Below are 57,671 nucleotides of genomic sequence, written 5' to 3' on the forward strand. Positions count from 1 at the left end.
GCGACCTATGTGTTCCCGCCGCGGGAGAACAACTGCCCCAACCCGGCCTGTGACAGCGACACCCTGGCGTTGGTCCCGCTGTCGCGGCGCGGCACGGTGTGGAGCTACACCGAAAACCGCTACGCACCACCCCCGCCGTATCCCTCCCCGGACCCCTTCGAACCGTTCGCCGTCGCCGCGGTCGAACTCGAAGAAGAAGGCCTCATCGTGCTCGGCAAGGTCGTCGAAGGCACCCTGGCCGCCGACCTCAAGGTCGGCATGCCCATGGAACTGACCACCATGGTCCTCTACACCGACGACGCGGGCGTCATCCGCACCACCCACGCCTGGAGGATCGCCCAATGAGTGAGCCCGTCTACATCCTCGGCGCCGGCATGCATCCCTGGGGCAAATGGGGACGCGACTTCACCGAATACGGCGTCGTGGCCGCMCGCGCCGCCCTGGCCGAAGCCGGACTGCACTGGCGCCARGTRCAACTCGTGGCCGGCGCGGACACCATCCGCAACGGCTACCCCGGCTTCGTCGCCGGCGCCACCTTCGCCCAAAAACTCGGCTGGAACGGCGTCCCGGTCACCTCCAGCTACGCCGCCTGCGCCTCCGGCTCCCAAGCCCTGCAAWSMGCACGCGCCCAGATCCTGGCCGGCTTCTGCGACGTCGCCCTGGTCATCGGCGCCGACACCACCCCCAAAGGCTTCTTCGCCCCCGTCGGCGGAGAACGCAAAAACGACCCCGACTGGCAACGCTTCCACCTCATCGGCGCCACCAACACCGTCTACTTCGCCCTRCTGGCACGCCGGCGCATGGACCTCTACGGCGCCACCGTGGACGACTTCGCCCAGGTCAAAGTCAAAAACGCCCGCCACGGCCTSAACAACCCCAACGCCCGCTACCGCAAAGAAGCCACCGTCGAAGACGTGCGGGCCTCCCCCGTAGTCTCCGACCCSCTGCGCCTGCTCGACATCTGCGCCACCAGCGAYGGCGCCGCCGCACTCATCGTGGCCTCCAAATCCTTCACCGAAAAACACCTCGGCAGCCTCGCCGGTGTCCCCTCGGTACGCGCAGTCAGCCTGCAAWSCCCCCARTACCCCCAGCACCTCCCCGARYTRCCCGAYATCGCCACCGACTCCACCGCCGTGGTCCCCGGCCCCGAACGCGTCTTCAAAGACCAGATCCTCGATGCCGCCTACGCCGAAGCCGGCATCGGACCCGAAGACCTCTCCCTGGCCGAGGTCTAYGACCTGTCCACCGCCCTGGAACTCGACTGGTATGAACACCTCGGSCTGTGCGCCAAAGGCGAAGCCGAACAACTGCTGCGCTCCGGAGCCACCACCCTCGGGGGCCGCATCCCGGTCAACGCCTCSGGCGGGCTGGCCTCCTTCGGCGAAGCCATCCCCGCCCAAGCCATCGCCCAAGTCTGCGAACTCAGTTGGCAGCTCAAAGGCCAAGCCACCGGCCGCCAAGTCGAAAACGCCACCGTCGGCGTCACCGCCAACCAAGGACTCTTCGGCCACGGATCCTCGGTCATCGTCGCCAGATAGCCGCGTCAGGCGTCGATGCGCTTTCGGAACTCGAACAGCCGGGTGTCCGGCTCGAAAGGTGCTGTCTCGCCGTCGAACCGCTGGGACCCGACGCTGAAGTCCGTGCCGTCTTCGTAGTCGAAACCGATTTCGCTGAACCCGGCCTCGGTGAACAAGGTGCGGATGGTCGGTGTCAGGTCGGGTTCCCGGCGCGAGCGGGTCCACAGCACGGTCGCGCCCGGCTTGGCGAGCTGCCGCAGCCCGATGATCGTGCGCTGGATGTACTCGTCGACGACGTTGCCGAATATGCCGCAGGCCAGCACGATGTCGGCCGGCGCCAGCCCGGCGTAGACGGAGACCGCTGCGGCGTCGCCGGTGACCACCTCTACCCCGGTCAGCCCGGCGTGCTCGGCGGCGGCCCGCGCCGTGGCCGCGATACCCGGGTCGAGTTCGACCAGTCGCGCGGTCACGTCGTCGCGGCGGGGATGCGTCGGGAGCACCCCGATCACGTCGCGTCCCTCGCCCGCGCAGAGGCTGATCAGCCGAATCGGACCGGCCGGCGCATTGTCCAGACCGTCGGCGAGGCGGCGCTGAACATGACGCAACCTGCGGGAGATATCGGATTCGGGGTCGTCGTACTCCTGGTGCCAGGTAGCCCATTTCGTCATCTGCCCGAGGTTACGGCGCTCCACGCAGGGATCGGAAGCGCCGGTGGGCGGGCCCGGACGAATCCCCCGTCAGATCGCCGCGGCGGATAAATTCACGTCGAGATAAACGCCAAACCCGCTGCAGCTTCCCACTTTCTGCCTGCGTAACCGCCGCAGGTGGTGCGCACCCTGCCCACACCCGGTGGTCAACTGGACGGACCCGGGAATGAACGGAGGCACGGTGTCGTTGCGCACGACACCGACCGGAACCGAGGGAGTTCGACCATGCCCGCTATTGACACCGTGACGTTCGAGGCCGCTTGGCAGCAGTGGCACCAGGAGCGGGAAAGCTACTTCGCCGACCCGCTCGGCTGGGTCAGCCTGACCGGTTTGCACTGGCTGACAGATGAATTCGAGGCCGTTGCCGATCTGCCCGGCCGCTGGCGCGCGGACCCCGAGGCCGTCTACATCGAAGGGGTGCCGGGCACGGAACGGCTGGAACCGGTGGAGGGTGCGCCGGGACTGCTCGTCGAGGACGGGCCGCGGCGCATCGAGGTGATCCGGCGGACCGGGTCGGTGGCGTTGCGGGTGCACGATCCGAAGTCGCCGCACCTGGCGAGCTACCGGGGCATCCCGGCGTATCCACCGAGTGAGCAGTGGGTGGTGCCCGGAACGTTCACGGCCTACCCGCAGCACAAGGCCGTCACCACCGGCGCCGTCGTGGACGGTCTGCAGCACCACCACACCGCCGTCGGTGTCGTCGCCTTCGAGATCGACGGTGTGACACAACAGCTGGTCGTCTTCGGCAAGCCCGGCGGCGCGCTGACAGCGCTGTTCACCGACGCCACCAGCGGCGTGACGACCTACCCGGGCGTCCGTTCCGTGGCGGTACCCGCCCCGGGACCCGACGGCGCGGTGCACCTCGACTTCAACCGGTCCGCGAACCTGCCGTGCGCGTTCACCGACTACGCCACCTGCCCAGTGGCCCCGGCCGAGAACCGGCTGCCGATCGCGGTGACCGCCGGTGAGAAGAACCCTCGCTGACCGGCGGTTCACCAGAATCAGCCTGACCGCAACCGCTTTCACCGATACCGGTTGCGTTTAGGGTCGTGCGGGTGACCACTCCCGCAGCCCGATTCGGCGTCTGGGCCCTGGTGTACGGCACCTGGGGCGCCAAACAGCATCCACAGGAGCCGGTCGATGCGTCGTGGGCGCGCAACCGCGCGCAGATCGTCGAAGCCGACCGGCTGGGTTTCGACGCCACGCTGATCGCCCAGCACGAGGTCAACCCGTCCGGTGATCACTACGACCAACTCGAAGCCTGGACCGCCAGTGCGGCACTGGCCGCGGTGACCGAGAACATCGAGATCATCACGGCCATCAAGCCGGCGCTGTACCACCCGGTGGTCCTGGCCAAGCAGGCCCTGCAGATCGAGGAGATCAGCGGCGGGCGCTTCGGTGTGAACGTCGTCAACGCCTGGTTCCAGCCGGAGATCGCCCGTGCCGGACTGCCGTTCCTGGAGCACGACGAGCGCTACGCCTACGGCCGTGAATGGCTGGCCGTGGTGGACTCGCTGATCCGCGGTGAGCGAACCACGTTTCACGGCAGGTATTTCGACGTGGACGACTATCAGCTGCGGCCCGCCGGCAGGCACCGCACCCGCCCCGCGATCTACGTCGGCGGTGAGTCCGCACCGGCACGGGCGCTGGCCGCCGACTTCGCCGACGTGTGGTTCATCAACGGGCAACCCCGCGACGATGTCCGAGGGCTGATCGCCGATGTGGCGCGTCGGCCCAGGACCGGGTCGCCGGCCCGGTACGGCTTGGCGGCCTTCGTCATCGCCCGCGACAGCGACGGTGCGGCGCGCGATGAGCTGGCCTACGCGTTCGATCTCGCCGGCCGCGACACCGCCGAAACCCACTCGGTGCTGTCCCCTGCCGACCCGCACGCGCAGATGTTCAAGACGTTCGCCAGGAATCCGCACGTCGGGACCAACGGCGGCACCGCGGCAGGACTGGTCGGCAGCTACGACACGGTCGCGGAACGTATCGTGGCGTTCAGCCGCCTCGGTATCGATCTGTTCATGCTGCAGTTCCAGCCGTTCGAGCCGGAGATGCGCCGGTTCGCCGAACACGTCATCCCCCGGGTCCGGCGGCTGGAAAGGAAGGCCGCATGAGCGCGCAGCCGCTCAAAGTACTCGTTCCCGACGACCTCGGGGTCAAGGCGCTGAGCGCGTCACCCGGCGTCGAGGCCATTCGCTACGTGCCCGGCGATCCGTGGCCGTCCGGCCATACCGATGCCATCGTGGTGGTCGTCGGCCATGAGGGCGCCGCCGCGGTGGGCGCCCGGTTCACCGAACTGCCCCGGCTGCGGTTGGTGCAGACGCTCAACGCCGGGTACGAGCAGTGGCTGCCGCTGCTGCCCGACGGCGTGGTGCTGTCCAACGGGCGTGGGGCGCACGGTGGTTCGACGGCCGAGTGGGTGGTCGGCGCGCTGCTGGCGATCTACCGGGATTTCGCGCGCTACGGCGCGGACCAGCGCGCCGGGGTGTGGCGGCCGGAGTTCACCGACACGTTGATCGGGAAGCGCGTCGTGGTGCTGGGCGCCGGTGACCTGGGCGAGAACCTGGCGGCCCGGCTGACGCCGTTCGAGACCGAGGTGACGCTGATCGGGCGACTGGCACGACCGGGTGTGCAGACGATCGCGGATCTGCCCGGGCTGCTTCCCATCGCCGATGCGGTGGTGTCGGTGCTGCCCGCCACGCAGTCCACGTATCGCATCATCGACGCCGATTTCCTGGCCCAACTACCCGACGGCGCGGTGGTGGTCAACGCCGGCCGCGGCGGCGCGGTGGACACCGATGCCCTGGTGCAGGAACTGGAGAGCGGCCGGCTGCGGGCGGCCCTCGATGTCACCGATCCCGAACCACTGCCCGCCGGTCACCCGCTGTGGTCGGCGCCCGGGCTGTTGCTCACCCCGCATGTCGCGGGCAGCACAACGGGGTCCGAGGAACGCGCCTGGGCGGTCGCGGCCCGTCAGATCGACAGCTACGCCGCCGGTGAGGTGCCGTCGAATGTGGTGGCAGGCGGCTAAGCCACGCCGAGGTAGGCGGCCCGGATGCTGTCGTCCTTCAACAGTTCACCGGCCACCCCGGTGCGGGTCACCTCGCCGGTCTCCAGGATGTATGCCCGGTCCGATCGGCTGAGGGCCTGCTGCGCATTCTGTTCCACCAGCAGCACCGTGGTGCCCTGGCTGTTGATCTCCGAGATGATGCGGAAGATCTGCGAGATCACCATGGGCGCCAAGCCCATCGAAGGTTCGTCGAGCAGCAGCACCTTCGGCCGCGCCATCAGCGCCCGGCCGATCGCCAGCATCTGCTGTTCGCCGCCGGACAAGGTGCCACCGACCTGGTTGCGTCGCTCGGCCAGCCGCGGGAAGGTCGTCAGCACCCAGTCGAGTTTCTCGTCGTGCTCGGCCTTGGTCGGGAACTTCCGCCCGTAGCAACCCATTTCGAGATTCTCGATGATGGTCATACCGGGAAAGACGCCGCGTCCCTCGGGAGCCTGGATCAGCCCGTCGGTTACCCGCCGGTGAGCCTTGACCTTGCCGATGTCCTTGCCGTCGAACCACACCGAGCCCGATGTGAGCGGGAGCAGTCCGGAGATGGCCCGCATCATGGTGGTCTTGCCGGCGCCGTTGGACCCGAGCAGTGTGACCAGTTCACCTTCGTGCACCACCAGCGACACACCGTGCAGGGCACGGATCCTGCCGTAGTGCACCACGATGTCACGCACCTCCAGCAGCACCGGACGGGTATCGGCCTCAGGCGAGTTCGTCATCGGGGACCCCCAGGTAAGCGGCGATGACCTTGGGGTCCTCGCGGATTTCGGCCGGCAGACCGTCGGCGATCTTGCGGCCGAACTCCAGCACCACGATCCGGTCGGTCACCCCCATCACCAGCCGCATGTCGTGTTCGATGAGCAGCACGGTGTAGCCGTCATCACGGATCTTGCGGATCAGATCGATCAGGGCCGACTTCTCGCTCGGGTTGAACCCGGCCGCGGGTTCGTCCAGGCACAGCAGCTTGGGCTCGGTGGCCAGCGCCCGTGCGATCTCCAGGCGGCGCTGGTCACCGTAGGGCAAGTTCTTGGCCTTCTCCTCGCCCCGGTGCGCGATACCCACGAAATGCAGTAGCGCAGCCGACCTCTCGATGGCCGACCTCTCTTCACGGCGGTGCCGCGGCGACCGGAACAATGCGCCCGGCACCGAGGTGTGGTGCCGCGCGTCGGTGCCGACCATGACGTTCTCCAGGGCTGTCATCTCACCGAACAGCCGGATGTTCTGGAAGGTCCGCGCGATGCCCAGCCGGGTGATCTGGTGTCTCTTGATGCGCCCGATCGTTGATCCGTCGAACGTGACGGAGCCCGAACTGGGCCGGTACACGCCGGTGATCGCGTTGAAGCAGGTGGTCTTGCCCGCCCCGTTGGGGCCGATCAGCCCGAGGATCTCCCCGCGCTTGATGTTGAACGTCACCGCATCCAGAGCCGTCAGACCGCCGAACTGCACGGTCAGATCGTTGGTCTGCAGCAGGACTTCGCCCTCATCGACCTTGATCTCGCGGTGCACACTGGCGATCTCCGCGACGTTCTCGAAGCTCTCGGCGTCGGTCATTTCACCGGCTCCGTGTCCACCGGCTTGCTGCGCAACAGATCTCGTGCGGCCTTGGCGTAGGTGAGCAGATGCTGACGGGCCGGGAACAGGCCCTGCGGCCGGAAGATCATCAGCACCACCAAGGCGAGCCCGAAGAACAGGTACTTCAAATTGCCCATGTCGATACCGGCGAAGTGCACGCCGAGCAGCCGGTTGGGCAGGTACACGATGATGAACGCGCCGAGGATCACGCCGAGCTTGTTGCCCTGACCGCCGAGCACCACCGCGCACAGGAACAGCATCGAGTTGATGATGTTGAACGTCGGCGGCGCGACGTACTGCACCTGGCCGGCATACAGTGCGCCGGACAGACCCCCGATGGCAGCGCCGATGGTGAACGCCCACAGCTTGAACTTGAACGCGTTGACGCCCATCACTTCTGCGGCGTCCTCGTCCTCACGGACCGCGATCCAGGCGCGCCCCACCCGGCTACGCTCCAGGTTTCCCACCAGCAGCAGGATGCCGATGATCAGGACGAGACCCAGCCAGAACCACCAGGTGCCGTAGTTGGCGTCACCGCCGGAGTTGGACACCGAGAACACACCCTCGGGGTGCTGCTCGCTCTCCAGGAAGTGCGGGAAGGCAACCTCATTGAGCCCGCGCGGGCCGTTGGTGACGTCGGCCAGGTTGTCGGCCAGCAGCCGGATGATCTCGCCGAAGCCCAGTGTGACGATGGCCAGATAGTCCCCGCGCAGGCGCAGCGTCGGGGTACCCAGGATCAGCCCGCTCAGTGCGGTCACCGCCATCGCGATCGGCACACAGGACAGCCATGCCCACGGGGTGCTGAAGAACCCCGATGCGCCCATCTGATTCCACGGGCTTTCCGGGCTGGTCAGCAACGCCACCGTGTAGGCGCCGACGGCGTAGAAGCCGACATAGCCCAAGTCGAGCAGACCGGCTTGCCCGACAACCACATTGAGTCCGATCGCGATGATGGCCACCATCGCGAACTGGGCCATGGTGCCGCCGAAGCTGATTCCCGGGGTGTCCAGGAACGCCGGCGTGAACAGCGGTGACAGCGCGATCCCGGCGAACAGCACGATGCCGAACACCCATTTCTGGGCTCGGGTGAGGCCGTCCCACCAGTCCATGATCTTCGCCCAGCGGGTGCTCGGGCCGGTTGTGGAAGTACTCATACTCGCGCCTTCCCGAGGCTTTCGCCCAAAATGCCGGTCGGTCTGATCAACAGCACCAGGACCAGCAGGACGAACGCGACGACGTCACGCCATTGGGTACCGAAGACCGCCTGACCGTAGTTCTCCATGACGCCGAGCAACAGGCCACCGAGCAGCGCACCACGCAGGTTGCCGATACCGCCGAGCACCGCAGCCGAGAAGGCCTTGATCCCCAACAGGAATCCGCCGGAGTAGATGATGCCCTGCGGCACCTTCAGCGTGTAGAGCAGAGCCGCGGCGCCGGCGAGCAGGCCGCCGATGAGGAACGTCGTCATGATGACGCGCTCCCGCGAAACCCCCATCAGCGTGGCGGTGTTCGCGTCCTGGGCGACGGCGCGGACGCCACGGCCGAGTTTGGTGCGGTTGAGCGCCACGTCGGTGAGCAGGGCCAGCACCAGCGCTGACCCGATGATCACGATCGTGGTGTTGGAGATGGCGACACCGAACAGTTCGAACTGGGTCTTCGGCTGCACCAGCACGACCGGCTGCTGCGCATTCGGACCGCCGTAGCCGGGTATCAGTTTGGGCAGGATGAACAGCACGAACTGCTGCAGCACGAACGACATGCCGATGGCGGTGATCAGGAAGGTCAGCGCCTTGGCGTTGCGCTTACGCAGCGGCCGGTAGGCGATGAACTCCAGGCCCACCGCGGCGCCCCCGGAGACGAGCATCGCGAACAGCATGGCGACACCGAGATACAGAATGGTCAGCGCCACGCCCTTGTTGTAGGCGTTTCCGCTCGGGGTGAAGCCCAGCAGGATGTCGAGCGCGAAGTAGGCGCCGAACATGCCGAGCATGAAGATCTCGGAGTGCGCGAAGTTGATCAACCGCAGCACGCCGAAGACAAGGGTGTAACCGACGGCGACCAGGGCGTAGATCGCGCCCCACGACAGGCCGTCGATCGTCAACTGCCAGAAGCTGTCGAACAACGCTCCGACATTGAAGTTGATGTTGGCGGCCAAGTTCATCCGGTGGTGAGCTCCTCAGCGTGTGCTGGACGTACGCGGTGCGGGGGGTGTGAAGACGAAAGCGCGTCCGAGGCATGCGCTCCCGGACGCGCTTTCGCTTCAGTGGTTACTTGACCTCGTAGATCCAGATGAGGGTCGAGGTGAGCTCACCCTCGGGAGTCCACTGGTATTCGCGAGCCACACCCTGGCCCTTGTAGTTGCGGACGAAGTCCAGCAGCGCCGGACGGGTGATCGCGCCGGAGTCGATGCCCTTGAGCAGGATGGTGCCCAGGTCATAGCCCTCGGTGCTGTAGGTGCCGGGTTCGGTGTTGAACTTCGCCGTGTACTCCTCGGCGAAGGTGCCCGTCGCCGGGCCGCACGGGCAGGCCAGCAGTGCGCCCGCGGACGATTCCCCGGCCTGTTTGACGAACTCGTTGTCCTTGCTGCCGTCGGCGCTGACGAAGGTGCCTTCGAAGCCACCGTCCTTGAGCTGCTGCACCAGCGGGGCGGCCTCGGCGTAGTAGCCGCCGAAGAAGACCGACTCCGGAGCGGCGCTGTTGATCTGGGTGACCGCGGCGGAGAAGTCCTTGTCGCCCTTCTTCACCGAGATGTTGCACGCCGGATCCGCGACCGGGCCCAGCGTGTCGCGCACCGCGGTCGACAGGCCCAGACCGTAGTCGGTGCTGTCGTCGACGACGCAGATCTTCTTGTGCCCCAACGTGTTCTTCAGGTAGTTGGCGACCGACGGACCCTGCACACCGTCGTTGGCCAGCCCGCGGAAGAAGGTCTTCCAGCCGTTCTCCGACAGCGTCACGTTGGTCGCCGACGCGGTGGTGGACACCAGGCCGGCCTGATCGAAGACGCCACCGGTGGCCTTGGTCTCGCCGGAGAAGGCGGGACCGACCAGACCGATCGTGTACTGGTCCTCGACGATCCGCGGGGCGATGTTGGACGCCTTCTGCGGATCACCCTCGGTGTCGAACGGCTTGAGCTGCACCTGGCAGCCCGGGTTAGCGGCATTGTGCTGGTCGATGGCCAGCTGCACACCGTTCTTGATGTTGATGCCGAGCGCGGCGTCGGGTCCGTTGAGGGCACCGGCCATCGCGATGGACACCGGCGGGCAGGTCGCCTTGCCGTCACCGGCGGGATTGGCGGGTGCAGCGCCTTCGGCGGCCTTGACCTCGGCGCCGTTCTCGTCGATCTGCACCTTCTCCACGATCTTGAGGTTCGTCTGGGACGCCTCTTCTTCGGGCGTGCTCTGATTGCAGCCGGCAATAGCCAGGGCCATCAGGCCCGCGCTTCCGAGAGCAAATGCCTTGCGTGCCACGTGACCGCGCACGTCTCACCTCCGGTTCCATGTTCAGGTCGGCACCTTCGTTCCGGTCGGGACGACCGGGGCGGGGATGCTTCGCCGAAAACCATAACCATTCCGTCGCCCCGTCGCGTGATGTTGGACGACGCGTTGCGCAGATCAGCCCGGTTAGCCGGTCAAACGAAGGAACCGGAAACGCAGTCTTAACCGGCAGGGTCGGTCAGGAGGGTCATTTCTCGGCGCCGGAGGCATCCTCGGTCGGCGCGTCGAGGGTCTCGAGCACCACTTCGGCGACCCGCTTCATCGTGGTGCGACGGTCCATCGCCGCCCGCTGGATCCACTTGAACGCCTCCGGCTCGGTCATCCCCTGGTTCGCCTGCAGCAAACCTTTCGCCCGCTCGACCAGCTTGCGCGTCTCCAGGCGATCCGACAGGTTCGCCACCTCGTCCTCCAGGGCGGCGATCTCACCGAACCGGCTGACCGCGACCTCGATGGCCGGGATCAGGTCGGTGATGGAGAACGGCTTGACCAGGTAGGCCATTGCGCCCGCGTCGCGGGCCCGCTCGACCAGTTCGCGCTGGCTGAAGGCGGTGAGAATGACGATCGGCGCGATGCGCTTGGTCGCGATCTCGGATGCCGCGTCGATGCCGTCACGGCGCGGCATCTTGACGTCCATGATCACCAGATCCGGCTTCAGGCTCTCGGCGAGATCGACCGCCTCCTGGCCGTCTCCGGCCTGCCCGACGACCTCATAGCCTTCCTCACCCAGCATCTCGGCCAGGTCCATACGGATGAGCGCCTCATCTTCGGCGATGAGCACGCGGCGGGGTGCGGGAGCGTCGGTCATGACGCACATTGTCGCGCCTTTGTGGTCCCGGGGCGAGCTTGGGGTTAACAGTGCCTGCCGGGAAGGATGACTGTGCGCATCCATTAAGGTGGTAGCTCGCGCCCTCGTATCCCAACTGGCAGAGGAAACGGATTCAAAACCCGTGCAGTGTGAGTTCGAATCTCACCGAGGGCACCATCAGGACGCGGTGGGTGAAAACCGGCTGCACTCGCACACGTCGTCGGTGATGCCATCGACGAGGCGACAGCCGTCCGTGTCATCCCAGTGACACATCGCGCTGTGTCCGCACCGGCACATCGGCGACAGCTCACCTCCGGACCTGCGCCGTAGCGCGGACCAGACGTTAATGGGACACCTGGGCACACCCTTCCGGCCCGGGCGTGCGGTCAGACCCGGATCGCGTCGTACAGCCTGTGCCGCCAAACGTACGCTCGATCCCCGACCCGTGCGGGCGCTACCGGATTGGCATGCGTGATTGGTGCAGGCTCAGTCATTCGGCGTGATGACCGCGCGGCCTTTGATCTGCCCGTGGTGGAGCAGGTCATAGGCACGCGCCGCCTCATCCAGTGCGAAATGTTCGACCAGCATGCTGATCTTTCCGCTCTGCGCCAGGGCGATGACGTCGATCAGTTCGGGGATCGATCCCCAGAACGGTGCAGCGACCGAGCATTCGTGGGGCGGGCTGTGGAAGTTGACCGGCAGCGCCGCCGAACCGACCCCGACGATGGTCAGGTGGCCCAGCACGCGTGCGACGCGCGCAGCCATGCCGAGCGTCGCGTCGACACCGACGAAGTCCACCACCAGCTCCGCGCCCAGGCCTCGGGTGATGTCCTTGATGGTCGCGATGGCGTCGTCGCCGGAGACCAACGTCTCGTCGGCGCCGAGTGTCCGCGCGATCCTCAGCTTGTCCTCGGAGGTGTCCACCGCGACGACGGTTGCCGCACCGGCCAGCGCGCGGAGCAGCTGGATCGCCATCTGGCCCAGGCCCCCGGCTCCGATCACCACCGCGGTGGATCCCGGACCGAGCAGATGCAAGGAGCGTTTGATGGCGTGATAGCTCGTCAGCCCCGCATCCGACAGCGGCGCCGCGTCTCGCGGGTCGAGATCGCCGAGCGGAATCAGGTAGCGGGTAGCGGGAACCAGCAGGTACTCCGCCATGCCGCCGTCGGCGCCGCCGAGCCCTCCGGGGCTGGGCTTTCCGGGAGCCTGACAGTAGTTCTCCAGCCCCTGGCGACAGTTCACACACAGGCCGCAGCCCCAGGGGCCGTAGACGATCACCGCGTCTCCGGGTGCGAAACCCGTTGCGCCCGGCCCCATCGTCTCGACCCAGCCGGCATTCTCGTGGCCGAGGGTGAACGGCAACGCGAACGCCTGAGCGGGCGCCTCCAGCAGGTGCAGATCGGAATGGCAGGCGCCCGCGCCACCGACCTTCACCAGCACCTCCCCCGGCCCCGGCTCCGGCACCGGAACCTCCCGAAGTTGGCCCGGCCGTTGCCATTCGACGAACTGGAAGGCCTTCACCGCTATGGGTTCGTGATTCGGTCGAACTCGACTTCGAGGTGCAGTGGACCGCGGAATATCTGGTTCTGTCGATACGGCGGTGGGTCCACCACCAAACGCGGATTCTCCACACGCCGCAGGAAGGTCTCCAAGGCGATGTTGACCTCCAGACGTGCGAGCGGACCACCGACGCAACTGTGCACGCCACGCCCCCAGCCCACATGCTGGTTGTCCGGACGCTGGATATCGAACTTCTCCGGATCGGGGAAACGCTCTGGATCGCGGTTGGCCGCGCCGTAGAGCAGGTGGACCGCCGAACCTGCCGGGATCGTGGTGCCTCCCACTTCGATATCTGCGGTCACGCTACGGCTGGGAAAGAACTGCACCGCCGACTGCAGTCGCAGTACCTCTTCGATCGCCTTGGGGATCAATTCCGGCTTCGCGCGCAGCAATTCGATGGATTCCGGGTTGCGCAACAGCAGCAGCACACAGTGCGCGATGGTGTTCACCGTGGAGTCGTGCCCGGCGATCAACAACAGCATCGCGTTGGCGGCAGCTTCCTTCGGTGTCATCGGCCCATCCGGACCGTCCGTGTCGTTCACCAGCTTCGATAGCACGCAGTCCTGCGGCTCGTTCAGAAAACCCTGAATCAGGTCCGCCATGTAGGCCGTGAGCGCTGCGGTGCTCTCCTGCCCTTTCTGCTTGCGGGCCCGCCCTTCTTCGGTCGCAGCATCGGGCCCCATGTCGGCGCCGGCCATGAAGTCGAAAATCCAGCCGTGGAAGGTCGGCTCATCTTTGATGGGCACACCCAGAATCTGACAGATCACCGCGACCGGCACCGGATAGGCGTAGTCGTCGACCACATCGAATGTTCTGCTGCCCTTGGCTTCTACCCGGTTCAGCGAATCATCGCAGAGTGCCTGAATGCCTGCGGCCATGTTCGGGATCACGTGCGGCGAGTGCGGCGGTGCAAAGTGCCGCATCACCTGGCGGCGTTGCCGGTCGTGCTTGGCCGGATCGGACACGATCAGGCTGGGTTCGCGTCCGTACGCCTGCATGTGTTCGGCGCCGACGTCGGGACGTGCCGAGATCGGGCTTTTCGAGATATCGGAACTGACATGCGGGTCGTGCGCGAGTTGCAGCAGCTCGCGGTAGCCGGTGACGACGTAGACGTTGTCCGCCACCTGGACGACCGGGGTCTTGCGCAACTCGTCGAAGAACCGGTAGGGATCGTGCCGGTTCTCGTAGCGCATCGCCTCGGTCCAGGCGCTGGCAGCAGCGGTGGTCATTGGGCTCCCATTTCTAGCGGCGGGCTTTGGGGCGGAATTCGGCACCCCGCGATGTCGGGTCGTGGCCGGTGAGCACGACATCGGGAATCCCGGTCGGCTCACGTGGATCCGGGAATCGGGCCGACATCGGCTCCGCATTCGACGGCACGTCATATCCTGGCGGCGGGGGCGGAAACGGCGCCGATTGTTCGATCAGACGCGCGTAGTACTCCAGCCACTTGCCGTGGTTGAAGGTGATGGCGCCGACGATGCGGCCGTTCTTACCGAATGCCGCGGCGAAACGCAGATCCTCGACCGAACCCTGGGTGAACACGATCTCATCACCGAACGAGCACACGCCGACGCCCTTGATGTTCACCCCGAACTGGCCGGACCAGAACTGCGGCAACGGCAGGTGCGGGCGGCGGGCCCTCTCGAGGTTGACCATGTTGTGCGCCGCGGTCCTCGCGCCGAGCACCGCGGCGTCCACATGTTCGATGGCCATGAACTGGTACTCGTAGAGCACGTGTGGCGCCCGTGCGATATCGCCGGCGACGAAGATGTTGTCGGTCACCACCCCGTTGATGTCGAACGCCCGACACCCCGCATCGCAGGCCACACCCCAGAATCCGCTGGCGAGCTCGGCGCCCTCCAACCATTCGACATTGCGGATCGATCCCAGCGACGCCACCACCACGTCGACGTCGAGCAGGGTGCCATCCGAGAGCTGAGCCTGCCGCACGTGACCATCCGCGTCGCCTTTGAGCGCCTCGACGGCCACCCCGGTCCGTAGGTCCACTCCGGCATCGCGTTGCATTTTGGCGGCGATGTCTCCGATCACCCCACCGAGTGGGCCGACCAGCGGCGCGCTGGACCGTTCCGCGACCGTCACCTCGAGTCCGAGTTCCCGGCACACCGAGGCGATCTCGGAGCCGATGAAGCCGGCGCCGACGATCAGCACCCGTTTGGGCCCCGCCTGTAGCGCCTGCTGCAACTCGGCGGCGTCGCCGCTGGTACGCAGTGTGAACAGACCTTTGAGTTTCGCTTCCTCGGGGTTGAACCAGGCCCGCGACCGGACACCGGTGGCGATGAGCAGCCGGTCATAGGGCACCGTGTCTCCGTTGGCCAGCAGCACCACCCGGTTGTCGCGGTCCAGTCCGGTGGCCGCGACGCCCAGCCGCCAGTCGGCGTCGACGGCACGCAGCCGAGGGAGTTTGGTGTTGCCGGCCGGCACCCAGCCCTTGAGCACTTGTTTGGACAGCGGCGGACGGTCGTAGGGCTCGTGCACCTCGTCACCGATGATCGTCAGTGATCCGGTGAATCCTTCGTCTCGCAGGGCTTCTGCGGCGCGCAAGCCCGTCAGCGATGCCCCGACGATGACGATCCGGCCCTCGGCTTTGAATGTCCGGACCAGGTCGTCGATCAGCGACCTCACAGCGTCACCCGATCCGAGGGGGGATCCATCTCGGCGATGATCGCCTGCACCGGGCAGGAAGCCACCGCCCGCGCGACCTGTTGACGTTGAGACTCATCGGGATTCGGGTCGTAGGTCAACGCTTCCTCGCCGCTGAGCTGAAGTACCTCAGGTGCCAGGGGCACGCATTGCGCGTATCCGAGGCACCGATTCAAATCCACCACAATACGCACGACCGACTCCTATGAAAATGGCGTCGAGGGGCTGCTCGACACCGGCTCCCTCAACAGTTTTCGTTGGCAAGGAACTCACTCCCGACCGCCGGAACACTCCAGGGAGGGCTGACGCTACTCCACGCGCGTCCAGATCGCGCAGCATTGGTCCAGAAGTGCAACCAGTGGCCGAACATGTTGACCCCGAGTCGATCCGAACGGCCGAAACGCGGCGTAGCGCCGGGGTGAAGTCTGTGAATCGTGCGAGGAAACGCGTCATCGAGGCCGGCGCCTGTTCCCCTCCCGCACCACCGCTCGCATCCTGAACTGGACACCACGACCAGGGGGTCCAGATGACGCATTCACCTCACACCGTATGGCGTGTGCAGCCCACCCATGTGGATGCCGACGGCCACCTCGGCGCGGGCACTCTGCTGGAGTGGGTCGAGTCGGCCGCCCGTGGGGCAGCCGCCCGGTGGCATGACGGCGTGAGCGTCCTCGCCTCCGTCGGCACCTTCCATCTGGATCACCCCGTCGTCGTCGGAACGATCGTCGCGCTGCACGCCGATCTGGTCTACACCGGTCGCACCAGCATGCACATCCTGGTCACCATCCGTGCCGGTACCCCGATTCAAAGCGTCCAGTGCCCAATGGTTTTCGTGGCACTCGACGGTCGGGGCCACCCGGCCACCGTCCCGGCGTGGGCACCGGTGACGATGCTGGACCTGCAGCGCCACCGGCAGGCCAGGGTTCGGGCCGGGACGCGCACACGCATCGAGACCCTGATCGCCGCTGCGCGTTTCCCGGACAGCGACACACCACGCACCGCCATGCGCTTTCGTACGGGCCGCGCAGACGTCGACCCGGACGGCACCGTCCGCGGGGGTCGGGTGCTGCGATGGATCGACGAGGTCGCCTATGCGTGCGGTGCTGGGTGGACAGATTCGGACGTCAAAGTCGGCTACCTGGCAGGTATCCGGTGCACCGCACCGATCGGCGTCGATGAGCCCGTCGATGTCACCGCGCGGATCATCCACACCGGGCCGCGCAGCGTGCACTGCGTTGTCCGTTGCACGAGCGCCGATGACAGCGGAACCCGGCTTCTGGCAGAAGGACTGGTGGTTCTCGTCGCTCTCGACGCGCACGGCAGCACCCGGCCCGTCCGGCAGTGGCAGCCACAATCCGAACCGGACCGTCTGCTCGATCGGCAGGCCCGGGATCTGATCGCGATACGCCAGTACCTCGAACCCTTCCCCACGGTCGCCGAACACCGCAGGGGTGCCTGATGAGCGTGATCGAACTGCACGGCGGCCCGGCGACGCTACCGCTCACGCTGCACGGGCGGACCTACCTACTGGCCCACGACCGCCGCGCCCGCCGACTGGACCAGTACAAGCAATTGCTCCTGGGCTTCTCGCTGCGCGCGGCCATGCTGACCGACCTGTACTTGACCGGCCATCTGCGCGATGCCGAAGGGACGGCGCGACTCTGCAGCGGTGCGCGTCACTCCGATCCGGTACTGAGCGAGGTACTCAGGATGGTTGAGGTCAACGAGCCGAAGACCTGGACATGGCTGATCGCCGCCGAACAGGACAACGCACCGGCACTGGTGTGCCATCAGCTCACCGGCCACGGGTGGTTGCGGCTTGAGCGGTACCGGAAGCTGGGGATGTTCCCGGCCACCCGGCTGTGGCTGACCGATGAGCACATGGTCTCCCAGTTGGCCGCCCGCGTCGTGGCCGCGCTGGGCAGTGCCAGCGACGGCCGGCAGGCGGATCCACAACTAGTGGCGCTCGGGTTGATCGGCGAGATGTCGACCGTGCTACCGACCGCGGACCGGGCACGGCACGTCGAGCGACTGCGGGCGCTGACCGACGAGGCGATCCCGCCAATCAAGGGTCTGCGCGCGTCGATCGAATCCGTCTACGAGGAGCTGGACATCAGGTCCCGCGACGGCGTCACGACCGGCGCCGGGTGCGGCGGATGCGGTGGCTGCGGCGGCTGCGGTGGCTGCGGTGGATAGCTGATCACCGGGTAACCACGACGTTGGCGATCCAAAACACGTTTGCTACGCAATGCTCTCGCTTCACACGGGCCCAGCCGCAGAATCCGCAAGGCACCACCGACCGATGGTTCGCTTGCTCGTGAAAATCGCATTCCGCTGGAGATATGCGCGAATGTCGCTCGTTCGGATGACCTTGCCTGCTCCAGTTTTGCAGACCACGAGCATGTGATAGGAATCCTGACGGGGGCGTCAATAGTTCGCCATTCGGGTCACGGCGAACTCTGGCCAGTATCGGAGACCACACTGCCCATGGGCGCCCATCACCGTCGAAGTCAGGCCCGCATCCGTTCCGCGCAGCAGGGCTCCGGGCGCCATCGCGCAGCGCCCGAGCGCCCGAACGCGCCCCAGCACTGGCTGGGTCCGGTGGCGGCCGCGGCGATGTCGCTGTCCCTGGTGGCCCCCGTCTCGGCTCAGGCCAGCACGTTAATCTCCATCGGTGCGACCGGATCCTGGGACAACGCTCCGGTGACCGCGCTGCGGCAATGGCCGGCCACGCACGCCTTCGCCGACGACCCGGTGACCGACACCGTGGTGGTGCAGTACCCGGCGTCGCTGGGTTTCATCGGTATGCCCATGGGGGAATCGGTCGCCGAAGGTGCCGCCGGCCTGCTCCGCGCGATCGAGTCGATCTCCGGAAGAAAGATCATCGCCTGCGAAAGTCAGGGCTGCCTCTCAGTCACCCAACTGCTCGCGCAGTTCATCGCCGACGCCACCACCGCGCCCGCCGCCGAGGACCTGATCATCKTGATGATCGGCAATCCCGCCACCGCGGGCGGTGGCGCCTCGGCGCAGAACCCGGGTGGCTACGAACCGTTCTTCCGCATCACCTTCGCCGGAGCCACACCCGAAAGCCAGTACGAGACAGTCAATGTCACTCGCGAATACGACTTCTTCGCCGATCGTCCGGTGAATGACCCGAATGCCCTGACCGTGTGGAACAACCTGGTGGCCTTCCTCGTCGTTCACCCGATCTACGGAGACGTCGACATGGACGATCCGGACAACCTGGTCAAGGTGGTGGGTAACACCACCTATGTGCTGGTTCCGACAAAACAGCTGCCGATGCTGCAATCCCTCTACGACACGGCCGAAGCATGGCGGCTGCTCACCGGTCAGGCCGACCTGCTGCAGCAGGTCGAGGCGCTCGACGCCCGGCTTCGTGCCATCATCGATCAGGATTACGACCGCAGCGGCTTCCTGCCCAAGGGCTCGCCGGGGCAGACCGACACCGACGATGGCCCGGCCGACACCGATCCGCCGCCCGAACCGGAACCGGTGAACGCCGGCAATGATTCCGAAGGCACTGCCGCAGAGCGGGATAGGGACGATAGTCACGACACCACGGACAGCGATCGGGACAGCGGCAACGAGGCGGCACCCGACTCCCCCGCACCCGAAGAAGAGGACGGACCCGAGCGGCCGGTGGGCATGGCCGATGTCGACACCGACGAGGACGACCCGCACGAACCGGCGGATGATCGGTCCCCGACGGAGGATTCCGACGCGACGGCGGAGCCGGGTGACTCGCCGTCGTCATCGGCGCCGGATGCCGGCTCCGCACCGGATTCCGGGAGCGATTCAATCTGAGGATCGTGCAAGAAACAGACTGAAACGCGGAGCCGCCTCTTCCGCTTGTCGTGGTGTGGGTCACATGATTGACCCAACACAGACGGGCAGGTTGGAGCCATGCGATCACCACATCCGCGACGATGGTTGCCGCGTCGCCGTTCACGGGACGCCGATTTCGCCCGGTCGCGCGCCGCGGTGGCCGGACTCGAACTTCCGCCCGCGGTGTACAAGACCTGCCCGTGGCAGCCGCGGGAGCTCGTCGAGCTCGGCCTGCGTCAGTGGTTGCGTTGCTGCGCAGCAGCTTTGCGCGACAACGAGCATATCGGGATGCCGTCGCATGCGGTCGACGAGGCCTGGCACGGCCTGATTCTGTGCACGGCCCGGTATCAGGCGTTCTGCTACGAGGCCTACGGGCAGTTCATGCATCACCATCCGGCCGGTGGCGCGCCCGCGGGCAGTACGGCGGCGACCGAGCCGATGGATGAACAACTGCGGCGCACCGTGATCGCCTGGGAATTGGTCGCCGACCCCGGTGAGCGATGCGTGCTCTGGGATCTGGACACCCAGGTCGGCGTCGCCGAGCCCTGGGGTATCGCGGCCGACAGGGTCGAATACATCAAGACCGCTGCGGCCGGACTGCACCGCCATCCCCCGCGATAGCGACCGGGAGGGGTCCTACCATCAGCTCCATGAAAGTCCTGCTCGTCGAAGACGACGAGGGCGTTGCGTCGGCACTGACCGAGCTTCTCGGCCAGACCGGCGCCGACGTGACGTGTGCCGGCCGGGGCTCCGACGCACTGCACCGGGTGAAGGACTGCGATCTGGTCCTGCTCGACCTCGGCTTGCCCGATATGGACGGTCTGGACGTGTTGCGCACCCTGCGACGCGCGTCCTCGGTCCCGGTCATCATCATGACGGCCAGGGACAGTGACGGCGCCGTGGTGCTGGGATTGCGTGCGGGCGCCGACGACTATCTGGTCAAGCCGGTGCGCAAGGCGGTGCTGTTGGCGCGGATCGACGCGGTCATGCGCCGGATGCGCCGTGGCGTGGGCGAAACCGCGACACCGGCCGGCCCGGTGCTGGCCGGACCGGTCAGCATCGACAGGGAACGCCGCGAGGTCACGTTGAACAGCATTCCGCAGACCCTCACCCGCACCGAGTTCCAACTGCTGAGCACCCTGGCCAACCGGCAGGGTGAGGCCGTCAGCCGTGAAGAGCTCATGCTCGAGGTGTGGGGCACGGCCGTCGTCGGACGGTCGCGTTCGCTGGATTTCTTCGTCGGGCAGATCAGAGCGAAGCTCACCGGTCTCCCCCTGCAGACGGTGCGCGGATTCGGTTTTCGGCTGGATCCCTGATGGGGCCCCGGGTTCGCGCCGTGCTGGTGGTGCTGTTGCTGATGGTGATCGCGGCGCTCGCGATCCCGTTGGCGCTGACGCTGGCGGATCGCCGCACCGATGGGCTGGCGACCGAACGCCATCGCCAGTTGGCAGCGCTGGCGGAGGCCGCCGCCGCTCCGGAAGCCCCGTTGCAGGCCCTGGTCCAGCGGTATCGACAGGTCTACGGCGAGAGCCTGCTCGTCACCGACTCCGATGGCCGGACGCTGGCCGCCGACGGCCTCGACCCAGCCGATCCGGACGTCGCGACGGCGGCCGGCCGTGCCCTCGTCGATGCCCCGGCATTGCGCTGGAACGCCCTCCGGCCCTGGGACGAACACCGGCTGCTGGCCACCGCGGCAATCCGGCGCGACGGCGAAGTGGTCGGCGCCGTCGTGCTCGGGGTGGACTCGTCCGAGGCGGTCCGCGATATCGCGGCGGGCTGGGTATGGCTGGCCGCGGGCGGGCTGGCCATTCTTGCCGCGGCGGTGGTGGCCGCCCGGATGCTCACCCGCTGGGTGTTACGTCCGATCACCGGTTTGGAGCGGGCGGTGGCCGAGATGACAGCGGATGTTTCCGGTCCTTCCTGGGCGAGCGAAGCGACGGGATCCAAGCCGGCCGATGTGACCGGACCACCGGAATTGCGGCACTTCACCGCGGCTTTCAACGCGATGGCACAGGTCGTGCGGGCCTCGCTGGACCGGCAACGGCGGCTGGTCGCCGATGCCTCGCACCAGTTGCGCAATCCGCTGGCCGCCGTCCGGTTGCGCGCGGACACCCTGGAAACCTATGTGGCCGAGGAGGGGCTGACCACCTACAACTCGCTGACCGCCCAACTCGACCGGTTCGAGAATCTGTTGCAGCAGCTGATGCGGTTGGCCCGCGCCGAGCAGGTCAGCGGGAGCCGACAGGTGGGTCTGGCCAGCACGGCCGAGGAACGCACCGATCTCGACGACGTGATCGCCGAACGCCGCGCGTTCTGGGAGCCGGTCGCGGCACGACACGGGCAGCAGTTGCGTTCAGACCCAGTGAGTTCCGGTGCGCAGGTGCAGGTTTCCCGCCACGAGGTCGAGCAGCTTCTCGATGTCGCTGTGGACAATGCGCTGCGTTATGCCGGCGACGGCGCCATCGTCACCGTGTCCACCGCTTCCGCCGAGGACGCCGTCGACCTGATCATCAGCGATGACGGCTGCGGGCTGCCCGAGGAGGATCGCGCGCGGGCCTCCGCACGTTTCTGGCGCGGCCGTGACGACAGCGCGGGCACCGGGCTGGGACTGGCGATCGCCGCCGAAATCGCTGCGGGCCACGGCGGCACCATCTCGGTGGAGCAGGCCCCGGAGGGCGGACTGCTCATCCGGTTCCGCCTGCCTTCGGCGGGACTCCCGTCGTGCTGAGTCGTCGCACCTTCCTTCTCGCCGCAACGGCAACCGTTGCCGCGTGCAGTTTCCGGGGCGCACCGCACGGGCACCTGCGCCTGGCCGCCGGCGATCCGGGCGGAATGTATCTGGCCTTCGCCGAGTTGCTCGCCGCCCGGGTGCAAGCCCGGTTCCCGGATGTCGAGGTCGAGGTCGTACCCACCGAGGGCACCGTGGAGAACCTGGCGCTGTTGCGCTCGGGAGACGTCGATGCCGGCCTGGCGCTGGCCGATGTCGCCGAACGGGACCGGGTCACCGGCCCGACCGACTCGGAACCCGTCGCCGTCGCCCGGGTGTACGAGAACTACCTGCAGGTCATCGTGCGGGATTCGGTCGGTGTGCACCACGTGTCAGAGCTGCGCGGAAGGCGTGTCTCGTTCGGTGCGGCCCGTTCCGGTGGCGCGGCGACCAGCGCGGTGCTGTTCGACGCGGCCGGTCTGGCCGGCGACGTCCAGATCTCCTGGCTCCGGTTGCGGGAGGCGCTGTCGCAGCTGGCCGGCGACGGCATCGAGGCCCTGGTGTGGTCGGGCGGGGTACCCACGCCGGCGGTCGCGGAGCTCAATACCCAACTGCGGCTGCGGGTTCTGGACATCGGCGCGCTGGCCGCACCGATGAGCCGGATCTCCTCCTACCCGTATGCGGTCCGGCGGGTACCCGCCGGAGGCTATGTGCCACCGGGCATTCGCTCCATCGGCGTGCCCAACCTGCTGCTGTGCCGCAGGCAGATCGCCGAGGACCTGGTGGCCGCGATGGTGAACGTCATCGCGACCGAATCGCCGCACCTGGTGCCGCCGTATGTGCGCGGGTTGCAGTACCTCGACGCGCCCTCGATGATCCAGACCGGCGCGATACCACTGCATCCCGGTGCCGTCGGCGCCTACCGCGACCTGCACGGGTGATCGGCCCCAGACGCGGATCTGCCGCTGTGGGAATGTCCGAGTTCCCACAGCGGCAGTTCCTCGCCCCCTCGCGAGTCCTAGCGGTCGCCACCCGACGGCGACCCGGCCCCGGCGCGCTCACGCGTTGGCGTGGACCCGCTCTGGCCGCTCTCGCTGCCGGCCCGTACCGCGTGACGAGGACCCCGCGGAGTGCGCGAGCTCAACGTCTGGCGCGACTTCAGGTTGGGCACCACGGCCTGACGGACCTCCGGAGCCACGGTGTCCGTGGACTCTGCGGTTGCCAGGTCGTGGCTGCCGGCCAGTGACGTGGCGTCCTTGGGAGACACCGTCTCGGCGGCCTCGGCTTCGTCGGTGACCGTCTCGCCCACCGTCTCGGCGGAATCCGTGGTCTCCTCGGCCGGTTCGCTGACCGTCTCTTCGGTCTCCGTCACGTCCTCCACCGGAACCTCTTCGGTGACAGGTGCCTCCACGGTCTCCTCCTCGGTGACCGGCACCTCGGCGACGGGCAGCTCCTCGGTGACCACTGTTTCGGCCCCGGCTTCCCGGACCTGCTGCACCGACTGCACACCCTTGACGGATTGTTCTGCCTCAGAGGCGGTTTCGATAACCTGACCGGATTCGTCCGCGACTGTCTCGACTCCTTCGGCGCCGGCAGTCGGAAGGCCCTCCTGGACCCCGTCCACACCGGCACTGGCGGTCCTGGCGCTCAATGCCGTGGTCTTGGCCGTCGTCGCCTTCTTACCGAAGATGCCGCCGAGCAGGTTGGAGAAGATCGAACCGAAGGCGGTGAACAGGTTCGGGAACACGTTGAACATTCCCGTGAAGGCCTTCGAGATCGCCTTCATGAATGCGGCCAGGGGGTTGGCCGGGGGTGCGCCCGCCCCCGGGCCCGTGCCGGGGCCCGTGCCCGGGTTGGTGGGCGGCTTGGTCAGGAAGGCGATCAGTTCCTTGATGACCTGCCCGACCGGCTTCATCGTGCCGTCCGGACGGAAGATGCCGAGGTTGGCCTCATCGTTGTTGGTGGGCGGGTTCAGCCAGTCCTTGATCGTGTACAGGAAGATCGGACCGGCACCCTGCATGGTCTGCCAGAACTCGATGAGGTCGCGGACGAAGGCGGCCTGGGTGGCCTCGGAGACCTTGTTGGTCGGCAGGCCGTACTCGGTGATCCAGATCTTGATCTGCTCCTGGCCCTCTTCGAGGAAGGAGTCCATCAGTTCGCGAATCTTGTTCAGCTGGAAGAGCGGCATGCCCTCTTTCCACGGCAGGTTCTCTCCGACGGAGAACTTCCACTCGAAGTTGTACGGGTGGAAGGACAGCGCGTCGAAGAACCCGTTGGCGCCCGCTTCGTACATCTTGCGGACGAAGTCGACGGGGTTCATGGTCAGGCCCTGCCAGGTCTTGCCTGCGCCGACGACACCACCGATGACCGTGATATCGGTGCCGAGTTGCGCCGCGGCCTGCTTCAGCGCGGTGTAGGTCTTCTTCAGCATCTCGGTGTAGGCGACCGGGTCCAGCGTGTTCCAGAACTGGATGGAGTTGGGCTCGTTCCACACCTCATAGGCCGAGATCTTGTCGCCGTAGCGCAGCGCGACAGACTTCGCGAAGGCCGCAAACCGGTCGAAGTTGGCAGGCTGCCCGTTGATGGGTGTGCTGTTCGTCGCCCACATGGGGGTCGAGTTGAGCACCCCGAGGATGCCCATCCCGCGGGCGGCGGCGGCGTTGACCACCATGTCGAGCTGGTCCCACCGGGGGGCGCCGAGGCCGAACGGGGTGTCCGGGTGCAGCGGCTGCACGCCGGCCCACGGCACCATGATCCGGACATTCGTCACGCCGAGTGACTGCATGAGGTCCAACCTGGCGTTTATCTCCGCCAGAGACGTCGACAGGTACAGCTCCGAGTCGGCGATGCCAATGGTGGACGGGGACTCGTCGATCTGCGCGACCTGCATCACGTTGTAGGACCGTTGTTTGGTCAGTGGCAAGACATGCTGGGTTGCTGTGGCCGCGAAAAGTGCCGCAGCTATCAAAGCGATCATTCCTCTGACGGCAACGTGCCGGATGGGTTTCCGCATCTGGTCCCACATGGTGACTCCCCTTCTGACATGCGACGTTCGGACATTGACCTCGCACTCCGCATGAAATTAACCCATGTGACAGCAAATTGCGAACCTTACTCGAAAGTACAGTTCGGACCCATTTTGTTACGCACCATTAGCCATTTCTAGCAAACTCGTGTCAGAGACTGTTGCATTCGGATTGAGACGGTTCAATGCGGAACTGGCAAAGAAAACCCGGAACAAGATCGAGATCGGGCCGAGACCGGCTTGTGACATGAGTCACAGCAGTTTGCTGGCGAGAGCACGGATTTCGCTGTGGCGGTTCAAGATCACGACACGCCGAGACTTCGGTTAGCGAATATTGACGTAGACGTTAGCTAATATGCGGGCCTGTCCACCGAACGGTGGACATGACGCATCCGTCAATTTTTGGACAAGCACTGCCCGTCGCGCGCGCAGATCCGCCAAATCGGGCCCTTCGTCGCGGGGGTCCGGGAGTACGCTCCGTTGGTGGCTGTCACGGGGCCCCGCGGGTGCCTTCCCGACCTTCCGGAAGGCCGTCGGGACTACTCGGATGCGGCCAGCAGGCGACGGGCGACGCTGACCATCAGCACCCGGATTGCGGCGGGAATCGTGGCTATCTACGGCATCGCCGAGCTGATCCTGATACCGGAAGTACCGCATATCGGGGTGATAAATCTCGTCAGCGCAGCGGTTTTCATGGCCACTCCGCTGCTCTACAGATTCGGCCCACTGGTCGCCGCGACGGCATTCGTCATCGCCGCGTACACCTTCACCGTCTATGTCTGCAGCCAGCTCGGCACCGACAGCGGTCTGCAGTTCTACTTCTTCGTGGGCGCGGCGCTGATCATCCTGGTGATAGGCAGCGACCACATGGTCATCGCCTCGGTATTGGCCGCCTCCGGAGCGATCCTGGCGGTGGCGCTGGAATGGCTCGTCCCGCGCAACACCGGGGTGTATTCGGAGTCGGCGATGCGGATCAGCTTCGGCATCACGGTGGTCGCAGCAAGCCTGATGATGATCATCGTGGTGGGGTCGGCGATGCGCCGGATCGACCACGCGGAAAGTGCGCTGAAGCTGGAATTCGCCAAGTCCGAGGCGCTGCTGGCCAACATCCTCCCCGACAGCATTGCCACCCGGCTGAAGGATCGGGATGACTCGATCATCGCCGACGGGTACGCGGACGCCTCGATCCTGTTCGCCGACATCGCCGGCTACACCAAGCGCGCCAGCGATACCGACCCCGCTGACCTGGTGTTCTTCCTCAATCAGCTCTACACCGACTTCGACAGGCTCGTCGACCGGCACGGCCTGGAGAAGATCAAGACCAGCGGCGACTCCTACATGGTGGTCAGCGGGGTACCTCATCCCCGCGTGGACCACCTGGAGTCCTTGGCCTGCCTGGCACTCGACATGGCCCACGCCGTCGCCGGACTGCGCGATCAACAGGGCCGCGAGGTGCCGCTGCGGATCGGCATCGCCGCCGGACCCGTCGTGGCCGGCGTGGTCGGCTCACGCAAGTTCTTCTACGACGTCTGGGGTGATGCGGTCAATGTGGCCTCCCGGATGGAGAGCACGGACGTGGAGGGGCGCATTCAGGTGCCCCAGAACGTCTATGACCGCATCAACAGCAGTTATCTGTTCGAGGAGCGCGGCGAGGTCGAGGTGAAGGGCAAGGGACCCATGCACACCTGGTACCTCGTCGGCCGCAAGCCTGCCGAGCTCGCCGCGGGCATCACACCTTGTAGTTCTCCGAACTGATCAGCCAGGCCAGCTTCTCCAGCCCGTCGATCAGCTGGTGCAGGATGTCGGCGGTGGTGGGATCTTCGGCGTCCACCGCGTCGTGCACCCCGCGCAGCGTGTCGACGGCCGCGTAGACACGGGTGGAGATCAGCTCCACCACATCGGCGGTGCTGTGCTCGTACGGCGGGAACTGGGGCAGCGTGGTGGCGGCCGCCACGATGTCGGTGCGGCCGTCGGCCGTGGCGTGCAGGGCACGCATCCGTTCGGCGATGGTGTCGCTGGCCTCGCGGGCGAAGTCGACCAGTTCGTCGAGCTGCAGGTGCAGATCACGGAAGTTGGTGCCGACGACGTTCCAATGCGCCTGCTTGCCCTGCAGGTGTAGTTCGATCATGTCGACGAGGACCTGCTGCAGACTCGCCCGCAGTTCCGCCGAGGCATGAAAGCCCTGGATATCGGTATCGGGACGACGCTTTCCGGTGGTGATTGAGGTAGTCATGACTATTCCAACCAGAGCTTTTCTGGAATCATTCCAGAATTATGGCTCTTTTCGCTGCTGATCCTGCTGGGTCAGCAGGCGGGCGTATCCCGCACCCATGCCCAGCAGCACCAGCCCGACGACGATGAACACCGCGACCCGGAAGATGCCGTCCAGGGTGCCGAGGTCGAAGAGGAAGAGCTTGGCCACCGCCGCGGTCACCAACGCCATACCGCCGCCGATGGGCAGGGATCGGTCTGCCCGGTCGATCCTGGCGGCGTATCCGAACAGCCCGGCCGCCAACACGATCCAGCAGATCGTCGCGGTCATGTGCCCGGCCAGGAACCCACCGCCGGTGCCACCGATCAGCACTCCCGCGGTCACCGTGAAGACGGTCACCGCGTAGGCGATCACCACGGCGGCAACAGCCATCAGCACGCGCCCGGTATCGGCATCGCGACCGCGGCTCAGCGACCAGGTCTGCGCCAGTGCGTACACGGTCAGCAGCAGACTGGACACCAGCACCGAGACCGCTTCGGTGGTGGCCATCACCGAAGCGTCGGTCAGGGTCTCGGGCCCGGCCAGCGCCAGGAAGTAGATGCTGCCGATGGCGCCGAAGCCCAGCGCTGCGCACTGCGCCGCCACACTGTGCCGACCGGCGACGGCCACCACCACCGCCAGTGCCAGCAGCACCGGTCCGGCCGCTTCACCGTCGAAGGCGACGGCGACGGCCACCAGGACGGCGACTGCGGCCAGCGCCGCCCACACCTGGCGCACAGCCGATGTCATGCCGGGCCAGTTCTCGCCGAGCAGCAACACCGCCAGCAGTGCCGCCGCGACGGCCACGATGATGAGCGCGGCCGGCACCCGGTCGACCGCCGCCGAGACCCCGAGCACGGGTAACGCGCCTGCCGCGGCGAGCAATGCCAGACCGGTCCGATGTGTGCTGTGCGGCAGCAGGATCAGCGCCGAACCGACGGCCAGCAGCGCCGCGATGGCGGCGGCGCCGGCCAACCACGGCTGCTGGCTGGTGCCGAAGCTGGCGCCGACGAGCGCGAGCAGCACCCATCCACTGCCCGCGGCGGTGCGCGCGGCGTACATCCAGGTCCAGTCCTTGCCCAACTGAACCGGCAGCGTCGCCGCCGAGAGTGCCAGCATGAAACCGATGAGCAGCAGCGTGATGTCGCCGACGACCACCGGTGCCAGCACCGCCAGCGGTATCAGCACCAACAGGCCGAGATGCTCGGAATCCCATCGGCGGGCCAGAGTCAGACCGCCGCCGGCGATGATCGCCGAGATCACCAGTCCGGCCACCGCGGGCAGCCATTGATAGATGGTGGTGACGGCGATGACGTCGATATAGGCGCCTCCGATGCCGGTGGCCGCCAACGCGATTGCGCCGACCCGCCCGCCGGGACGGGCATACAGCCAGAGTGCGCCCGCGACAAGGCCACCGGCGAGCACGGCCCCGGCGGCCACCCGGACGGGCGGGGCCAACAGACCGGCCTGAGCGGCGAGCACCACCAGCAGCACGACACCGATCAGTGTCACCGCCACACCGGCCGCGGCCAGCGCCTTACCGATCCAGTTCTGCGAGGGCTGCTTCGCGGCCTCGGCATCCGGGGTAGCCCCGGGCACCGGCGTACCGGCCGCCGACGGCTGGGGCGCCGGGGCATGCTGCGGGTACTGGGACTGCGGGTATTGAGCGTGCGCATACGGGCTCTGCGGGTACTGGGACTGCGGATATTGGGCCTGCGGATATTGGGCGTAGTACTGCTGGTACTGCGCATAGGTCCACGGCACCGGCTGCGCCGGGGGCTGTGCGGCTGCGGGTGCGGACGCGCCGAGCGTCCCGGCCAGCTGAGTCAGTTCGGCCGAGGCGCGGGTCAGCTGCTGCGACATCGTCACGAAGTCGGCGGACAGCCGCGCGAGCACCTGCTGGGGTTCGGTCATGCCTGACATCGTCGCCCATGAGAGGCGCGGAACAGATGAGTAGGACTACTCGGCTGTGCTGTGTCCTCAATGTGTGGTCCGCTACTGGTCGAGGCCGTGCTCGATCGCATAGCGGGTAGCCTCCACCCGGTTGGCGACCTGGAGCTTGCGAAAGGTGGCCTGCACGTGGTTTTCCACGGTGCGATGACTCAGCGACAGCCGCTCGGCGATCTGCTTGGCCGTCAGGCCCTTTGCCACGTGGCGCAGGATCTCGGTCTCCCGTTCGGTCAGACTCGGCACCGGAACGCCGGCCTGGACCGTGTCGGGCTGCTGGGCGATGCGCCGGTACTCCCCCAGCACCAGCCCGGCCAGCCCCGGGGTGAAAACCGCCCGGCCGGCCGCGGTCGCCCGGACCGCTTCGGCCAGTTCGGTTTTCGATGCACTCTTGACCAGATACCCCGTCGCCCCCGCCTTCACCGCCTCCAGCACGTCGGCACGCTCGTCCGAGGCCGACAGCACCAGGATCCGCGAGGACGATGACACCGTCAGCACCTCGACGGTGGCCTGCGCGCCGGTGCCGTCGGGCAACTGCATGTCCATGACCACCACGCCCGGTTGCACCACCTCGGCCCGCCGGCGCGCCGATGCGACACCGTCCGCCGTGGCCACCACGTCGAAGCCCGCCTCGGCGAGATCGCGGGCCACCGCATCGCGCCAGATGGGATGGTCGTCGACCACCATCACCGTCGTCACCGCGTCGCTCATCGCGGCACCGTGAACTCCCACTCGGTTCCCCCACCGGCCGGAGCGGTCAGTTCCGCGCGCCCGCCCAGCGCCGCCAGCCGCCCCTGAATAGATTTGCTCACACCCACCCGTCCCTCGCCGATTGCGGCCTCGAGTCTGCCCGCCGGTATCCCCGGCCCGTCGTCGCGGATGCTGACCACCACCTCGTCGCCGAGATCCTCCAGCAGCACATAGGCACGGGCCACGGGGCCGGCATGGCGCGCGACATTGGTCAGCGCGTTGATGGTCGCGGCCTCCACTTCGGCGGCCACCTGCGGATCGAGGTAGACCGCGGCCGCGGGCACGCTCACCGATACCCGATCGCTGGCGTGTCTGCGCAACAGCAGTCCGAGGTCACCGTCGGCTGCCGCCGCCGCTTCGGGTTCGATGTCCACAGCGCTGAGCAGACGACGTAGCGCACGCTCCTGCTCGCCAGCTGCTTCGGCCAATTGTGCTGTCTCACCGCCTATTTCGCGGCCACGCCGGGCGACCATCGCCAGCACCTGCATCACCCCGTCGTGGACATGGCGGGACAGCCGTTCGCGCTCGGCCAGCGCTGCGCTGAGCCGTGCCGCCTTCTCCACCTCGGCGTGGGCGCGTCGTGCGGTGTTCGCGGCCATCCCGATCGCCAGTCCGACGCTGAGTTCGATGAGAATGGTCGGGCTGCGCACCAGATCCACCGCGATGGCGCCCTTGAGCGCGGCGGCAGTGGCCATCACCGCCAGGCCCATACCCATCCCGGCGACCGGGCCTGCCAGGATCGCCGCAGACACCACCGCGTTCGTCGCCCACAGCGTGGTCGGCCACGACTGGTTGGCCAGCGTCCAGTGCTCCGAGGCGACGAGCACCGTGCTGGCCATCAGCCCGACCACCACCACGGCCTCGGCCAGCACCCAGGACCGGCGCCTGCCGAATCCGCGCAGGTAGGCGATCCCGCAGGCCACGCTCCACGCGGTCAGGACGCCGAAGAGCACCCAGCCGAGCGCGGAACGCTCGAACTCGGCGTTCTTGGACACCTGGAAGTAGAGCGCATAGGTCCAACTGAGCAGCCGGAACACCTGCGCGGCCCGCCACAGCGGGGCGGCCGGGTCGACCTGCTGGTGCGCGGGCACGGCCTACATGACCTTGGACAGAAAGGCCTTCGTCCGCTCGTGTTGCGGGTTGCGCATCAGCTCGACGGGCTCACCGCGTTCGACGACCACGCCACCGTCCATGAACACCAGTTCGTCGGCGACCTCACGCGCGAAGCCCATCTCGTGGGTCACCACGATCATGGTCATGCCTTCGGAGGCAAGCTTCTTCATCACCGCCAGCACCTCGCCCACCAGTTCGGGATCGAGCGCGGACGTCGGCTCGTCGAACAGCATCAGCTTGGGGCTCATGGCCAGCGCCCGTGCGATCGCCACCCGCTGCTGCTGCCCGCCGGACAGCTGGGCGGGGTAGGCGGTCGCCTTGTCGGCCAGCCCGACCTGATCGAGCAGATCCATGCCTCGATCGATCATCTGCTTCTTGTTGAGTCGCTTGACCTGGGTCGGCGCTTCGACGACGTTGCCCAGTGCGGTTCGGTGCGGGAACAGGTTGAAGTGCTGGAACACCATGCCGACGTCGCGTCGTTGTTTGGCGACCTCGCGCGGCTTCATCTCGTGCAGTTTGCCGCCGCGCTCGTGATACCCGACCAGTGCCCCGTCGACGTAGAGTCGGCCGGCACTGACGGTCTCCAGGTGGTTGATGCAGCGCAGGAATGTCGACTTGCCGGAACCCGACGGCCCGACGAGCACCAGCACCTGCCCCTTCTGTACTTCCAGGGTGATGCCCTTGAGCACCTTGAGTGCGCCGAAGTCTTTGCAGACCAGTTCGGCCTTCACCATGGGGTGAGCGGCCTGCTCCGGTGTCGTCACGGCAAGGTACCCATCTGCGCCTTGGCCAGCGCCTCGAGTTGCTTGGTGGTCAGCTTGCGCGACGCGCCCCGGGAGAAGTAGCGCTCCAGGTAGAACTGGCCGACCATCAGCACGCTGGTGATCACCAGGTACCAGGTCGCCGCCACCAGGAGCAGCGGCACCGGTTCGAAGATGCGGGCGGCGATCTCCCGGGTGGCGATGCCGTAGACGTCCAGTGCGTAGGGCACCGCGGTCACCAGCGACGTCGTCTTGAGCAGGCTGATCAGCTCGTTGCCGGTGGGCGGGATGATGACCCGCATCGCCTGCGGCAGCACGGTGCGGCGCATCGCCAGACCCCACGACATGCCCAGTGCGGTCGAGGCTTCCAGCTGTCCCTCCGGCACCGACATGATGCCGGCCCGCACGATCTCGGCCATGTAGGCCGCCTCGTTGAGCGCCAGACCGATGACGGCCAGCGCGAATGGGAACGACAGGCTCTGCAGGTCGAACTCGAAGAACGACGGGCCGAACGGCACGCCCAGCCGGATCTTCTGGTAGATCGTCGGCATCAGCCCCCAGAACACCAGCTGCACGTACACCGGGGTGCCGCGGAAGATCCACAGGAACACCCAGGCCACCGCGCTGAGCACCGGGTTCGCCGACAGCCGCATCACCGTGAGGATCACCCCCAGCACGACGCCGATCACCATCGCGTAGATGGTCAGCTGCAGGGTGTTGAACACGCCGAGCAGAATCCGCTCGTTGAACAGGTACTCGGCGAAGGTGGACCAGCCGTAGGCCGGATTGGTGGCGGCCCCGTAGAGGAAGAGGCCGACCACGACGATGATGACGGTCGCCGCCACCCACCTCCAGGGATGGCGCAGCGGTACCGCGTCGATGGCTTGCGCTGTGTCGGACGGTGGCGGCGAACCGGCATCACTCATAGGTGTCGCGTGCTCCTAGGAAACCGCGCCGTTGATCACCGGCTTGTCGATCATGCCCTCTTCCAGGCCCCAGTTCGCGGCGATCTCCTTGTACTTACCGGACTCGATCAGGTGCTCGAGCGCCTGCAGCAGGGACTGCGCCAGCGGCGATTCCTTCTCCACCGGCCAGCCGTAGGGCGCGGAGTCGAAGGTCTCACCGGCCTGCTCGAGCTTGCCGTTGGTCTGCTTGATCGCGTACAGCGTCACCGGGGAGTCGGCCGACATCGCGTCGGCCTGCCCCAGCACGACGGCGTTGGTGGCCGCGTCCTGGCTGTCGAACGGAATGATCTCGATGGGCGGCTGCCCGGCGTCGGTGCACTTCGTGTTGCGCGCGGGAAGCTCTTCGGTTTCCTGCACCGTGGTCGCCTGCACCGCGACCTTCTTCCCGCAGGCGTTCTCCGGGTCGATGGCGCCGCCCGCCGGCTGCGCCCACAAGGTGCCTGCGGAGAAGTAGGTGACGAAGTCGACCTGCTGCTCGCGCTCCTTGCTGTCGGTGAACGACGACATGCCGACGTTGAAGGTTCCGCCCTGGATGGACGGAATGATCTTCGCGAAATCGGACTCACGGTATTCCGGGGTCAGCCCGAGTGTGCCGGCGACGGCGTTCATCAGGTCGACGTCGAACCCGACGATCTTGCCGGCCTCGTCCTTGAACTCGTTGGGCGCGTAAGGGATGTTCACCCCGACGATCAGTTTGCCCGAAGCCTTGATCGCTTCCGGGACGGTGTTCGCGATCTCCTCCACCTTGTCGGCCGGCGCGGCCGCGGTCGGCGACTCTTCACCACCGCTCGGCTCCGAGCTCGAACAGCCGGACAGCGCCAGGGCGCCGGTCGCGGCGAAGACGGCCGCGATGCGCCAGAGCTTGTTCCGGTCCTGGATTCCACCAAACACGGTATCCCTCTACTTTCTCGTATGAGTTGTCACAGTCTCGTCTGTCGACATCTCCAGCCAAGGACGTTAACGACCGATGGCCCAGCGCGCAGCGCCGGTAACGGAACAGTAGTGGAGCCGTAACGTCGAAGCAGGAGAACGCGGCAGTCCTCATCAAATTGCAGCGACTCCGGCATACCCTTCGGGCCTGCGGAATCAGTACCACGGGCTTGGACATGGCTACTGTCGCGGGCGGTTTCGCGCCATGGGCGGGTTTGCCCGGCTACCCGCAGCGAGCGGGAATCCGGACCGCCCGGCCCCAGCCTGTGCGACACTCACCGCATGCAAACCGCTGCTCCCCCAACCTTGTTGCCGCAACTGTGGAAGTCGACCCTGATCTCGGGTGTGCTGGCAGTGGGACTCGGCGTCGCCGTCGTCGCGTGGCCGGGTATCTCCATCCTGGTGGCCGCCATCTTCTTCGGCGCCTACCTGCTCGTGACCGGTATTGCACAGGTGGTGTTCGCCTTCAGCCTGCACGTGTCGGCCGGCGGTCGGGTGTTGCTGTTCATCAGCGGTGCCGCATCGGTGATCCTTGCGGTGCTGTCGTTCCGGCACCTGTTCGACGCGGTACTGCTGCTGGCCATCTGGATCGGCATCGGCTTCATCTTCCGCGGCGTCGCGACGGCGGTGTCGGCGATCAGCGACCCGACGCTGCCGGGCCGCGGCTGGAACATCTTCGTCGGCGTGATCAGCCTGATCGCCGGCATCGTGGTGCTGGCCTCGCCCTTCGAGTCCATCGGCACACTGGCGCTGGTCACCGGGATCTGGCTGATCGTCATCGGTGTCATGGAGGTCATCACCGCCTTCGGTATCCGGTCCGCAGGCAAGAAACTCTCCCCGACCACACCCACCACACCGGCGGAGCCGCCCGCCGAGCCGCCGGCACCCGCGGTGGCGGCACCGACCAGCTGAGTAATCCGCGCCACGATTACTGGGCATGTGGACAGGGGGACTACTACACTCTGTCGTAGTCGAGCAATGGAGCTCGATCCGCAGCCGAGAAGTTGGTGCACATGGAAGCGCTCGACGTCGCACGGTGGCAGTTCGGAATCACCACCGTCTACCACTTCATCTTCGTGCCGCTCACGATCGGCCTGGCACCGCTCATCGCGGTGTTCCAGACGTTGTGGGTCATCACCGACAACACCGCCTGGTACCGGCTGACCCGGTTCTTCGGCAAGCTCTTCCTGATCAACTTCGCGCTCGGCGTGGCCACCGGCATCGTTCAGGAATTCCAGTTCGGGATGAACTGGAGCGAGTACTCACGATTCGTCGGTGACGTCTTCGGCGCACCGCTGGCCATGGAGGGCCTGGTCGCCTTCTTCTTCGAGTCGACCTTCCTGGGCCTGTGGATCTTCGGCTGGACCCGGCTCCCCAAGCTGGTCCATCTGGGGTGTATCTGGATCGTCGCGTTCGCCGTCAACGCGTCGGCGTTCTTCATCATCGCCGCGAACTCCTTCATGCAGCACCCGGTCGGTGCGCGGTACAACCCGGAGACCGGACGCGCGGAACTGACCAGCATCGTCGAACTGTTCACCAACAACACTGCGCTGGCGGCCTTCCCGCATGCGGTGGCCGGCGCATTCCTGGTGGCCGGGACCTTCGTCGCGGGCGTCTGTGCGTGGTGGATGGTGCGCGACCCGGACAACCCCGATGCCCGCACCATGCACCGGCCCGCCGCGATCCTGGGCTGTCTCGTCGCGTTCGTCGCCGCGGCCGGGCTGGCCTACACCGGCGACGTCCAGGGCAAGCTGATGTTCCAGCAGCAGCCGATGAAGATGGCCTCGGCCGAATCGTTGTGCCACACCGAGGTCGACCCCGACTTCTCCGTCCTCACCGTCGGCACGCACAATAACTGCGACAGCGTGACCCACCTCATCGAGGTGCCCTATGTGCTGCCGTTCCTGGCCGAGGGCAAGTTCAATGGCGTCGAACTGCAGGGCGTGCAGGACCTGCAGGCCGAGTACGAGCAGAAGTTCGGCCCCGGCGACTACCGGCCCAATCTGTTCGTCACCTATTGGTCGTTCCGCGCCATGATCGGCTTCCTCGCGGTGCCAATGCTTTTCGCGATGACCGCGCTGTGGCTCACCCGCGGTGGCCGGATACCCCGGCAGCGGTGGTTCGCATGGTTCGCACTCGCGACGCTGCCGACACCGTTCCTGGCCAACAGCGCCGGCTGGGTGTTCACCGAGATGGGCCGCCAGCCATGGGTGGTCGCGCCCAACCCGACCGGCGATCCGGTGCTGCGACTCACTGTCTCCCAGGGTGTGTCGCACCATTCCGCGGGCATGGTGCTGACCTCACTGATCATCTTCACCGCGATCTATGCCGTGCTGGCGGTGATCTGGTTCTGGCTGATCCGGCGCTATGTGGTCGAGGGCCCGCTGGAGCACGACACCGAACCCATCCCACCGACCCCGCCCGGCGAGGACGAGGTCGCACCACTCTCGTTCGCGTATTAGGAGGCGCACCATGAATCTCCAGATTTTCTGGTTCGTCACACTGGCGGTGCTGTTCGTGGGCTTCCTGGTGCTGGAGGGTTTCGACTTCGGTGTCGGCATGCTGATGGCCGTCTTCGGCCGGACAGCCGTAGGCGACTCCGAGAAGCACCGGCGCGCGGTACTCAACACCATCGGCCCGGTCTGGGATGGCAACGAGGTTTGGCTGATCACCGCAGGCGGTGCCATGTTCGCGGCGTTCCCCGGCATGTACGCCACCATGTTCTCCGGCCTCTACCTACCGCTGCTGGCCATTCTGGTCGCGATGATCGTCCGGGTCTGCGCCATCGAATGGCGCGGCAAGGTCGACGATCCGACCTGGCGCCGCCGGGCCGATATCGCCATCGCGGTCGGGTCCTGGGTGCCCGCGGTGCTGTGGGGCGTCACCTTCGCCGCGCTGCTGCGCGGCCTGCCCGTGGACGCCGACCACCAGATCGCGCTGGGCTTCGGCGACGTGCTCAACCCATACACGATCCTGGGCGGGCTCTCGACGTGCGGGCTGTTCCTGCTGCACGGCTCGGTGTTCGTGACGCTGAAAACCGAAGGCGCAGTGCACGCCGACGCCCGTCGCTACTCCCGCCGGCTGGCGCTGCCGGTGACCGCGGTACTGCTGGTCTTCGGGCTGTGGACACAACTGTCCTACGGCACCCACTGGACCTGGCTGGTGCTCGGTTTCGCGGTGGTGTGCCAGCTGAGCGTGATCATGCTGGTTTTCACCGACGGTGGTGACGGGCTGGCGTTCAGTTGCACGGCCGCCGTGGTGATCGCCGTGGTGGTGCTGATCTTCGGCAGCCTGTATCCCAACCTCATCCCGTCGTCGCTGGATCCGGCCTGGAGCCTGACCATCTACAACGCGTCATCCTCGGCCTACACGCTGAAGATCATGACCTGGGCGGCGGTCCTGGTCACCCCGCTGGTGCTCGTCTACCAGGGCTGGACCTACTGGGTGTTCCGGCAACGCATCTCGGCCGAACGGATACCGGACCCCGCGGGCCTGTCCCCGCGGATACCGTGACGCTCGGCAGCACCCCGGGACTGCGCCGCTACCTCGCCGCGGCGGTACTGTACGGCGCGGTGATCGCGGCCGCCACCGTGGCCGGGGCCTGTGTGCTGGCCCGGGTGGTCGCCGGGATCATCACCGACCCGGCAACCCGCACGCTCGGGCACTGGACCGCCGAGCTGACGATGCTGGCCGGCGTGTGGGCGGCACGGGTGGTCGCCCAACGCCTTCAGGCCGGACTGAGCCAGCGAGCGGCGACCGCGGTGATCGGCGAGCTGTCCGCCAGCGTATTGCGGACGGTGACCGCGCTACCCCCGCAACGCTTGCAGGCGGTGCGCGACGAGGCCACCGTGGTGATCACCCGGGGACTGGACGGGCTGCGGCCCTACTTCACCGGCTACCTGCCCGCGGTCATCTCGGCCGGAATCCTGACCCCGGCAACGGTGGTGGTGCTCGCCGCGACAGATCTACAGGCCGCTGCCGTGGTGGCGGTGGCGCTACCGCTCATCCCGTTGTTCATGGTGCTCATCGGACGGCTGACCGCCGACCGGTCCGCCGCGGCGCTCACCGCCATGACGACCCTGCAGTCCCGGTTGCTCGATCTCGTCGCCGGGATACCGACCCTGCGCGCACTGGGACGGGCATCGGGTCCCGCCCACCGCATCTCGGAATTGAGTGCTGCACATCGCCGTTCGGCAATGGAGACACTGCGCATCGCCTTTCTGTCGGCGGCCGTGCTCGAGCTGATCGCCACCCTGGGCGTCGCGCTGGTCGCGGTGAACGTCGGCCTGCGACTGGTGTTCGGGGAGATGCCGCTCGTCGCGGCTCTGACGGCGCTGCTGCTGGCACCGGAGGTGTTCTGGCCGTTGCGCAGGGTCGGCGTGCAGTTCCACGCCGCCCAGGACGGCAAGGCCGCCGCCGACGCCGCGCTGGCACTGATCGACGACGAACCTCGGCGGCCCGCCGGAACCCGGGCGCCGGCCGACTCACGGATCGGGATCGAGCTCCAGGAGCTGTCGGTCGCCGGGCGGGATGGCCTGGCGCCCGACGGCCTCAGCGCCGCCATCGGGCCGGGCCGCGTCACCGTGCTCACCGGGCCCAACGGCAGCGGGAAGACCACGGCGTTGACAGCCATTCTCGGGTTGACCGCGCCCACCGCGGGCCGGGTCCTGATCGACGGTGTGGACATCGCCGACATCGACCTGGCGCAGTGGTGGAGCCGCATCTCCTGGCTGCCGCAGCGCCCCGCGCTGCTGCCCGGCACGGTACGCAGCAACCTGGAGCTGTTCGGCCCCCTGCCCGATATCGACGGTGCCTGCCGCGCCGCGGGATTCGACGAGGTGCTGGCCACCCTGCCCGCCGGCCTCGACGAGGTGATCGGGCGCGGCGGCACCGGCTTGTCGCTGGGGCAGCGTCAACGCCTCGGGCTGGCGCGGGCGCTGGGATCGACCGCGCCGGTGCTGCTGCTCGACGAGCCGACCGCACACCTCGACGGCGAGGCGGAATCCCGCGTGCTGTCCGCGATCTCGGCCCGGGCCGCAGCCGGAGCGACCGTGTTGGTGGTCGGCCACCGCGGACCGGTGCTGTCCGTCGGCGATGATGTCGTACAACTCGGTGGTGCCCATGTCCACCCGTGATGTGTGGCGCCTCCTTGAACCCCGGCTCCCCCGGCTGCTCCTCGCGGTGTTGTTCGGCACCCTGGCGCTCGGCAGCGCCCTGGCCCTGGCCACCGTCGCGGCCTGGCTGATCACCCGCGCCTGGCAGATGCCGCCGGTGCTCGACCTGACGGTGGCCGTCGTGGCGGTGCGGGCACTCGGCATATCCCGCGGAGTGTTCAGTTACTGCGAACGACTTGCCATTCACGACACCGCTTTACGCGCCGCGGGCAACACCCGGGTCGGCCTGTACCGCAGGCTGGTCGACGTGCCGCCGGAGACCGCGCTGCGGTTGCACAGCGGTGATCTGGTGGCCCGGGTCGGCGCCTCGGTCGATGACCTCGCCGATGTACTGGTGCGCGCCATCCTGCCGATCTGCGTGGCCGCGGTGCTCTCCGGCGCCGCGGTCATCATCATCGCGCTGATCTCGCCGGTGGCCGCGGCGGTCCTCGCGGCCTGCCTGCTGGTGGCCGGCGTGGCCGCGCCCTGGCTGTCGGGGCGCGCCGCCGTCGCCACCGAAGCACTTGCGGCCGAGCATCACAGCGCCCGCGATACCGCGACCCTGCTGGCGCTGGAACACGCGGCCGAACTGCGGGTGGCCGGCCGTCTCGATCGGGTGATCGCCGAATCTGTGCGCGAGCACCGCGATCTGGGCCGAGCCCAGGACCGGGCAGCGGCACCCGCCGCGGCCGCGGGTGCGGTATCCACGGCCGCGGTGGGCATTTCGGTGCTCGGAGCCGTCATCGTCGGGATCATGATCGGCGGACACACCAGCCCGATGTCACTGGCCATCCTGATGCTGGTGCCGCTGTCGGCTTTCGAGGCCACCGCCGCGCTACCCGCCGCAGCCGCCCAGCTGGTGCGCTCCAGGATCGCCGCCCACCGGCTCACCGACCTCACGGCAACACCGGCGTCCACCCGGTCGCGACCCGAAACCGGCCGGGTGAGCCTGTCCCCCGGCGACAGGCTTGCCGTCCTGGGCCCGAGCGGATGCGGGAAGACCACCATGCTGATGTCCATCGCCGCCGGATACCCCGAGACCCCGCTCACCGCAGCGTTCTTCGCCGAGGACGCCCACCTGTTCGACACCACCGTGCGGGACAACCTGCTGGTGGGCCGCGGAGACGCCACCGACGATCAGCTGACCGCGGCACTGCACGACGTCGGGCTGGGCGACTGGCTGGCCGGGCTGCCCGACGGCCTGTCGACCATGCTGGCAGGCGGGGCGGCCGCCGTCTCGGCCGGGCAACGTCGCCGTCTGCTGCTGGCCAGAGCGCTCATCTCCGACTTCCCCATCCTGCTGCTCGACGAGCCGACCGAGCATCTCGACGCCGCCGACAGTGATCGCCTGCTCACCGAGTTGCTCACCCCGGGCGGTCTGCTCGCCGCCGACCGGACCGTCGTCGTCGCCACCCATCATCTGCCCGCCGAACTGCATTGCCCGGCCATCCGGCTGGGCCGGTAGCCTCACGCTATGAGCTCCCCCGGGCCGTATCCCGCGCCGCACGCGCCCTACCCCGCGCACTATCCGCCGCCACCGATGCGGCCCCGCAACGAGCTGGGTACCTGGGCGCTGGTGCTGGCCATGCTGGCGCTGCTGTTCTCGTGGAGCATCATCGGTGGTGTCATCGGCGGGCTGATCGCCGTGGTGCTGGGATTCGCCGGGCGCGGCAGGGCTGCCCGCGGTGAGGCAGACAACGGTCCCATCGCGAACGCCGGGATCGGTTTGGGCGCACTGGCCGTCATCGTGGGCGTCGCATTCGTCCCGATCTGGATCGGATTCTTCACCGAGGCCGGCATGGGCGACTACGTCAGATGCATGGAGCAGGCGGGCACCGACCGCACCGCGCAGACGCAGTGCGAGAACACTTTCCGCGAGCGGGTCGAGCGGGACTACGGCTTCTCCCCCGGCTGACGAGCCGGGAAGTACTTGACGATCCCTTCCTGCATCACCGTCGCCAGCGCCTCACCGCGCTCATTGAAGAAATGTCCGCCGCCCAGTCCGCGGGAAGCGGCGGCCACCGGCGACGACGTCGAGTACAGCACCCACTCGTCGAAGCGGATCGGCCGGTGAAACCACACCGAATGATTCATGGTCACCGCGAAAATCCGGTCGAAACCCCAGGACAGGCCGTGCGTGGTGATGATCGAATCGAGCACCGTGGTGTCCGAGGAATAGACGAGGGCGCCCGCGTGCAGCACCGGATCGTCGGGCATCGGACCGTCGGCGGTCAGCCACACCCGGTTGTGATCGAGTTGACCGCCCTTGTCCCGCATCACCCAGGCCGGGTCATTGGTGTAGCGCCACTGGATGGGCCGCAGCGCACTGACGAAATGCGGCACCGTCTCCTCGTAGCCCACCAGCAATTCGTCGATGGTGGGCAGCGAGTGCGGGGCGGGGACCTGCGGGGCGGTGATGTTGTGCTCGAGCCCACGGCCGCCGGCCAGATGCGAGACCAGGGCGGTGCCCAGCAGCGCACCGTCCTGGGTGACGTCCACCCGGCGGTTGGCGAACCGGCGTTCGTCACGCAACCGGACCACCTGGAATTCCAGGTCTTTCTCCGGATCGCCGCCGGCGATGAAATGCATCGACAGGGTGCTCGGCGGCAGGTTCTCGGGCACCGTGCGGCTCGCGGCGACGAAGGCCTGCGCCATCATCTGCCCGCCGAAGGTACGCACCGGGTTTCGGCTCGGATGCGTTCCGGTGAACGCATCCTCGCCGACCCGGGTGAGATCGAGAACCGTCAGCAGTTCCTGAAGATGCTCCGCTGACAAGGTTCTCTCCTGGGGTCCGCCCCGTTGCGGGCTAGTGGTCGTCCTCGCCGATCCGGTGCACGTGGATCAGGTTGGTCGAGCCTACTGTGCCAGGCGGCGCGCCCGCGACGATGACCACCAGGTCACCGCGCTTGTAGCGGCCCAGGTCCAGCAACGACTTGTCGACCTGCCGGATCATGCCGTCGGTGGTGTCGATGTGCGGCACGATGAAGGTCTCGGTGCCCCACGTCAGTGCCAGCTGGCTGCGCACCTCGGGCAACGCGGTGAACGCCAGCAGCGGCAGCGGGGTGTGCAGCCGGGCCAGCCGGCGCACGGTGTCGCCGGACTGGGTGAACGCGACCAGCGCCTTGGCCTCCAACCGCTCGCCGATATCGCGGGCGGCATACGAGATGACGCCGCGCTTGGTGCGCGGTACGTGGGTCAGCGGCGGCGCCTCGGTGGAGTTCGCCTCGACCGCGGTCAGGATGCGACCCATGGTCCGCACGGCCTCCAGCGCGAACTTGCCCACCGACGTCTCGCCGGACAGCATCACTGCGTCGGCGCCGTCGAGCACCGCGTTGGCCACATCGGAAGCCTCGGCACGGGTGGGCCGCGAGTTCTCGATCATCGATTCCAGCATCTGGGTGGCGACGATCACCGGCTTGGCATTCTCCCGCGCCATCTGGATGGCGCGCTTCTGCACCAGGGGCACCTCTTCGAGCGGCAGCTCCACGCCCAGGTCACCGCGGGCCACCATGATGGCGTCGAAGGCCAGCACGATCGCCTCGAGATTCTCGATCGCCTCGGGCTTCTCCATCTTGGCGATCACCGGGACCCGGCGTCCCACCCGGTCCATGACCTCGTGGACCAGCTCGACATCGGCAGGCGAGCGCACGAACGAGAGAGCCACCAGGTCCACGCCGAGCCGCAACGCGAACTCGAGATCCTCGATGTCCTTCTCCGACAGCGCGGGTGCCGAGACGTTCATCCCGGGCAGCGACATGCCCTTGTTGTTGCTGACCTTGCCGCCCTCGGTGACGGTGCACACAACATCCTCGCCGTCGATGTGTTCGACGACGAGCCCGACGTTGCCGTCGTCGACCAGGACCCGGTCCCCGGGCGTGGCATCCTGGGCCAGCCGCTTGTAGGTGGTGCTCACCCGGTCGTGGGTGCCTGCGACGTCCTCGACGGTGATCCGGACGGTCTCGCCGTTCTTCCACACCGTCGGGCCGTCGGCGAAGCGCCCCAGCCGGATTTTGGGTCCCTGCAGGTCAGCGAGGATGCCGACGGCACGACCAGTGGAATCGGAGGCCGCACGGACCCGCCGGTAGGACTCCTCGTGGTCGGCGTAGTCGCCGTGGCTGAAGTTCAGTCGTGCTACGTCCATCCCGGCCTCGACCAGGGCACGCACCGACTCGTCGGTGGAGGTTGCCGGTCCGAGGGTACAGACGATCTTTCCGCGTCTATTCACGACTCCGAAGCTTAGCGGTTAATCGATTCAGATGACGGCCAGAGGTAGGGCACCGGGCCGCACGGGGGCCGGCAGGTCCGAGTCGCCCATGAGGTATGCGTCCACCGCGTGGGCGGCGCTGCGGCCCTCGGCGATGGCCCAGACGATCAGCGAGGCGCCGCGGTGGGCGTCGCCGCACACGAAGACGCCGGGCTCCTCGGTCTGCCAGTCCGATCCGCAGGACAAGGTGCCGCGGCCGTTCAGTCGCAGCCCGAGACCGTCCAGCAGCGCCATCTCCTCGACGCCCTCGAATCCGATGGCCAGCAGCGCCAGATCGCACGGCAGCTCGATCGGCTCGCCCACCGGGGTGATGACGCGACGGCCGTCGGCGTCGCGTTCGACCTTCACCTCGGCGATCTGCATCGCCCGCACATTGCCCTGGTCGTCGCCGACGAACCGCTGCACGGCCACCTCGAAGCGCCGGGCGCCGCCCTCGGCGTGCGCCGGCGAGGTGCGCAGCAGCAGCGGCCAGGTGGGCCACGGGGAGCGTTCGTCGTCGCGGGCCTCCGGCGGCGCCGGGTTGTAGTCCAGCTGGGTCACCGAGATGGCGCCCTGCCGGTGCGCGGTGCCCAGGCAGTCCGCGCCGGTATCGCCGCCGCCGATGATGACGACGTGCTTGCCGGCGGCGGTCAGCTCGGCAGGACCGTCGCCCTCGCACTCCTTGTTGGCGGGCACCAGATGTTCCATGGCCAGGTGCACGCCGTGCAGTTCGCGGCCCTCGACCTGGTTGTCCCTGCCGCGCAGCGCGCCGACGGCCAGCACGATGGCATCGTGCTGGGCCCGCAGCGCCTCGATGGACAGGTCGACGCCGACCTCGCACTCGGTGACGAACCGGGTTCCCTCGGCCCGCATCTGGGACAGCCGTTGGTTGAGCGTCGCCTTCTCCAGCTTGTACTCCGGGATGCCGTAGCGCATCAGCCCGCCGATGCGGTTGTCGCGTTCGTAGACGGTGACGTGATGTCCCGCCCGGGTGAGCTGCTGGGCGGCGGCCAGCCCGGCCGGACCCGAACCCACCACGGCCACACTGCGTCCCGACGCGATGGCCGGCGGCTGCGGTTCCACCGAGCCCRTCATCCAGGCGTGGTCGACGATGGACTGCTCGATCCGTTTGATGGTGACGCTGCCGCCGGTGGTCTCCTCGGCGATGGACAGCACACAGGCCGCCTCGCACGGAGCCGGGCACAGCCTGCCGGTGAACTCCGGGAAGTTGTTGGTCGCGTGCAGCCGGTCGCTGGCCGCGTCCCAGCGCCCGCGGCGCACCAGGTCGTTCCACTCCGGGATCAGGTTGCCCAGCGGGCAGCCCGCGGTTCCCGAGTGGCAGAACGGGATTCCGCAGTCCATGCAGCGCCGCGCCTGCTGGGAGACCTCGCCGGCACGTTCGTTCGGATCCTGGCTCTCGTAGACTTCGTGCCAGTCACCCACCCGCTCGTCGACCGGCCGCTTGGCCGCGTCCAGTTTGCGGACCCTCAAGAATCCGTTCGGATCAGCCACGGCTGGCCTCCATGATCGCGGTGTCCACGTCTCGCCCTTCGGCTTTCGCCATCCGGGTGGCACGCAGCACCCGCTCGTAGTCGGTCGGCATGATCTTGGTGAACTGGGCGCTGCGGCGCGGCCAGTCCGCCAGCAGGGAGGTCGCAACGGTGCTACCGGTGGCCTGCGCGTGCTGCGCCACCACATCGTGCAGCCAGCTCAGGTCCTCGGGATCGAGGCGCTGCAGGTCCACCATCTCGGTGTTCACCTTGGCCGGGTCGAGACCCAGCACGAACGCGATACCGCCCGACATCCCGGCCGCCATGTTGCGTCCGGTCTCGCCGAGCACCACCACCCGCCCGCCGGTCATGTACTCGCACGCGTGGTCGCCGCAACCCTCGACGACGGCGAGGGCACCGGAGTTGCGGGCGCAGAAGCGTTCCCCGACCCGTCCGCGCAGGAACACCTCACCGGAGGTGGCCCCGAACAACAGGGTGTTGCCCGCGATCACATTGTCCTCGGGCAGGAACAGCACGTCATCGGGCGGCCGGACGATCACCCGTCCACCCGAAAGGCCCTTGCCCACATAATCGTTGGCGTCACCGATCAGGTCGATGGTGACACCCGGCGGCAGGAAGGCGCCCAGCGACTGCCCCGCCGATCCGGTCAGCGTGACGTGGATGGTGTCATCGGGAAGCCCGGCGGCCCCGTAGCGGCGGGTGACCTCCGAGCCCAGCAGCGTGCCCACCGTGCGGTTGACGTTGCGCACCGGCAGTTCCAGCCGGACCGGGTGCGCGTCCTCCAGTGCGCCTTCCGAGAGCGCCACCAGGGTCTGGTCGAGTGCCTGAGCCAGCCCGTGATCCTGATCGCGCAGCCGGCGACGCTGAGTGAGCTTGGCGCCGTGGGCATCCGTCGGGACCGCGAAGATGGGAGACAGATCCAACCCGTGGCTCTTCCAGTGCGCGACACCTTCGGCGGTGTCCAGCAACTCGACCCGGCCGATCGCCTCGTCGAGGCTGCGGAAACCGAGTTCGGCGAGCATCTGCCGGATGTCCTCGGCGATGAACTGGAAGAAGTTCTCCACGAACTCGGGCTTGCCGTTGAACCGCGCCCGCAGTTCCGGGTTCTGGGTGGCGACCCCGACCGGGCAGGTGTCGAGGTGACACACCCGCATCATGATGCAGCCCGCGACCACCAGCGGCGCGGTGGCGAACCCGTATTCCTCGGCGCCCAGCAGTGCGGCGACCATGACATCGCGGGCCGTGCGCATACCGCCGTCGCACTGCACGGTGATGCGGTCCCGTAATCCGTTGAGCACCAGTGTCTGCTGGGTGTCGGCCAGGCCGATCTCCCAGGGGGCGCCGGCATGTTTGAGCGAGGTCAGCGGCGCCGCGCCGGTACCACCGTCATAGCCGGAGATCAGGACGACGTCGGCGTGCGCCTTGGAGACGCCCGCGGCGACCGTCCCGACGCCGACCGAGCTGACCAGCTTGACGTGGATACGCGCCTGGTCGTTGGCGTTCTTCAGATCGTGGATCAGCTGCGCCAGATCCTCGATCGAGTAGATGTCGTGGTGCGGCGGCGGCGAGATCAGACCCACGCCGGGCGTGGAATGCCGGGTCTTGGCGATGTTGGGATACACCTTGTAGCCCGGAAGCTGTCCGCCCTCACCGGGTTTGGCGCCCTGGGCCATCTTGATCTGGATGTCGGTGGCGTTCACCAGGTAGTCGCTGGTCACCCCGAACCGTCCGGATGCCACCTGTTTGACGGCGCTGCGCCGCTGGGGGTCGTACAACCTGTCGGCGTCCTCGCCGCCCTCACCGGAGTTGGACCGTCCGCCGAGGTTGTTCATGGCGACGGCCATCGTCTCGTGCGCCTCGGCGGAGATGGACCCGTAGCTCATCGCGCCGGTGTTGAACCGTGTCACGATCGCTTCCACCGATTCCACTTCGTCCAGCGGGACCGGTGGCCGCACGCCGGTCTTGAAACCGAACAGGCCGCGCAATGCGCCGCCCTCGCGGGAGAGCCGGTTCACCTCCTCGGAGTACTGGGCGAAGATGTCCTGGCGTCCCGTCCGCGTCGCATGCTGCAGCAGGAACACCACTTCCGGGGTGAACAGGTGCAACTCGCCATCCCGGCGGAACTGGTACTCACCGCCCACCGACAACCGCCGGTACGCCCGCTCGGTGGGGTTCTCCGGATAGGCCCGACGGTGCCGGAACCTGACCTCGTTGGCCAGTACGTCCAATCCGACACCACCGAGTTGCATGGGTGTGCCGGTGAAGTACTCGTCGATGACGGCGCGGTCCAGCCCGATCGCCTCGAAGGCCTGGGCGCCGGTGTAGGAGGACACCGTGGAGATGCCCATCTTGCTCATCACCTTCATCACGCCCTTGCCGAGCGCGGTGAGATAGTTGCGCACCGCGGTGGCCGGTTCGATCCCGGTGAGCTCCCCCTCGCGGATCAGGTCCTCGATCGATTCGAAGGCCAGGTACGGGTTGACGGCTGCGGCACCGAAACCGATCAGCATCGCGATGTGATGCACCTCGCGGGCATCACCGCTTTCCACCACCAGCGCGACGCTGGTGCGTTCCTTGGTGTGCACCAGGTGGTGGTGTACCGCCGAGACCGCCAGCAGCGACGGGATCGGCGCCCTGGTGTGATCGGAATCGCGATCCGAGATCACCAGGGTACGAGCGCCTTTCGCAATCGCCTCGCACGCACGGATGCGCAGCTCCTCCAGCGCCTCGGCCAGGCCTTCCCCGCCGCGTTCCACGTCGTAGAGGGCGCGCAGCACCGCGGTGCGCAGACCGGGCTGCTCGCCGTCGTCGTTGATGTGCACGATCTTGTTGAGGTCGTCGTTGTCCAGCACGGGCCAGCCCAGCCGGATCTGGCGGCACGATGCGGCCGTCGGCTCCAGCAGGTTCTCCTCGGGACCCATCACCCGGCTCATCGAGGTGACCACGGCCTCGCGGATGGCATCCAGCGGCGGGTTGGTGACCTGGGCGAACAGTTCGACGAAGTAGTCGTAGAGCAGCCGGGACCGTTGCGACATCACCGCGATCGGGGTGTCGGTGCCCATCGATCCCAGCGGCTCGGCACCGGCGGCAGCCATCGGCGTCAGCAACACCCGCAGTTCTTCCTCGGTGTAGCCGAACGACACCTGCCTACGCACCACGGATTCGTGATTGGGTTGCACCCGAACGCGATCGGGCAGCGTCTTGAGATCGAGCAGTCCGGCATGCAGCCATTCGCCGTAGGCGTGCGCGCCGGCGAGTTCGTCCTTGATCTCGTCATCGGAGACGATGCGGCCCGCCGCCGTGTCGATCAGGAACATCTTGCCGGGCTCCAGGCGGCCCTTGGCCACCACCTCGGCGCTGGGCACGTCGAGCACGCCGCTCTCACTGGCCAGGATGATGCGGTTGTCGATGGTGCGCCACCAACGCCCGGGCCGTAACCCGTTGCGGTCCAGTACAGCACCGACCACGGTGCCGTCGGTGAAGGTGACACAGGCCGGGCCGTCCCACGGCTCCATCAGCGAGGCATGGAACTGCCAGAACGCGCGGCGCGCGGGATCCATGGTGGTGTTGTTCTCCCAGGCCTCCGGGATCATCATCAACACCGCGTGCGGCAGGCTGCGCCCGCCCAGGTGCAGCAACTCCAGCACCTGATCGAATGAGGCGGAGTCCGAACCGTCTTTCGGGCAGATCGGCGAGAGCCGGCTCAGGTCACCGGGAATCAAGGTGCTGCCCAGCTTGGCCTCGCGGGCATGCATCCGGTTGCGGTTGCCGCGGACGGTGTTGATCTCCCCGTTGTGGGCGACGAAGCGGAACGGGTGGGCCAGCGGCCAGGACGGGAAGGTGTTGGTGGAGAAGCGGCTGTGCACGATGGCGATGGCGCTCAGGCAGCGGTCATCCCGCAGATCCGGGAAGAACTGCGGCAGCTGCATGGTGGTGAGCATGCCCTTGTAGGCGATGGTCCGGCTGGACAGTGACGGGAAGTAGACCGCTTCCTGTTCGGCCCGCTTGCGCAGCGGATACACCCGGCGGTCCAGGTCGATACCTCCGCAGCCGTCGGGGGCGGCGACGAAAAGCTGTGCCATATAAGGCATACAGCTCACCGCCGTCGCTCCGACCTCGGCGCCGTCGGGGTCGACCGGCAGCGCGCGCCAGCCGAGGACCAGCAGACCCTCCTCCGCGGCGATGTCCTCGACGCGGGCGTACGCGGCGGCCCGGGCGACCGGATCCTGCGGCAGGAAGCAGATCCCGGCGGCGAAGGTGTTGGCGCCCTCGGCGTTCGGCTGCGGCAGCTCGAAATCGACCGCCGCGGCGAACAGCTCCACCGGCAGTTGGATCAGGATCCCGGCGCCGTCACCGCTGTTCGGCTCGGCCCCGGCGGCACCGCGATGCTCGAGGTGCTCCAGCGCGGTGAGTCCGTCCGAGACGATGCCGTGTGACCGTCGGCCCCCGATATCGGCGATCATCGCGACGCCGCAGGAATCGGACTCGTTGTCCGGGTCGTATAAACCTTGGGCCTTGGGAAGTGCCGAGAACAGCAAGCGAATCTACCTCCGCAGTCTCCGTCATGATGGGAGGGACTGCATCGGCCCGAAGTTGCAGTGTATCAGCGAGAACGTGCTACTTCTCGGCGATATTCAGCCGGTGAGAACCGTGGGGACCAGCGGGAACCCCGGCCAGTTGCGCATCACGGTCCACGCAACGGCGGCCACGACGACGGTGACGGTGGCCGCCGTCGGCATGAGTGCCAGGCCGCGACGCCAGCGCACCACCAGCCACACCGCCAGCGCCGGCAATGCCACCAGCAGGAAGGCGTTATCCACCACGGCGGCCGCCAGGTCCCCGTTCAGCAGATCGTGGGTCATCCGCAGCCCACCGCACGCCGGGCAGTCCAGACCGGTGAGGGCCTTGAAGGGGCAGGCCGGGAAGAGGAAGCCGGGCCGGTGCGGGTCGGCCAGACCGATATAGGCCAGGGCGCCGGCGAGTGCCACCCCGGTACCGATCAGGCCGGCTCGGGCGGTCGCGCCCTCAGGTGCCATCGCGCAGCGGACGGCCCTGCGGGTCGCGCACCTTGTCGGTCAGCAGCAGGATGGCGTCGATGATGCCCCAGATGACCGCGCCGATGCCGCAGGTCAGCAGACCCACCAGCAGCTGTGCCACACCCAGTCCGGTATAGCCCAGGTAGAAACGGCCGATACCCAGGATGCCGAACAGACCCAGCAGCTGGAGCAGACCGGCGATGACCTTGGATTTCTCCGAAAAGGGCTCCCCGGTCATGGGGTGACGGCCGTAGGGGGCCAGCGGGTCGTAATACGCGCCGGGAGGCGCCGGCGGCGGGTAGCCCGGTTGACCGGATGGCGGGAAACCGGCACCGCCGGGCGGTGGCTGGTAGCCCGGCGGTGGGTAGCTGCCCGGGTCGCCCCCGTACGACTGCGGATCGGTCATGACCTCAGGATGCCAGAAGGTCGACGTCCACGCGGTGACCCCAGCGCTGCAGCAGATCGATCATGATCGGCACCGCCGTCGATGCTCCCGGCGAGGCGCCGAGCAGACCGGCGATCGAGCCGTCTGCCGACACCACCAGTTCGGTGCCCGAGCGCAGCACTCCCCGGCCCCGGGCGTCCGGCGAGACCAGTTGGGCGCGCTGCCCCGCGGTGATCAGCTCCCACTGGGCCGGATCCGCAGTCGGGTAGTACCGGGCCAGGTAGGCGTGTTTCTGCCGGCGGCCGGCGACCAGCTGGCCGATCAGATAGCGCACCAGCGCCAGATTCGCCCACATCGCCGTCGCGAGCACGGCCACGTTGTGCCAGCGCAGCGTGGTGAAGAAGTCGGTGAAGCGTCCGTGCTTGAGCAGCTTGGTGCTGAAGGTGGCGTACGGACCGAACATGAGGTGCCCGGCGCCGTCGACAACCCGCTTGTCCAGGTGCGGCACCGACATCGGTGGCGCCCCGATCGGCGCCTGCCCGTACACCTTCGCGTCATGCCGGGCGACGACCTGCGCGTCCGAACACCGCAAGAAGGCCGCCCCCACCGGCAGCACCCCGTAGCCGCGGACCTCAGGGATCTTCGCGCGCTGTAACAGGCGCAGCGCATTGCCACCGGCGCCGACGAAGACCCTCGGTGCCCGCAGGTCGAAGCTGCCCTCGGCGTTGCGGCCGGCGATCCGCCAGGACCCGTCGGCCTCGCGCACCACGGCGCGCACGTCGTGGCCGAGCAGCAGCCGGCCGCCCCGGTCGGTGACGATCCGCACCAGAGCGGTTGTCAGCGCACCGAAGTCGATATCGGTGCCGCCGGGATGCCGGGTCGCGGCGACCCGTTCCTGCACTGCGCGGCCCTCCATCACCAGCGGCGCCCACCGCGCGATGGTGGCCCGGTCCTCGCTGTACTCCAGGCGAGCGAACAGCGGATGGGCGCGCAGCGTCTCGAATCGCCGGCGAAGATAGTCGATGTCGCGCTCGCCGAACACCACGTCCATGTGCGGCGCAGCGTGCATGAAGGTCCCCGGGTCCAGTAGTCCCTTCTCGACGAGCCGGTCCCACCACCGCCGGGACAGCTGGAACTGTTCGGCGATCCCGATCGCCGCCGTCCCGTCGGCGGGGTCGGGCATGTAGTTGAGCTCGCAGAAGCCGGAGTGGCCGGTGCCCGCGTTGTTCCAGGCCTGGCTGCTCTCGGTGGCCACGGCGGCCGCGCGTTCGACGATGACGATCCGCCGCTGGGGCTCCTGCACCGCAAGCATGGCGCCCAGGGTGGCGGACATGATGCCGCCGCCGATGAGGACGATATCGGCTGTGTCTCGGTCGGTCATGAATCCACCATGACCCTGCGGCTTTGATCCGTCCAATGAATGTTCGGTCGATTATCATCCGGATATGGATCGATGGATGGGTGAGCTCGCACCGCAGCTGCGCGCTCTGGAGGAGTTGGCGGCGCGCGGCGGGCACATGACGCGGGCCGCCGACAGCCTCGGCATCCCGCAGTCCTCGATGAGCAGGCGGATCCACGCCCTGGAAAAAACGCTGGGGCTTGCCCTGCTCGTCCAGGACGGCCGCACCGTGCGGCTGACGCCGGCCGCCGTCCGGCTCGCCGACCGGGCCCGAGATCCGCTGCACGCCCTGGAAGCCGCGGTCGAGGCCGTCGCCGGAGAGGCCGACGCCCATCACGGCATCGTGCGACTCGGATTCCCGCTGACCATGGGCTCGGGGCGGTTGCCGACCCTGATCGCGGAGTTCCATCGTCGTGCGCCGAATATCCGGTTACAGATCAAGCAGGCGCACGGGTCGCAGCTGAGGGCTGACCTGAAATCCGGCGAGTTGGATGTCGCGGTGATGATTCCGGCGTCGGACGAGGTGCGCCACCACGTCATCGGGGTGCAGACGATCCTCGCCGTGCTGCCGGCGAAGCACCGTCTCGCGGGGCGCAAGAGGTTGCGCCTCAATGAGCTGCGCGACGAACCCTTCATCGCGAACCCGGTGAGCTACAACCTGCGCCAGTTGACCGAGACGTGGTGCGCAGCGGCGGGTTTCACCCCGCAGATCGCCGTCGAGATCACCGAGTTCGCCACCATGCACGAGTTGATCGGCCGCGGCCTGGGCATCGCGCTGCTCCCCCATGACGAACGCAGCGCACCGAATACCGTCGAGGTCGCGCTGACCCCCAACACCTACCATCGCGAGATCGCGCTGGCCTGGTCACCCACCGCCGTCACACCGGCGAGCCGGCGACTGCTCGCCTTCCTTCGCGAACAGTTCTGAGGATCAGCGCGTCTCCGACCAACGGAAGACGGTGAGGCAGCCGATCAACCCCCCGATACTCCACGCCGCAAGCACGAAGAAAATCCGCCAGTGTTCCCAACTGCCTGCGGGTTCGATGGCGGCCATTTCGGGCGGCAGCAGCACCGACCTGAATCCCTGGGCCATCCACTTGACCGGGAACAGCGAGCCGATCACCAGCATCCACGTGGGGAGCACCATGATCGGGACGTACGTGCCGGACACGAACTGCAGTCCCACTGCGGGACCATTGGTCAGGGCGGCGGCCGATACCGCACTGCTGGCGACGTTGCTGATGAGTACCCCGAGCAGCGAACAGCTGATGACGCCCAGGAGGAACACCCAGGTCAGGGTGAACCAGCCGAAAACGTCGGTGGGCAGGCGGAGTCCGAACGCGAGCACACCGACCAACAGCAGCAGCACGGCCTCGGCCAGACTGACCACGAGCACCAGCATGATCTTGCCGATGAAGTAGGACGTCGCCGTCGTGGGAGTTCCGTGCAGGCGGCGCAGGGCCCCGGTCTCCCGATCGGCCGCGATACTGATGCCCAGATTCACGAAGGACGTCGACAGGATTCCGTAGGCGAGCATGCTGGCCGCGATCACCGCTCCGGTGCTGACGTTGCCGTAGGGCAGTTGCGCGGAGAAGATCGAGCCCAGCAGCAGACAGATCACCGCCGGCATCGAGAAGGTCAGTACCACCTGCTCGGGCCTGCGGTAGAACATTTTCAGTTCCGGGATGACCCGCGAGAATCCGATCCGCGCCACCGACGGGATCGGTGCCCGGGTGTGCTGGCCTACGGTACTCACGAATGGCCGATCAGCTGGAGATAGGCGTCTTCGAGGGTCGGGCGGGTCACCGTCAGGCGGTCGAGTTCGGCGTGACCACTGCTGAGCTGCCGGATCAGTTCGGTGGGTGTCGCCGTCCGTTCCACCCGTTCCCGGCCGTCCTCCATCCACCGGACAGTCGCCGCGGTGTCGACGTGCTCGATCAGCCTGGCGGGCGAGTCGACGGCGACGACCGTCCCGGCTGCCACGACGGCGACACGGTCCGCCAGCGCGGCCGCCTCCTCCAGGTAGTGCGTCGTCATCACGATGGTGGTGCCGTCCGCTGCCAGCAATCTGATGAGTTCCCAGAACTGTTGCCGGGCTTCGGGATCGAATCCGGTGGTCGGCTCGTCGAGGAACAGCAACTCGGGCCGGCCGACGATGCCGAGGGCGACATCGAGGCGGCGGCGCTGACCGCCCGACAGCGTCCTGACCCTCGCCGCGGCGACAGATGCGAGGCCGACGAGTTCCAGCACCTCTGCCGGGTCTCTGGCGCCGCCGTAGCAACTGCCGAACATCTGCACGGTTTCGCCGACGGTGAGCATCCCGGCGTCGCTGACCTCCTGAAGAACGATGCCGACCCGTGCGCGCCAATGTCTGTCCGCGGTTCCCGGGTCGGCGCCGAGCACGCTCACCTGGCCGGCATCACGCCTGCGGTTTCCCTCCAGGATCTCGACCGTCGTCGACTTGCCCGCGCCATTGGGGCCGAGGATCGCGAAGATCTCCCCATATTCGACATCGAGGTCGAGGTTCGCTACCGCCCGGAGGGCTCCGTAGGACTTGGACAAGCCGCGCACCTGTACCGCCCGGGACTGGGCCGCACCGCTCACGGCTGCACCCTGCCGGCCTCCGGTTGGGTGTCCTCGGCCTCGATCTCCGCCAACAGCGCCCGCAATTCGGCCTCGGACAGATCGTCCAGCAGGGCGTCGACATCGTCATGCTCCACACCGGTCTCGTCGTCGGTCGCGTCCTCGACCACGACGGGCGCATCGCCGTGTATGGCGTGCAACTCGGTGAGTATCCGGTCGGACAGCGAGTTCACGCTGACGCCACGCAAGATCTCCAGCACGGGCACGTCGATCGAGAAGGTCGCGTTGATGCGCACCCGGAACTCCATGGCCATCATCGAGTCCAGACCGATATCGTCGAGCATCGCTGCGGGCTCGATATCGGCGGCGCTGCAATCGAACACATCGGCCACGACCTGTTGGACACGCTCGGAGATGAGGGCGGCCCGCCCGCCCTCCGGGGTCGCGGCCAGTAGGTCGAGTATCGAGGATCCCGAGGCGTCCGGCGCCGTGGCCGCATCGACGGATTCGAGCTCGCCGAACATCGCCGGTAGCGGTCCACCCATTCCTGCCTGGCGGGCCCGGTTCCAGTCGACGGTGATCGCCACGACAGTGGGTACCGTCTGCTTGATGAGCCTGTCGAGGATCCGGGCCCCCACGGCGGGGGTGATGAGCTCGATTCCCCGCTGCGCGTAGACCTTCTCCAACTTGAGCTCCTCGACCATTCCCACCGACCAGGGCCCCCAACCGATGGTGAGGGCCGGCAGTCCCTGCCCGCGACGGTGGTGGGCAAAGGCGTCCAGGAACGCATTGGCCGCGGCGTAATTTCCCTGCCCCGGCGCGGCGATCGTCGAACCGGCGGAACCGAACATGACGAAGAAGTCCAGGTTCTGACCCTCGAAGGCGTGGTGCAGCACCCTGGTGCCGATGATCTTCGGCGCGGTCACCTTCGCGTAGTCGTCCTCGCTCATGTTGACCAACAGTTGATCACTCACCGAACCGGCGGCATGGACGATGCCGCGCACGGGCCGGCCGCCGCGGGCGAGATGGTCGGCCAGCCAGCCGGTCACGTCATCGGCGCTCGTGACATCGACACTGGCCGTCTCGATATGAGCGCCGAGTCGTTCGATCATCTGTAGTGCAGTGACGGTCTCGAAGTGCGGATCCCCCTTGGTCAGCTCGGCCCACTGGGCTCTTGCCGGGATGGGAGTCCGCCCGAGCAGGGTGATGTGGCGGGCACCGCGTTCGGCCAGATAGGTGGCCACGACCCGGCCCAGCGCACCCGCCCCGCCGGTGACCACGTACGTCGCATCGGCGGAGAGCTTCGTCGGGAAGGGATATGTCAGTTCCTTGCACAGCCGCAGGCGAGGAACGAACGTCTTCGCACCGCGGATCGCGATCTGATCCTCGCTCCCGCCACCGAGCACATGGTCGCTGATCCGCGTCGCGATCTCCGGGTGGCCATCGGCGTCGTCGATATCGATGAGCCCGCCCCAGTACCCGGAGAACTCCTGGTGTCCGATGACCCGGCCCAGGCCCCACATCGAGGCCTGATCCACACCGGTGAGGGGGGTGCCGGGCGTCGGCTGCGAATTGGCGGTCACCAGAAAGAGTCTGGGTGTGACGGTGTCCAGCTCGGCCAGCGTCTTCACCAGCCGAAGAACGGTGAAAGGACCGATCTCGTCGGAGTCGGCGCCGTCCGCCGACATGTCCAGCGGCCAGCAATCGATGATGCCGGCGAGGCCGCCGTCACCGGTGGTGTGCCTGTCGATCAGCGCACGCCAGTCGACGCCCCCGGCCGCGTGCCGCACGGTGTCGACGAGGTGACCGCGGGACCGCAACTCGTCGGCGAGTGCCTCCCCGACGCCGGACTCGTCGGCCAACACCAGCCAGCCTGCCGCTGCGGAGTCCGGCACGGCGACGGGATCCGCTGCGGTGTCCTCGATTTCGAACCACTGCAGTTCGTACAGCCCCTTGTCGATGTGCTCGACGGACATCCGGGAGGACGACGTCAACGATTGCACGGTGAACCCGTCGAAGACGGCGAGCACACCACCCTCCTGGTCGGTGATCGAGATATCGCACTCGACGGCGTCACGGGTCGCCGACACCACGCGCACCTGCACCCGCATGTTTGGGGTGGGAGATCCAAAGACCGCGCAGTGCCGGATACGGGTGGGCAGATACGGGTCTTCGTTCTCTTCCTGGCCGGAGAACGGTGCTCCGAAGAGCGTCTGGAAGGCTCCGTCGATGAGCGCCGGGTGGAACCGATATTCGCCGGCCTGGTCCGCGATGTCGGCGGGCATCGTCAACTCGGCGATCGCCCAGTCGTGACCGGCCGTCACCCCGGACACCGACCGGAAGGCCCGGCCGTAGTCGAACCCGAGGTCACTCGTCCGGCGGTAGAACTCGTCGCCATCCATCTCGGTCTGGGGCCCCTCCGCGGGGTTGCCGGCATCGGGCGGCACCGCCGCCAGGGTGCCGAGTTCGGCGGTCGCCGTGATCGCCCATTTCAGGTCACCGTCCGAGGTGGCCGTGAAGGAGGAGAATTCCAGCGTGCCGTCGTCCTTGTTGAGAGTGGTCCTGATGATCGGATCACAGGTGTCGTCCAGGATGACGGCACGGTGCAGCACGAGATTGTCGACGCTGTGGTCGGATCCGTAGGTTTCCCGTCCGGCGGCCATCGCCATCTCGACGTACACCGCGCCCGGCACCACCACGCTGCCCTGTATACGGTGATCGGCGAGGAATTGGTGGGTGGCGGTGCTGATCTCGGCCTCCCAGGTGGGATGCACGCCGCGAACCGGCTGACCGAGCAACGGATGCACCGGTCGGTAGAACAGGGCTTCGTCGATTTCGTGATTGTCGTGCCAGTAACGTTTGGTCTGCCACGGATAGCCGGGAATCTTCAGCAGGCGCGCATCGCCGCGGGGGTACAGGCGATCCCAGGCGATGTCGTGGCCGGTGTTGTGCAAGACCCCCAGGCAGTTCAGCAGCGTGCGCACGTCGTCGTCCTCACGACGCTGCGCCGCGGTCACCGAAACACGCTGGGTGCCGGCTATTTCCAGGATGGAAGCCGCCAGCACGGGGTGGGGCCCGAGCTCGATGAAGTGGGTGAAATCGTCGTCGAGCATCCGGCGCAGTGCCGGTTCGAAGAGAACGGTGGCACGGGTGTTCTGCCACCAGTAGGCCGCCCCCGCGTCATAACCGGTCAACAGTTCACCGGTGACCGTCGAATAGAGCGGCAACTGTGCGGACTTCGACGACAGACCCGACAGCGCACCGTAGAGCTCATCCTTGATGGCGTCCATGTAGTGGGTGTGGTAGGGCACCTTGACGGCCAGGTAACGGTTGAAGACCTGCGCCTCGTCCAGTTGGCGGGCAATGTCTTCCAGGACGTCGCCGTCGCCCGCGACGGTGACCGCGGAGGGACTGTTGATGGCGGCGATCGACACCCGGCGACCGAATTCGTCGATCATCTTCTCGTCGAGCGTGCGTATGAGGGTGTCGGCGTCCAGGCCGACAGCCAGCATGCGACCCTGCCCGCTGGTGCGCTGTTGCAGGCGGCTGCGATGATGGATCACCTCGACGGCCTGCTCGAACGACAGCAGACCGGCCAGGTGGTGTGCTGCGACTTCGCCTGCGCTGTGGCCGATCACGGCGTCCGGAGTGACACCGAAGTGGGCGAGCTGCTCAGCGAGGGCCACCTG

General features: G+C 67.4%; 49 protein-coding genes and 1 tRNA gene (1 of these 50 running past the window's edge). 21 read left to right on the plus strand and 29 right to left on the minus strand.

What is annotated here, in order from left to right; all coding sequences use genetic code 11:
• Positions 1–345 (plus strand): Zn-ribbon domain-containing OB-fold protein (locus tag AC1DTF_RS07550; RefSeq protein ID WP_477473626.1); only part of this gene is annotated, 345 nt, incomplete at its 5' end.
• Positions 342–1,538, plus strand: coding sequence for a lipid-transfer protein (locus AC1DTF_RS07555; RefSeq protein ID WP_477473627.1), 1,197 nt, complete (start codon positions 342–344; stop codon positions 1,536–1,538). The genes AC1DTF_RS07550 and AC1DTF_RS07555, both read left to right, overlap by 4 nt.
• Positions 1,539–1,543: 5 nt before the next feature.
• On the opposite strand, the gene AC1DTF_RS07560 is transcribed toward AC1DTF_RS07555, so the two are convergent.
• Positions 1,544–2,185: a class I SAM-dependent methyltransferase gene (locus tag AC1DTF_RS07560; protein WP_477473628.1), complete on the minus strand. Its 642-nt coding sequence runs from the start codon at positions 2,183–2,185 to the stop codon at positions 1,544–1,546.
• A gap of 264 nt (positions 2,186–2,449) precedes the next feature.
• On the opposite strand from AC1DTF_RS07560, the gene AC1DTF_RS07565 reads away from it, so the two are divergent.
• The 3 genes from AC1DTF_RS07565 to AC1DTF_RS07575 all read left to right on the plus strand — a co-directional run bounded on the left by AC1DTF_RS07565 (position 2,450) and on the right by AC1DTF_RS07575 (position 5,258).
• Positions 2,450–3,208 (plus strand): DUF1684 domain-containing protein, encoded by a 759-nt coding sequence (locus AC1DTF_RS07565; protein WP_477473629.1) that lies wholly within the window; start codon positions 2,450–2,452, stop codon positions 3,206–3,208.
• A 71-nt stretch (positions 3,209–3,279) separates the two neighbouring features.
• On the plus strand, positions 3,280–4,341 hold the full coding sequence (locus tag AC1DTF_RS07570; protein ID WP_477473630.1) for an LLM class flavin-dependent oxidoreductase: 1,062 nt from the start codon (positions 3,280–3,282) through the stop codon (positions 4,339–4,341).
• Positions 4,338–5,258: a 2-hydroxyacid dehydrogenase gene (locus AC1DTF_RS07575; RefSeq protein WP_477473631.1), complete on the plus strand. Its 921-nt coding sequence runs from the start codon at positions 4,338–4,340 to the stop codon at positions 5,256–5,258. The genes AC1DTF_RS07570 and AC1DTF_RS07575 overlap by 4 nt, the downstream gene beginning before the upstream one ends.
• On the opposite strand, the gene AC1DTF_RS07580 is transcribed toward AC1DTF_RS07575, so the two are convergent.
• The 6 genes from AC1DTF_RS07580 to AC1DTF_RS07605 all read right to left on the minus strand — a co-directional run bounded on the left by AC1DTF_RS07580 (position 5,255) and on the right by AC1DTF_RS07605 (position 11,165).
• Positions 5,255–6,004 carry an ABC transporter ATP-binding protein gene (locus AC1DTF_RS07580; protein ID WP_057166575.1) on the minus strand — a complete coding sequence of 250 codons (750 nt, stop codon included), beginning with the start codon at positions 6,002–6,004 and terminating at the stop codon, positions 5,255–5,257. The two genes, AC1DTF_RS07575 and AC1DTF_RS07580, sit on opposite strands and share 4 nt — an antisense overlap.
• Positions 5,988–6,836 carry an ABC transporter ATP-binding protein gene (locus AC1DTF_RS07585; protein ID WP_057166576.1) on the minus strand — a complete coding sequence of 283 codons (849 nt, stop codon included), beginning with the start codon at positions 6,834–6,836 and terminating at the stop codon, positions 5,988–5,990. The genes AC1DTF_RS07580 and AC1DTF_RS07585 overlap by 17 nt, the downstream gene beginning before the upstream one ends.
• A complete protein-coding gene (locus AC1DTF_RS07590) occupies positions 6,833–8,011 on the minus strand; it encodes a branched-chain amino acid ABC transporter permease (protein ID WP_057166577.1) in 1,179 nt (392 codons plus the stop codon). The genes AC1DTF_RS07585 and AC1DTF_RS07590 overlap by 4 nt, the downstream gene beginning before the upstream one ends.
• Positions 8,008–9,018: a branched-chain amino acid ABC transporter permease gene (locus tag AC1DTF_RS07595; protein WP_057166578.1), complete on the minus strand. Its 1,011-nt coding sequence runs from the start codon at positions 9,016–9,018 to the stop codon at positions 8,008–8,010. Before AC1DTF_RS07595 ends, AC1DTF_RS07590 begins: the two co-directional genes overlap by 4 nt.
• 106 nt (positions 9,019–9,124) lie before the next feature.
• Positions 9,125–10,336 carry a branched-chain amino acid ABC transporter substrate-binding protein gene (locus tag AC1DTF_RS07600; protein WP_057166579.1) on the minus strand — a complete coding sequence of 404 codons (1,212 nt, stop codon included), beginning with the start codon at positions 10,334–10,336 and terminating at the stop codon, positions 9,125–9,127.
• 202 nt (positions 10,337–10,538) lie between these two features.
• Positions 10,539–11,165 carry an ANTAR domain-containing response regulator gene (locus AC1DTF_RS07605; protein ID WP_057166580.1) on the minus strand — a complete coding sequence of 209 codons (627 nt, stop codon included), beginning with the start codon at positions 11,163–11,165 and terminating at the stop codon, positions 10,539–10,541.
• A gap of 91 nt (positions 11,166–11,256) precedes the next feature.
• Here AC1DTF_RS07605 and AC1DTF_RS07610 point away from each other — a divergent pair.
• Positions 11,257–11,333: transfer RNA gene (locus AC1DTF_RS07610), tRNA-Leu, on the plus strand.
• Between the two features lie 309 nt (positions 11,334–11,642).
• Here the strand turns inward: AC1DTF_RS07610 and AC1DTF_RS07615 are convergent.
• From AC1DTF_RS07615 to AC1DTF_RS07630, 4 genes are read right to left on the minus strand one after another with little or no spacing between them, the layout of a single operon-like run.
• Positions 11,643–12,677, minus strand: a complete 1,035-nt coding sequence (locus AC1DTF_RS07615; RefSeq protein ID WP_477473632.1) for an NAD(P)-dependent alcohol dehydrogenase — start codon at positions 12,675–12,677, stop codon at positions 11,643–11,645.
• 2 nt (positions 12,678–12,679) lie between these two features.
• Positions 12,680–13,945, minus strand: a complete 1,266-nt coding sequence (locus tag AC1DTF_RS07620; protein WP_477473633.1) for a cytochrome P450 — start codon at positions 13,943–13,945, stop codon at positions 12,680–12,682.
• A gap of 13 nt (positions 13,946–13,958) precedes the next feature.
• Complete coding sequence (locus AC1DTF_RS07625) at positions 13,959–15,359, minus strand: NAD(P)/FAD-dependent oxidoreductase (RefSeq protein ID WP_477473634.1); 1,401 nt, start codon at positions 15,357–15,359, stop codon at positions 13,959–13,961.
• Positions 15,356–15,571 (minus strand): ferredoxin, encoded by a 216-nt coding sequence (locus tag AC1DTF_RS07630; RefSeq protein ID WP_168144509.1) that lies wholly within the window; start codon positions 15,569–15,571, stop codon positions 15,356–15,358. Before AC1DTF_RS07630 ends, AC1DTF_RS07625 begins: the two co-directional genes overlap by 4 nt.
• A 362-nt stretch (positions 15,572–15,933) precedes the next feature.
• On the opposite strand from AC1DTF_RS07630, the gene AC1DTF_RS07635 reads away from it, so the two are divergent.
• The 7 genes from AC1DTF_RS07635 (at position 15,934) to AC1DTF_RS07665 (ending at position 22,871) form a co-directional block, all read left to right on the plus strand.
• Positions 15,934–16,836, plus strand: coding sequence for an acyl-CoA thioesterase (locus AC1DTF_RS07635; protein WP_477473635.1), 903 nt, complete (start codon positions 15,934–15,936; stop codon positions 16,834–16,836).
• Positions 16,836–17,573: a GOLPH3/VPS74 family protein gene (locus tag AC1DTF_RS07640; protein WP_477473636.1), complete on the plus strand. Its 738-nt coding sequence runs from the start codon at positions 16,836–16,838 to the stop codon at positions 17,571–17,573. Before AC1DTF_RS07635 ends, AC1DTF_RS07640 begins: the two co-directional genes overlap by 1 nt.
• 291 nt (positions 17,574–17,864) lie before the next feature.
• Positions 17,865–19,202: a PE-PPE domain-containing protein gene (locus AC1DTF_RS07645; RefSeq protein ID WP_477473637.1), complete on the plus strand. Its 1,338-nt coding sequence runs from the start codon at positions 17,865–17,867 to the stop codon at positions 19,200–19,202.
• Between the two features lie 99 nt (positions 19,203–19,301).
• Positions 19,302–19,844, plus strand: a complete 543-nt coding sequence (locus tag AC1DTF_RS07650; protein WP_477473638.1) for a glycine-rich domain-containing protein — start codon at positions 19,302–19,304, stop codon at positions 19,842–19,844.
• A 29-nt stretch (positions 19,845–19,873) separates the two neighbouring features.
• Positions 19,874–20,539 carry a response regulator transcription factor gene (locus AC1DTF_RS07655; RefSeq protein ID WP_057166588.1) on the plus strand — a complete coding sequence of 222 codons (666 nt, stop codon included), beginning with the start codon at positions 19,874–19,876 and terminating at the stop codon, positions 20,537–20,539.
• Positions 20,539–21,951, plus strand: coding sequence for a sensor histidine kinase (locus AC1DTF_RS07660; RefSeq protein WP_477473639.1), 1,413 nt, complete (start codon positions 20,539–20,541; stop codon positions 21,949–21,951). Before AC1DTF_RS07655 ends, AC1DTF_RS07660 begins: the two co-directional genes overlap by 1 nt.
• Positions 21,945–22,871, plus strand: a complete 927-nt coding sequence (locus tag AC1DTF_RS07665; RefSeq protein ID WP_477473640.1) for a TAXI family TRAP transporter solute-binding subunit — start codon at positions 21,945–21,947, stop codon at positions 22,869–22,871. The genes AC1DTF_RS07660 and AC1DTF_RS07665 overlap by 7 nt, the downstream gene beginning before the upstream one ends.
• 77 nt (positions 22,872–22,948) lie before the next feature.
• Here AC1DTF_RS07665 and AC1DTF_RS07670 read toward each other — a convergent pair whose 3' ends face one another.
• Complete coding sequence (locus AC1DTF_RS07670) at positions 22,949–24,907, minus strand: cellulase family glycosylhydrolase (protein ID WP_477473641.1); 1,959 nt, start codon at positions 24,905–24,907, stop codon at positions 22,949–22,951.
• 531 nt (positions 24,908–25,438) lie between these two features.
• On the opposite strand from AC1DTF_RS07670, the gene AC1DTF_RS07675 reads away from it, so the two are divergent.
• Positions 25,439–26,710 carry an adenylate/guanylate cyclase domain-containing protein gene (locus tag AC1DTF_RS07675; RefSeq protein WP_057166690.1) on the plus strand — a complete coding sequence of 424 codons (1,272 nt, stop codon included), beginning with the start codon at positions 25,439–25,441 and terminating at the stop codon, positions 26,708–26,710.
• On the opposite strand, the gene AC1DTF_RS07680 is transcribed toward AC1DTF_RS07675, so the two are convergent.
• The 7 genes from AC1DTF_RS07680 to AC1DTF_RS07710 all read right to left on the minus strand — a co-directional run bounded on the left by AC1DTF_RS07680 (position 26,685) and on the right by AC1DTF_RS07710 (position 33,633).
• Positions 26,685–27,188 carry a Dps family protein gene (locus tag AC1DTF_RS07680; RefSeq protein ID WP_477473642.1) on the minus strand — a complete coding sequence of 168 codons (504 nt, stop codon included), beginning with the start codon at positions 27,186–27,188 and terminating at the stop codon, positions 26,685–26,687. The genes AC1DTF_RS07675 and AC1DTF_RS07680 overlap by 26 nt on opposite strands.
• 39 nt (positions 27,189–27,227) lie before the next feature.
• The gene (locus AC1DTF_RS07685; RefSeq protein WP_477473643.1) at positions 27,228–29,120 is read right to left on the minus strand and encodes a DUF2339 domain-containing protein; all 1,893 of its coding nucleotides are present in this window, start codon (positions 29,118–29,120) and stop codon (positions 27,228–27,230) included.
• 81 nt (positions 29,121–29,201) lie between these two features.
• Complete coding sequence (locus tag AC1DTF_RS07690) at positions 29,202–29,864, minus strand: response regulator (protein WP_477473644.1); 663 nt, start codon at positions 29,862–29,864, stop codon at positions 29,202–29,204.
• Positions 29,861–30,994, minus strand: a complete 1,134-nt coding sequence (gene macS / locus AC1DTF_RS07695) for a MacS family sensor histidine kinase (RefSeq protein ID WP_477473645.1) — start codon at positions 30,992–30,994, stop codon at positions 29,861–29,863. Before macS ends, AC1DTF_RS07690 begins: the two co-directional genes overlap by 4 nt.
• Positions 30,995–30,997: 3 nt before the next feature.
• Positions 30,998–31,750 (minus strand): amino acid ABC transporter ATP-binding protein, encoded by a 753-nt coding sequence (locus AC1DTF_RS07700; protein WP_477473674.1) that lies wholly within the window; start codon positions 31,748–31,750, stop codon positions 30,998–31,000.
• Between the two features lie 26 nt (positions 31,751–31,776).
• Positions 31,777–32,703, minus strand: coding sequence for an amino acid ABC transporter permease (locus AC1DTF_RS07705; protein WP_477473646.1), 927 nt, complete (start codon positions 32,701–32,703; stop codon positions 31,777–31,779).
• 15 nt (positions 32,704–32,718) lie between these two features.
• On the minus strand, positions 32,719–33,633 hold the full coding sequence (locus AC1DTF_RS07710) for an ABC transporter substrate-binding protein (protein WP_477473647.1): 915 nt from the start codon (positions 33,631–33,633) through the stop codon (positions 32,719–32,721).
• A gap of 321 nt (positions 33,634–33,954) precedes the next feature.
• On the opposite strand from AC1DTF_RS07710, the gene AC1DTF_RS07715 reads away from it, so the two are divergent.
• The 6 genes from AC1DTF_RS07715 (at position 33,955) to AC1DTF_RS07740 (ending at position 40,740) form a co-directional block, all read left to right on the plus strand.
• Positions 33,955–34,584: an HdeD family acid-resistance protein gene (locus AC1DTF_RS07715; protein WP_162264203.1), complete on the plus strand. Its 630-nt coding sequence runs from the start codon at positions 33,955–33,957 to the stop codon at positions 34,582–34,584.
• Positions 34,585–34,685: 101 nt separating this feature from the next.
• A complete protein-coding gene (locus tag AC1DTF_RS07720; protein ID WP_477473648.1) occupies positions 34,686–36,134 on the plus strand; it encodes a cytochrome ubiquinol oxidase subunit I in 1,449 nt (482 codons plus the stop codon).
• 10 nt (positions 36,135–36,144) lie between these two features.
• Positions 36,145–37,185, plus strand: a complete 1,041-nt coding sequence (cydB, locus tag AC1DTF_RS07725) for a cytochrome d ubiquinol oxidase subunit II (protein WP_477473649.1) — start codon at positions 36,145–36,147, stop codon at positions 37,183–37,185.
• Between the two features lie 20 nt (positions 37,186–37,205).
• Complete coding sequence (gene cydD / locus AC1DTF_RS07730; RefSeq protein WP_477473675.1) at positions 37,206–38,807, plus strand: thiol reductant ABC exporter subunit CydD; 1,602 nt, start codon at positions 37,206–37,208, stop codon at positions 38,805–38,807.
• Positions 38,794–40,290, plus strand: a complete 1,497-nt coding sequence (locus AC1DTF_RS07735; protein ID WP_477473650.1) for an ATP-binding cassette domain-containing protein — start codon at positions 38,794–38,796, stop codon at positions 40,288–40,290. The genes cydD and AC1DTF_RS07735 overlap by 14 nt, the downstream gene beginning before the upstream one ends.
• A gap of 9 nt (positions 40,291–40,299) precedes the next feature.
• Positions 40,300–40,740: a DUF4190 domain-containing protein gene (locus AC1DTF_RS07740; RefSeq protein ID WP_477473651.1), complete on the plus strand. Its 441-nt coding sequence runs from the start codon at positions 40,300–40,302 to the stop codon at positions 40,738–40,740.
• Here AC1DTF_RS07740 and AC1DTF_RS07745 read toward each other — a convergent pair.
• The 7 genes from AC1DTF_RS07745 to AC1DTF_RS07775 all read right to left on the minus strand — a co-directional run bounded on the left by AC1DTF_RS07745 (position 40,719) and on the right by AC1DTF_RS07775 (position 51,381).
• Positions 40,719–41,600, minus strand: coding sequence for an acyl-CoA thioesterase II (locus AC1DTF_RS07745; protein WP_057166602.1), 882 nt, complete (start codon positions 41,598–41,600; stop codon positions 40,719–40,721). The two genes, AC1DTF_RS07740 and AC1DTF_RS07745, sit on opposite strands and share 22 nt — an antisense overlap.
• Before the next feature lie 31 nt (positions 41,601–41,631).
• Complete coding sequence (pyk, locus tag AC1DTF_RS07750) at positions 41,632–43,050, minus strand: pyruvate kinase (protein ID WP_057166603.1); 1,419 nt, start codon at positions 43,048–43,050, stop codon at positions 41,632–41,634.
• A gap of 27 nt (positions 43,051–43,077) precedes the next feature.
• Complete coding sequence (locus AC1DTF_RS07755) at positions 43,078–44,580, minus strand: glutamate synthase subunit beta (protein ID WP_477473652.1); 1,503 nt, start codon at positions 44,578–44,580, stop codon at positions 43,078–43,080.
• The gene (gene gltB / locus AC1DTF_RS07760) at positions 44,573–49,117 is read right to left on the minus strand and encodes a glutamate synthase large subunit (RefSeq protein WP_477473653.1); all 4,545 of its coding nucleotides are present in this window, start codon (positions 49,115–49,117) and stop codon (positions 44,573–44,575) included. The genes AC1DTF_RS07755 and gltB overlap by 8 nt, the downstream gene beginning before the upstream one ends.
• A 96-nt stretch (positions 49,118–49,213) precedes the next feature.
• Positions 49,214–49,615 carry a DUF2752 domain-containing protein gene (locus AC1DTF_RS07765; RefSeq protein ID WP_057166606.1) on the minus strand — a complete coding sequence of 134 codons (402 nt, stop codon included), beginning with the start codon at positions 49,613–49,615 and terminating at the stop codon, positions 49,214–49,216.
• Positions 49,605–50,021: a TM2 domain-containing protein gene (locus AC1DTF_RS07770; protein WP_477473654.1), complete on the minus strand. Its 417-nt coding sequence runs from the start codon at positions 50,019–50,021 to the stop codon at positions 49,605–49,607. The genes AC1DTF_RS07765 and AC1DTF_RS07770 overlap by 11 nt, the downstream gene beginning before the upstream one ends.
• A gap of 4 nt (positions 50,022–50,025) precedes the next feature.
• Positions 50,026–51,381: a malate:quinone oxidoreductase gene (locus tag AC1DTF_RS07775; protein WP_477473655.1), complete on the minus strand. Its 1,356-nt coding sequence runs from the start codon at positions 51,379–51,381 to the stop codon at positions 50,026–50,028.
• A 64-nt stretch (positions 51,382–51,445) separates the two neighbouring features.
• On the opposite strand from AC1DTF_RS07775, the gene AC1DTF_RS07780 reads away from it, so the two are divergent.
• Complete coding sequence (locus AC1DTF_RS07780) at positions 51,446–52,327, plus strand: LysR family transcriptional regulator (protein WP_057166609.1); 882 nt, start codon at positions 51,446–51,448, stop codon at positions 52,325–52,327.
• A gap of 3 nt (positions 52,328–52,330) precedes the next feature.
• Here AC1DTF_RS07780 and AC1DTF_RS07785 read toward each other — a convergent pair whose 3' ends face one another.
• The 3 genes in view from AC1DTF_RS07785 to AC1DTF_RS07795 are tightly spaced (each overlapping or abutting the next) and all read right to left on the minus strand, a layout consistent with a single transcriptional unit that may run on beyond the window.
• Entirely contained in the window at positions 52,331–53,155 is an 825-nt protein-coding gene (locus tag AC1DTF_RS07785; RefSeq protein ID WP_477473656.1) for an ABC transporter permease, read from the minus strand.
• Positions 53,152–54,003, minus strand: a complete 852-nt coding sequence (locus AC1DTF_RS07790; RefSeq protein WP_477473657.1) for an ABC transporter ATP-binding protein — start codon at positions 54,001–54,003, stop codon at positions 53,152–53,154. Before AC1DTF_RS07790 ends, AC1DTF_RS07785 begins: the two co-directional genes overlap by 4 nt.
• On the minus strand, positions 54,000–57,671 hold the 3' portion of the coding sequence (locus AC1DTF_RS07795) for a type I polyketide synthase (protein WP_477473658.1). It continues 1,830 nt past the right edge of the window; the window shows 3,672 of its 5,502 coding nt (coding positions 1,831–5,502); its start codon lies off the right edge, out of view; its stop codon occupies positions 54,000–54,002. The genes AC1DTF_RS07790 and AC1DTF_RS07795 overlap by 4 nt, the downstream gene beginning before the upstream one ends.

The sequence above is a fragment of the Mycobacterium sp. P4_H6 genome (assembly GCF_056400845.1).

Coding starts and splice junctions, on each gene's coding strand:
- AC1DTF_RS07560 (WP_477473628.1), bottom strand. CDS start 2,185: ATGACGAAATGGGCTACCTGGCACCAGGAGTACGACGACCCCGAATCC.
- AC1DTF_RS07565 (WP_477473629.1), top strand. CDS start 2,450: ATGCCCGCTATTGACACCGTGACGTTCGAGGCCGCTTGGCAGCAGTGG.
- AC1DTF_RS07575 (WP_477473631.1), top strand. CDS start 4,338: ATGAGCGCGCAGCCGCTCAAAGTACTCGTTCCCGACGACCTCGGGGTC.
- AC1DTF_RS07580 (WP_057166575.1), bottom strand. CDS start 6,004: ATGACGAACTCGCCTGAGGCCGATACCCGTCCGGTGCTGCTGGAGGTG.
- AC1DTF_RS07585 (WP_057166576.1), bottom strand. CDS start 6,836: ATGACCGACGCCGAGAGCTTCGAGAACGTCGCGGAGATCGCCAGTGTG.
- AC1DTF_RS07590 (WP_057166577.1), bottom strand. CDS start 8,011: ATGAGTACTTCCACAACCGGCCCGAGCACCCGCTGGGCGAAGATCATG.
- AC1DTF_RS07595 (WP_057166578.1), bottom strand. CDS start 9,018: ATGAACTTGGCCGCCAACATCAACTTCAATGTCGGAGCGTTGTTCGAC.
- AC1DTF_RS07605 (WP_057166580.1), bottom strand. CDS start 11,165: ATGTGCGTCATGACCGACGCTCCCGCACCCCGCCGCGTGCTCATCGCC.
- AC1DTF_RS07620 (WP_477473633.1), bottom strand. CDS start 13,945: ATGACCACCGCTGCTGCCAGCGCCTGGACCGAGGCGATGCGCTACGAG.
- AC1DTF_RS07640 (WP_477473636.1), top strand. CDS start 16,836: ATGAGCGTGATCGAACTGCACGGCGGCCCGGCGACGCTACCGCTCACG.
- AC1DTF_RS07650 (WP_477473638.1), top strand. CDS start 19,302: ATGCGATCACCACATCCGCGACGATGGTTGCCGCGTCGCCGTTCACGG.
- AC1DTF_RS07655 (WP_057166588.1), top strand. CDS start 19,874: ATGAAAGTCCTGCTCGTCGAAGACGACGAGGGCGTTGCGTCGGCACTG.
- AC1DTF_RS07660 (WP_477473639.1), top strand. CDS start 20,539: ATGGGGCCCCGGGTTCGCGCCGTGCTGGTGGTGCTGTTGCTGATGGTG.
- AC1DTF_RS07670 (WP_477473641.1), bottom strand. CDS start 24,907: ATGATCGCTTTGATAGCTGCGGCACTTTTCGCGGCCACAGCAACCCAG.
- AC1DTF_RS07680 (WP_477473642.1), bottom strand. CDS start 27,188: ATGACTACCTCAATCACCACCGGAAAGCGTCGTCCCGATACCGATATC.
- AC1DTF_RS07685 (WP_477473643.1), bottom strand. CDS start 29,120: ATGACCGAACCCCAGCAGGTGCTCGCGCGGCTGTCCGCCGACTTCGTG.
- AC1DTF_RS07690 (WP_477473644.1), bottom strand. CDS start 29,864: ATGAGCGACGCGGTGACGACGGTGATGGTGGTCGACGACCATCCCATC.
- AC1DTF_RS07700 (WP_477473674.1), bottom strand. CDS start 31,750: ATGGTGAAGGCCGAACTGGTCTGCAAAGACTTCGGCGCACTCAAGGTG.
- AC1DTF_RS07705 (WP_477473646.1), bottom strand. CDS start 32,703: ATGAGTGATGCCGGTTCGCCGCCACCGTCCGACACAGCGCAAGCCATC.
- AC1DTF_RS07715 (WP_162264203.1), top strand. CDS start 33,955: ATGCAAACCGCTGCTCCCCCAACCTTGTTGCCGCAACTGTGGAAGTCG.
- AC1DTF_RS07720 (WP_477473648.1), top strand. CDS start 34,686: ATGGAAGCGCTCGACGTCGCACGGTGGCAGTTCGGAATCACCACCGTC.
- cydB (WP_477473649.1), top strand. CDS start 36,145: ATGAATCTCCAGATTTTCTGGTTCGTCACACTGGCGGTGCTGTTCGTG.
- AC1DTF_RS07735 (WP_477473650.1), top strand. CDS start 38,794: ATGTCCACCCGTGATGTGTGGCGCCTCCTTGAACCCCGGCTCCCCCGG.
- AC1DTF_RS07740 (WP_477473651.1), top strand. CDS start 40,300: ATGAGCTCCCCCGGGCCGTATCCCGCGCCGCACGCGCCCTACCCCGCG.
- AC1DTF_RS07765 (WP_057166606.1), bottom strand. CDS start 49,615: ATGGCACCTGAGGGCGCGACCGCCCGAGCCGGCCTGATCGGTACCGGG.
- AC1DTF_RS07770 (WP_477473654.1), bottom strand. CDS start 50,021: ATGACCGATCCGCAGTCGTACGGGGGCGACCCGGGCAGCTACCCACCG.
- AC1DTF_RS07775 (WP_477473655.1), bottom strand. CDS start 51,381: ATGACCGACCGAGACACAGCCGATATCGTCCTCATCGGCGGCGGCATC.
- AC1DTF_RS07780 (WP_057166609.1), top strand. CDS start 51,446: ATGGATCGATGGATGGGTGAGCTCGCACCGCAGCTGCGCGCTCTGGAG.